Origin of the sequence: Catenulispora sp. GAS73 (genome assembly GCF_041262085.1) — a bacterium.
Lineage (GTDB): Bacteria > Actinomycetota > Actinomycetes > Streptomycetales > Catenulisporaceae > Catenulispora.
Genome location: NZ_JBGCCM010000009.1, coordinates 226,483 through 281,559, shown reverse-complemented (window position 1 = coordinate 281,559; position 55,077 = coordinate 226,483). Strand labels below are relative to the sequence as shown.

Genomic DNA, 55,077 nt, shown 5'->3' with positions numbered 1-55,077 from the left:
GCCGTGAGCGGGGTCGCCATAGAGACCACCGGTCTCGGGAAGCGATACCGCAGCCTGTGGGCCCTGAAGGACTTCAGCGTCTCCCTGCCCGCGAACAAGGTCATCGCCCTGGTCGGTGCGAACGGCGCCGGCAAGTCGACGCTGATGTCGATCGCCGCCGGGATCCTGCCGGCCAGCGAGGGCGAGATCCACGTCGACGGCCGCGTGGTCCTGCTGTCCCAGGAGAAGCCGCTCTACCGCTCGTTCAGCGTCTCCGACATGCTCGCCTTCGGCCGGCACCTGAACCGGGTGTGGGACCAGCAGCGGGCGCTGAACTGGCTGGCCCGCTTCGACATCCCGCTGGACCGGCCGTGCGGCAAGCTCTCCGGCGGCCAGCAGACTCAGGTCGCGATGTCCGTGGCGCTCGGCGCGCGGCCCTCGGTCCTGCTGCTCGACGAGCCGCTGGCGAACCTGGACCCGGTCGCGCGCCGCGACGTCACCGGCGAGCTGCTCGCCGAGGTGGCCGACAGCGACATGACCGTCGTGCTGTCCACCCACGTGGTAGCCGAGCTGGCCGGCGTCGGCGACCACCTGCTGCTGCTCAGCCAGGGCCACAGCAAGCTGGACGGCGACATCGAGGACCTGCTGGCCCAGCACGCCCGGCTGATCGGCCCGCGCGCCGCCGCCCCGCCGGTCGAGGGCGAGGTGGTGCAGGAGCAGCACACCGAGCGCCAGTCGACGTTCGTGGTCCGCACGCTGCTCGGGGCGGACACCCCCGTGGCAGAGCCCTGGAAGGCCCAGCCGTTGACGTTGGAGGACCTGGTTCTCGCCTATCTGAAGCCGAATCGCAGCCTCGGGGAGGAGCTGTGAAGGGCCTGATCTGGCTGACCTGGCGTCAGCACCGGTGGCCGATCGTGGCGAGCGCCGTGATCACCGTGATCTTCTTCGTGCTCATGGCGATCACCGCGTCCGATCTCGGGTCGATGGCCGCGAAGTGCCTGACCGAGACGGCGGACCAGTGCCAGCGGAGGAGCACCGAGCCCGTCCCCTCGCACGCCGCCTACCTGATGAACTCGCTCGTCTTCCTACCGGTGCTCGTCGCGGTGTTCTGGGGCGTCCCGCTGCTGGCCCGCGAGTTCGAACAGCGCACCCTGCCGCTGGCCTGGTCGCAGGACGTCAGCCGACTCAAGTGGCTGGCCGGCAAGACCGCGGTGATGGTCGTCCTGATCGCGGCGATGGGCACGGTCCTGGCCGCTGAGTCGGAGCACCTGGCGTACCAGTACCACGCCTACACCGCAGCGAGCCTTTTCGAAGGCACGCCATTCCAGGCCGGCGGCTGGCTACCGCTCACTTTGGGACTGGCCTGGCTCGCGGTGGGCATCGCGGCCGGCGCCGCGACCCGGCGCGTGCTCGTGGCGATCGCGGTGGTCGGCGGGTTGTGGATCGTCCGCATGGTGGCGATCGTCAAACTGCGGACGCAATTCATGACCCCTGTGTCCGTGATCAAGCCGTTCCAGATCGGCAAGGCGAACCGCTCGGGCCCGCCGGTGTTCACCTTCTCGAACGACATGGGCATCAACAACGGAAACCCGGTCTTCCTGGACGTCCACGGCGGCACACACTCACCCGCGCAGGTGATGGACGGCTGGTGCGGGTCCGCAGACGACGTGAACGCCTGCCTCCAGCAGCACGGCATCGTCGGCAGCCTGGTGAAGTTCCAGCCGGCCAGCCGGATGGGCACCTTCCATCTCATCGAGAACGGCATGAACCTCGGGCTGTTCGTGATCGCGCTGGCCGTCGCCTGGTGGTGCGTGAAGAAGACTCGCACGACTGTCGTCTAGAAGCTGGCTAGAAACCCACCGCGCGAAGAGTCCCGGCGAGCGCTTCAAGCGCCGCCGGGTATGCGCGCTCCGTTGCCGCCGCATAGCCGATCAGCAAGCCTTGCCGGGCCGCGTCTGTGTTCTGATACAGCTCGGCCAGGCCACGGAACGCCAAGCCGCGCGCCTCGCCCTCGGCGCGGATATCGCTCTCCCCCGGCCCGTCGGCGGGCAGCGCCACCATGACGTGGAGACCGGCGGGAACGCCTTTCACCGTCAGGCGCGGGAACTCGTCGAGCAGTTCCACCAGGCGCTCGCGGCGTCGGCTGTAACGGAGGCGCGCCGCACGCACGTGCCGGTCATAGGCGTGGGAAGCCAGGAAGTCGGCGAGCACAGCCTGTCCGACGCCTTCGCTGAAGGGCTCCGTCTCCAGCTTCGCCCGCACGAACGCCTCGACCAACCGCGACGGTAGCGCCAGCCAGCCCAGACACAGCCCGGGGCCGAGCGTCTTCGAGACGGAGCCGCAGTAGACGACCTCGCAGGTCGCGACCGGCTGCATCGCGCCGACCGGTCGCCGGTCGTAGCGGAACTCGCCGTCGTAGTCGTCCTCGACGACGAGTGCTCCGTTGGTCCGGGCCCACTCGACGACCGCCCGCCGACGCGGCGGATCGAGCGGTACGCCGGTCGGGTACTGGTGCGCGGGAGTGAGGAAGACCGCGGCTTCGTCGGTGAGGGCGTCGATCACCGCCCCGCCCTCGTCGACCGGCAGCGGCCGCACCTCAAGACCCGAGCCGGCGACGAACTTCCGAAAGGCCTCGTGCCCCGGCTCCTCCCACGCGACCGTCGTCGCCCCCTGCGATCGCAACACCCGCGCGATCAGGTGCACGCTCTGGTGGTAGCCGCGGGTGATGACGACGCGGTCGGCCGACGTCTGCACGCCGCGCGTCCGGCCGAGGTAATCGGCGAGCGCCGCCCGCAGCTCGTATCGGCCTTGCGGATCACCGGCGCCGAACAGCTCCGGACGCGCCGCCGAGAGCACGCGCCGGGTCGCGGCGGTCCAGCCGCGCAGCGGAAACGCCGCGAGGTCCGGGCTGCCCGGACGCAGATCGTGTTCCGGGCGCACGGCCGCGAACCGGTGCGGCGAGGCGGCCGGCGGCTTCGGGTCGCGGACGTCGGCGACCGCGGTGCCGGATCCGGGCCGCGAGGTGAGGAAGCCCTCGCCGACGAGCTGGCCGTAGGCCGAGGTGACGGTGCCGCGCGAGATGCCGAGCTGGTCGGCCAGGCCGCGGCTGGACGGCAGCGGCACGCCGGGACGCAGGCTGCCGTCGCGGATCGCCTCCCGCAATGCGGCCTCCAACGCGGCCCGGCGCTTCGCGGGCCCCGCGGCGATGACGTCGAGGTGGAGGTCTATTCGTGAACCGGTCCAAGCTTTCACCATGGAAGTGGAGCTTAACCGTGGACCGGTCGGCTGCTTACGCTCAAACCATGCCAGTCGTCATCGCGCATGTCAGCGACATCCACATCGATTCCGAGCCGCGCGCCGCCGAGCGCGCCCGCCGGGTCTTCGACCACCTCGACGCCCTGCCCGCCGACCTCGACCTGGTCGTGCTCACCGGGGACATCGCCGACCACGGCAAGACAGCCGAGTACGCGACGGTCCGCGAAGCCACGGCCACGCGGCACCCACTGTTGGTCTGCCCCGGGAACCACGACGACCGCGAGGCATTCCGCCGCACGCTGCTCGGCGTCCCGCCCTCGACCGAGCCGATCGACCAGGTGCACCGGACCGACCGGTTCGTCGTCGCCTTGTGTGACTCCTCGATCCCGAGGCAGGACGACGGTTTCCTCGCCGACGCGACGCTGGAGTGGCTGGCCGCCGAGCTGGACGCGACCCCGGACGACGTCCCGGTCCTGATCGGCTTCCACCATCCGCCGGTGGAGCTGCACGCGCCGTACGTGGACCGGATCCGGCAGTTCGGCGAGGAGCGGCTCGCCGCGGTGGTCGCGGGCCGGCCGAACGTCGTCGCCTTCCTGGCCGGACACGCGCACACCGCCGCCGCCACGCGCTTCGCCGGGCTGCCGCTGCTGGTCGCGCCGGGGGTGGTGTCCACGGTGCCGCTGCCGTGGGAGGGCGAGCGGTCGGTGCACCTGGACCAGCCGCCGTCGTTGGCGTTCCATGTCATCGACGACCGGTTCCGGATCACCACGCACTATCGCTGCGTCGTGTAATTCGGTTGCCACCGCCGCCCGACGGTGCTGCACTGGTCCGGTCCAAGTCTCCTGCCGGAAGGAACCGCACATGCGTCTGTTGGCTGCCATGCCCACTCCGATGGTCATGTCTGTCAACGCGAAGGACGCGGTTTCCGGTGCGGTATCTGAACTTGGGCATTCTGGCGCACGTCGACGCCGGTAAGACCTCCCTGACCGAGCGGCTGCTGCACGCCGCCGGGGTCATCGACGAGATCGGCAGCGTGGACCGCGGTACGACGCGGACCGACAGCCTGGAGCTGGAGCGGCGCCGGGGTATCACGATCAAGGCGGCCGTCACGGCGTTCCCGCTGGGCACGACGTCGGTGAACCTGGTCGACACGCCCGGGCACCCGGACTTCATCGCCGAGGTGGAGCGCACGTTGGGGGTGCTCGACGGCGTGGTGCTGGTGGTGTCCGCGGTCGAGGGTGTGCAGGCGCAGACCAGGGTGCTGATGCGCGCGATCCGGCGGCTCGGGCTGCCGACGGTGTTGTTCGTCAACAAGGCCGATCGCAGCGGTGCCGATCCGGCGCGCGTGCTGGCTGATGTCTCGGCGAAGCTGACGCCTGCTGCGTTTCCTCTGGGGAGGATCGCAGACGCTGGAGCGCGCGAGGCACGGTTCGTCTCCGATGTTCCCGAGCTGCGGCGGCTCGGGCTCTGGTCGCAGCTGGTCGCGGACAGCCGCCGCGGTGCGGTGCATCCGGTGTACTTCGGCTCCGCGATCACCGGCGCCGGGATCCCGGAGCTGATGGCGGGTATCGAGCAGCTGTTGCCCCGCTCCGCCGGGGACGGCGGCTCGGCGAAGGCCGCCACCGGCCGGGTTTTCAAGGTCGAGCGCGGACTCGCCGGTGAGCGGATCGCTTATGTGCGCATGTTCGCCGGGGAGTTGAAGACACGCGATCGGCTGCCGAGTGGCCGTGTCACCGGGATCTCGGTGCTGTCGGCGACGGATGGCGCGCCGGTGCCGGCTGATGCTGTGAGCGCCGGGCAGATCGGCGTCGTCAGGGGCCTGACGCGAGTGCGGATCGGCGATCGGCTCGGCGTGCGTGGCGCTGTGGCGGAGGAAGCTGCGACGTACTTCGCACCGCCGACGCTGGAAACCGTGGTGGAGCCTCGGGATCAGGCGGACCGCGGCCCGATGTTCGCCGCGCTGACGCAGCTGTCCGAACAGGATCCGCTGATCGGACTGCGCTACGACAAGGCTTGCGGGGAGACGTCGCTGTCGCTCTACGGCGAGGTGCAGAAGGAGGTCATCCAGACCACGCTCGCCGAGGAGTACGGCGTCGCGGTGGACTTCCGCGAGACGACGCCGATCTGCGTCGAGCGGGTGCTCGGCGTCGGCGAGGGTCTGGACGTCATCAAGGTCGGCGACAACCCGTTCCTGGCCACGGTCGGCCTGCGGATCGCCCCGGCACCGGTGGGCTCGGGGGTGTCGTTCGGGCTGGAGATCGAGCTCGGGTCGCTGATCCCGGCGTTCCTCACCGCGATCGAGGAGACGGTGCACGCCACGCTCGGCTCGGGGCTGCACGGCTGGCAGGTCCCGGACGCGGTGGTGACGCTGACGCGCAGCGGCTACTGGGCCCGGCAGAGCCACTCGCACGGCACCTTCGACAAGAGCATGTCCAGCACGGCCGGCGACTTCCGGGCGCTGACACCGCTGGTGCTCATGGAGGCACTGGCGAAGGCCGGGACCGAGGTCTGCGAACCGATGCACCGGTTTCGCCTGGAGGCGCCGAGCGCCTTGCTGCGAACGATCCTGCCGGCCCTCGCGACCTTCCGCGCCGTGCCCGGGTCCACCACCGTGGCCGGGGAGACAGCGGTGTTGGAGGGGACGGTCCCGGCCGCGCGCGTGCACGCGCTGGGCCAGCGGATTCCCGGACTGACGGGAGGCGAGGGAGTGCTGGAATCAGCGTTCGACCACTTCGCGCCGGTCAGCGGGAGCGAGGTGCCCGAGCGCGCCCGGTGGGACGCGAATCCGTTGGACCGCAAGGAGTATCTGATGCGGGTGCAACGCGGGATGTGACTACCGGTCGGCCGTCCACCGCGGGTCACGTCCGAGGTATCGCAGCAGCTCCGCTTCGGCGTCGTCGCCCGGCTGCGGCGCGAGCTCGGCCGCGTACACGCCGTACTGCCGCAGCGGTTCGACGATCTGGCGCGCCACCTCCAGCAGTTCCGCCGACAGCTGCGGGGTCAGCGGCGAGGGCTGGCCGGTCGCCAGCGCTATGTCCCACGCGTGGACTGCCGCGTCCAGGGCGCAGGCTCCGGCACCGACGCGGGCGCTCAGCTTGTTCGGCGGGACCGGGACGGCGACCTCCTCGGTGTCCGGGGCGACGGTGGCCCAGGCGGCGGCCGAGCGCGTCAGCGCCTGCTCCAGGTGCGCTTTCGGGTCCTGGGGCGGGGTCGGCGAGGGGGCGAAGGGGTCCTCCTCCGGTCCGGGGCCGGCGCCGAGGAAGGCCGCGTAGCCGATCTGGTCGCCGGCCGCGTGCCGCAGGACCTGGGTCACGGTCCACTCCGTGCAGGGGGTCGGGCGGTCGAGGTCGGTAGCGGCGAGGGCGCCGACCACGGCGCGGAGGGCGGCATGCGAGGCGTCGAGGGCGGCGTATCCGGTGCCGGTCATGGCGGATCCCTTCGTGGCGGACCTTCGGCTCGGTACCGAGGTCGTGCCTACAGCTTATCAGAACGGAATGATTCGTTCCACTATTTGCGACTCCCAGACCGGGGGCTCCGGGTAGCGTTCAGCCCGTGGACTTCGACCTCGACGCCTACCTCGCCCGCATCGGGTACACCGGCGAACGCACCCCGACCGCGGCGACACTCAAGGCCTTGCAGCGCGCGCACATCTACGCGATCCCCTTCGAGAACCTGGACCCGGCCCGCGGCGTCGTCCCCTCCCTGGAGCCGGCCGACCTGATGGCGAAGCTGGTCCACGGCACCACGCGCGGCGGCTACTGCTACGAGCACAACACCCTCTACGCCGCCGCCCTGCGTGCCCTCGGCTTCAAGGTGACGCTGCTGGCCGGCCGGGTCCTGGTCGACGCGAAGCCCGGCGACCTGCGACCGCGCACCCACATGCTGCTGCTCGCCGACGCCCCGGACGACCCGAACCGCTACCTGACCGACGTCGGCTTCGGCAGCGAGGGCGCACTGCTGGACCCCATGCCACTGGCCACGACGGAAGTCCGCGACGACCCGCGCCACCACCGGCTGGACGTCACTCCCGCCGACGGCCCGCTGGAGCAGTGGGTCCTGCGCGCCTTCCAGGACGGCGAGTGGCGGGATCAGTACTCGTTCACGGTCGAGCCGTTCTACGCGCCCGACTTCGGGGTCATCAACTACTACATCGCCAGCAGCCCGCGCTCCCCGTTCAGCACCCGCGTCTACGTCTGCCGGACGTTCCCGGACCGCCAGCTGAAGATCGATGCCCAGACCTTCACCGTGACCCAGAACGACGGCACTTCGGTGAAGCGCGAACTCGCCGACGACGCCGAGGTCCGACAGGTTCTGGCCGAAGAGTTCGGCATCGTCGCCCCGGAATCCGCGGCCTGAGAAGACACAGCTGAGGCAGCGCCGCTAGAGCCCGCCGAACGGCCACCATTCGGCGGCCAGCAACAGCAGCACGAACACCGTCAATCTCCTGCGCACGCCACGCATATCCCCTCCGAGGCGTCTAGGTTCGATCGTTCTCGTACCTCCCCAAGGTACGATGCAATTCGAACCCTGTCGAGGGCCTGAGAGCTAGCCGAAGAGATAAGGGGGCGGCGGATGACCGCGGTGGCGGGACTGGCGCATCCGGACATCGACGACGTCGACCTGAGCACCGTGCTGCTCGCGCTCGCCGATCCGCACCGCCGGCAGGTAGTGCTGGAGCTGGCACGCGATCCGAAGACCGAGCGCCAGTGCGCGACCTTCGTGCTGCCGATCGCCAAGTCCACGAAGACCCACCACTGGCGCGTACTGCGCGAATCCGGACTCGTGTACCAGCGCGCGGTCGGCAACGGCCTCTACATCCGCCTGCGCGAGGACGATCTCAAACGGCGCTTTCCCGGGCTGCTCGACACCATCGCCGCGTTGGAAGCGTAGAAAGCCTTACAGCCCCAGCGAATCCGCCAGGTCAATCGCCTCGTCGGCCCACCGCGCGCAGATCGCCAGCCCCGCAGCGCGCGCCTCGTAGCGGACGTCGGGATCGACCGCCTCGCCGCTGCCGTAAGCCCGGTGCCGGTCATCCAACGCGGCTTGCAGACACCAGGGCATCAGCCAGTCGTACTTGACCGCCGAGGCGCGGATGCCGAGCACCGCCAACCGCGGATCCCCCGGCCAACCCGCTGCACGCAGTCCGTCAAGATAGGCCTCGGTCACCAGCTCAGGCAAGTCCTTGGCGAACCCCGGCCGCAGCGGCCAGTCGAAGAAGCTGTCCGGCACCAGGTTCCCGGCGTCCTCGCCGACCGCGCCGTCGCCGGTGAAGGCCCAGTCGAGCAGGACCACGGTGCCGTCCGGGCGCCGGATCACGTTGTTCGGCCACACATCCAGGTGGCAGACCGTCCGCGGCAGGCGCGTCATCAGGTCCAGCAACCGTTCCCGGTTGCGGTGGAGACGGACCAGCGCTTCACGCAGGCCCGGCGGGAAATGCTTGGCGATCAACGGGAGCGACCAGGCGCTGTCGTCCTCCAGCACTGAGAAGTCGGCGGGCCGGGTGGTGCTGTAGTCGGCCAGAAAGCCGCGGCTGAGCCACGGTTCCGAAGGCTGCGGCCCGGCGCCCTGAGCCTCGCCCAACGCATAGGCGACAGCGGCGATGTCCTCCACCGTCAGATCGCCGCCATGCGCCCCGGCGACGTCCTCAAGCAGCAGCTCGACATCGCCGTCCGGCAGCTCGCGGGCCTCGACGAGCTTCGGCGCGCCGAAGCCGAGCCGCTCCGGCAGGCCGCTGGCGTAGACGTCCGCTTCGCGGCGCCAGTAGTTCCAGAAACGGGGGTCGGCCGATGAGGCCCACTGGGGCGGCGCGTCGGTGCGGCGATGGGTCAGGACCTTGTGGACCAGACCGTCCTCGCCGCGCCACACGCCGCGGGTGACTCCGTTGTTGCGGTTGTGGGGCAACTGCAACGCCTCGTCGACGGACATGACAGCAGCCTACTGAGACGCGGCGGCGCGAGCCTTCTGGTCGGCGGCCAGTTTGGCCGCCAGCCTGATCTCCAGGCTGTCCAGGATGAGATCGAGCCCGTAGACGAAGTTTCCCAGGCGCGTTTCCATCGGGTCCTTCTTGAGCTCTTCCAGATAAATCTCCGCCAACCCGGCGTCGCCGGCCGCCGACGCCATCTGCGGGCCCACGACCCGGTACCACTCCTGCTCGCTCATGCCCCGCCGGCGCAGCGCCGACAGCCATCCGGCCTCGGCGGACGTGATGCCGATGACGTAGGAGGACAGCGTGCTCATGGCCCGAGCAGCCTCGTGCATGTCGAAGCCCGCCGTGGTCAGGATGGCCAGGCTCCGCTGGGTCACCGAGACGACGTTCGGGCCCAGGTAGTTCAGCCCGACCTGGCCCAGCACGTTCATCAGCCACATGTGCCGCAGCCCGACCTGGCGCAGGCTATGCGCGTTGACGTGCAGCGCCAGCCGCCAGCTCGCGGGATCGGTGATCTCCGGGACGTCCAACTCGCCGTAGACCTCGTCGGTCACCAGCTCGATCAGCTCGTCCTTGCTCGCCACGTGCCGGTACAGCGAGGTCGCGCCGGCGCCGAGGCGCTGGCCCAGGGTGCGCATGCTCAGCGCGTCGATGCCCTCCTCGTCGAGCAGCGCGATCGCCTCGGCGACGATGCGCTCCCGGGTGAGCTGCTCCTTCTGGCGGCGTTGCGGCCGGGTCCAGACCGAGTTCAGTGCCGGGGCCGGGGCGGCGGAGTCGTCGGGGTCGGAGTCGGTGTTCACAGATGGTCCTCGTCTCAAGACGGCAGGTCTTCACTACACGGCGTCAACGATAGCCGAGAGTTGCGCACGCCGTCCGCTGTTGCGCACACTGTTCGCAGAGGCGTACGGTGTGCGCAGCGAGAGAACCAGTCGCGGCTCAGGAGGAGGGGACGGAAATGTCAGAGGTCACGGAGTCGAAACAGGCGGAGGCAGGCGCCGAGGGCGGACCGGTCGGGGGCCGGCGGCGCTGGCTCATCCTGATCGTGCTGTGCCTGGCGACGCTGGTGCTCGTCGTGGACAACATGGTCCTGACGGTCGCGGTGCCGGCGCTGACCGAGTCGCTGCACGCCAGCGCGCAGAACATCCAGTGGGTGCTCGACTCCTACATCCTGGTGTTCGCCGGCCTGCTGCTGACCACCGGCAGCCTGTCCGACCGGTTCGGCCGCCGCCGGGTCCTGATCATCGGGCTCGCGGTGTTCGGCATCGCCTCGGCGGTGGCGACGCTGGCGAACAACCCGGGCGAGCTGATCGCCGCCCGCGTGGCGATGGGCGTCGGCGGCGCGCTGCTGATGCCGAGCACGCTGTCGATCCTGATCACCGTGTTCACCGACGAGGCCGAGCGGCGCAAGGCGATGGCCGCGTGGACCGTGGTGGCGATGGTCGGCCTGGTCGGCGGCCCGGTGCTGGGCGGGGTGATGATCAGCCACTTCTGGTGGGGGTCGGTCTTCCTGCTGAACATCCCGATCGCGGCGCTGGCCATCATCTCCGCCGTGGTGCTGATGCCGGAGAGCAAGGGCCCGTGGCGCAAGCCCGACCCGCTGGGCACCGTGCTCTCGATCATCGGCCTGACCTCGGCGGTCTGGGTGATCATCGAGTTCCCGAAGGGCTTCACCGTGCCCAGCACCCTGATCGCGCTGGTGATCGCGGTGGCCGCGCTGGTCTCCTTCGGGATCTGGGAGACCCGCATCGCCGAGCCGATGGTGCCGCTGCAGCTGTTCAAGCAGCGCAACTTCTCCGGCGGCTCGTTCTCGCTGACCCTGGTGCAGATCGGCAACGGCGGCCTGTTGCTGGTGATGACGCAGTACCTGCAGTTCGTACTCGGCTTCTCGGCGCTGAAGGCCTCGCTGTGCTTCATCCCGCTGGCCGTCGCCGCCCTGATCTTCAACACCCTGGGCGCCGGTCTGGGCATGAAGTTCGGCAACCGGCCGCTGATGGTCGTCGGCCTGCTGATCTGCGCGGTCGCCTTCGGCATCCTGGCCGACCTGGGCGTCGACGACGGGCTGACCAAGCTGTTCGTGGGCTTGTTCCTGCTGGGCGCCGGCTCCGGCCTGGCGATGCCGGCGGCGATCACGGCGATCATGGGGGCGGTCCCGCCGGAGCACGCCGGTGTCAGCTCCGCGCTGAACGACACCGTGCAGCAGACCGGCGCGGCCCTGGGCGTGGCGATCATGGGCACCGTGGTGGCCAGCCGCTTCACGGCCGGGATGCCGGCGAAGTACGTCGGCACCGCGCGGCACTCGCTGGGTGAGGCCTACGGCATCGCCAAGACGACGGGCGACAGCGCCCTGCTGGACTCGGCACGCCACGCCTTCACCCACGCCGCGTCGGTCGCCTACATCGCCGGTGCGGTCGGGGTGGTCGCCGCGGCGATCGTGTCCTTCGTGGTGCTGCGGGACGTCAAGCCGCCGACGGCACCGGCCGACGGGGCGGACGAGGGTGCGGGTGAGGGGGCGGGTCCGGTGGTGGGCGACGACATCGCGACGGGTGCGACTGTGGCGCTGTGAGCCATATCACAACGCAGAGTAAGGGCCCATTGTTCCCTGCATGACGGAATCCCCCACCAGCACGAACCCCACCACCGAAAGCGCCGGCGACTCCGTCTGGAGAGTCGTCGGCGCTTCGATGGTCGGCACCACCCTGGAGTGGTACGACTTCTTCCTCTACGGCACCGCGGCGGCCGTGGTCTTCCCGAAAGTCTTCTTCGTCAAGAGCGATCCGCTCACCGCGACGCTGCTGTCGTTCCTCACCTACGCCCTGGGCTTCGCGGCCCGGCCGATCGGCGGCGTGGTCTTCGGACACGTCGGCGACCGCGTCGGACGCAAGAAGACGCTGATGGTCAGCCTGGTCATCATGGGGATCGCCACCACAGGGATGGCTTTCGTCCCGGGCTACAACTCCATAGGCGTCTGGGCGCCGGTCCTGCTCACCTCGCTGCGCATGATCCAGGGCTTCGCGCTCGGCGGCGAGTGGGGCGGCTCGGTGCTGATCGTGGCCGAGCGGGACAAGTCCCGGCGCGGGTTCTGGGCCTCGTGGCCGCAGGCCGGCGCGCCGCTGGGACTGGTGCTCGGGACCGGCGTGCTCATCCTGCTGTCCCAGAACATGAGCGAGAAGTCGTTCCTGGACTGGGGATGGCGGTTGTCGTTCGGGCTGTCGGCGATCCTGCTGCTGGTCGGCGTCTGGGTCCGCAAGTCGCTCAACGAGACCGAGGCGTTCCGGGCCGCGCAGGCGAAGAAAACGAGCGCCCCGCCGAAGCTGCCGGTCCTGGAGGTGTTCCGCACCAGCTGGCGCGAGATCCTGATCGCCTTCGGGACCCGCATGGCCGAGAACATCTCCTTCTACCTGGTCGCCACCTTCTCAGTCACCTGGATCACCGAGCACCTGAAGCTCTCGAAGTCCTTCGGGCTGGACGCGGTGATGATCGGCGCGGCCGTCGAGACCGTCCTGATCCCGCTGTTCGGCATGCTCTCCGACCGCATCGGGCGGCGGCCGGTCTACCTGGCCGGGGCGATCGGGATCGGGCTGTGGACGCCGATCTTCTTCGCGCTCGTCGATCAGAAGTCGTATCCGCTGGCAGTGCTCGCGGTCACCGTCGCCCTGGCCTTCCACGGCCTGATGTACGGCCCGCAGGCGGCCTTCTTCGCGGAGATGTTCCCGACCGGGGTCCGCTACTCCGGCGCTTCGATCGGCTACCAGGTGGCCTCGATCGCGGCCGGCGCGCCGGCGCCGCTGATCGCCGTGGCGATCCTGCAGCACAACGGCGGGAAGACCTCGGCGTGGCTCACCCTCTACCTGGGGCTGGCGGCCGTAGTGACCATCATCGCGCTCTACTTCGCGCGGGAGACGCGGTCGGTGTCGATGAACGGTGAGGAGGACGGCGAGGTGGGCGCAAGCGGAACAAAGCATTCCGTTCAGGTGCTATCCTGACCCCATGCCCGCCCCGAGCACCCCGACTGCCCCGACCACGCCGACAACGCCGACCACCCCCCGCACCGGACCGCTGTCCGGCCGCAAGGCCCAGGCGAACCGCAACGACGAGGCCATCCTGCGGGCCGCGCGCGAGGTCTTCGTCGCCGATCCGTCCGCGCCGATCTCCGCCGTCGCCAAGGCGGCCGGGGTGGGGATCAGCGCCCTGTACCGGCGCTACGAGAGCAAGGAAGTGCTGCTGCAGACGCTGTGCGCGGACGGCCTGGCGACGTACATCGAGTGCGCGGAGGCGGCGCTGGCCTCGGAGGCCGGGCCGTGGGAGACGTTCACGGACTTCGTGCGCGCGGTGATCGACGCCGACGTGCACGCGCTGACGGTGAACTTGGCGGGGACGTTCACGCCGACCGCGGAGATGTCCGGCCAGGCCACGCGCGCGGTGGGCCTGGCCGACAGGATCCTGAAGCAGGCGCACGAGGCCGGCGTGATCCGTGCCGACTTCGCCCTCAACGACATCGCGATGCTGCTGGAGCAACTGACCGCGGTCACGGGGCCGGGGCCGGAGCGGACCAGGGAGCTGCGCCACCGCTATCTGGCGATGCACTTCGACGCGCTGCGGCCGCAGACCGCGAAGGCCGGGGCCGAGCTGCCGGGGCCGCCGCCGAGCGATGAGGAGTTGGGCGCTCGCTGGGTCCCGAAGGGGGCCTAGGACAGGGTCTCGGCGGTGGCTTGAAAGTCGCGACCCGGCGACTCCCGGCGAATTTCTGCTACATCTTGTAACAGATTCCGGACAACCCGGGTCGGCGGGCCGCGCTTCTGGGATGATCGGCGGCTATGACGACCGAACTGACCCGGCGGAGCGCGGCCGGCTCGGCCCGCCGGCACCTGGCATCGACCACCACGCTGAGCAAGGTCCCCGAAGTCACGCTGATCTTCTGGATCACGAAGATCCTCACCACCGGGATGGGCGAGACCACCTCGGACTTCATGAACCAGAGGTGGGACCCGAAGATCATGGTCTCGCTGTCCGGCCTGGTGCTGGCCGGCGTGATCTGGGTGCAGTTCAAGGCCTCGCGGTACTCGGCGTGGCTGTACTGGGCCGCCGTCGTCATGGTGAGCGTGTTCGGCACGATGTGCGCCGACGTGCTGCACGTCGGCTTCGGCATCCCCTACGCGGTGTCCACGGCCTTCTTCGCGGTCGCGCTCGCTGCGATCTTCGTACTCTGGTACCGGGTCGAGGGCACGCTGTCGATTCACAGCATCACCACCCCGCGCCGCGAGCTCTTCTACTGGCTGACCGTGGTGACCACGTTCGCCCTCGGCACCGCGGTCGGCGACATGACCGCCACGACGCTGAAGCTCGGGTACTTCTCCTCCGGCGTGATGTTCGCCGTGCTGTTCGCGGTGCCCGCGGTGGCGTACAAGTTCGGGCTGAACGGGATCTTCGCGTTCTGGTTCGCGTACGTCGTGACCCGGCCGTTCGGCGCGTCCTTCGCGGACTGGATGGGCGTCTCGGCCAAGCGCGGCGGCCTGGCGTGGGGGACCGGGCCGGTGAGCCTGGTGCTGCTCGGGATCATCGTGGTGCTGGTGGCCGTCCTGGCCGTGACCAAGATGGACGTCGCGCAGGGCGACGTCGCACAGAGCGACTGACCCCCTACCCCGGTACTACACGGAGCCTGGCTCCCTGGTGTGACGTGCGGCGGCGGTGGTGGAGCTACCGTCGTCGGCATGACTTCTGTGCCGGGGGCACCACAGAAACCGCGCGGGGCCGTCGAAGGGCTCGCATTCAGCCGCACCGAGCTGCTGATCGTGGCGGCGGCGGTGGCCGGACTGGTCCTGTTCGGGTACGCCGACCTGCACGAGCGCTTCGACGAGGCGCACGCGGTGTGGCGGGCCGGCGCCGAGGACGCCTATGTCTGGCTGTTCGCCATCGTGCGCGCGGTGCCGATCCTGTGGTGCCGCCGGTATCCGATCTTCGGCTTCGCCGCGACGCTCGCCGGGTCGGCGTTCGCCGGAGCGGCGCTGGCCGCGGTGGTCGGGGCGCCGCTGCCGTGGTCGGTGTGGCCGTGGTCGCCTTCGAGCCAGCTGTGCGTGCTGGCGGCGCTGGTGATCGCCGGGTGGGAGGTCGGTCGGCGGCGCAGCATCGAGATGGCCGCCGCGTACTTCCTGCTAACGCTCTTCCTGGAGACCGTCCGTCCCGGCTACGGCTTCAGCCTCAGCCTCGGATCGGTCATCGGCGGATCGGCCCTGGCGGTCGGATGCGTGGAGTTGCTGCGCGATCGGCGCGTCACGCGGCAGGCGCTGGCGGTGCAGGAGGAGCGGACCGAGGCCGAGCGGACGCGCCGGACGCTGCTGGAGGAGCGTGCCCGCATAGGGCGTGAGCTGCACGATGTGGTGGCGCACCACATGTCGCTGATCGCGGTGCAGGCGGAGACCGCGCCGTTCCGCATCACCGGGCAGAGCCCTGAGGCGGAAGCGGAGTTCCAGTCGATCAGCGCGGTGTCGCGGGAGGCGCTGAACGACATGCGCAAGCTCCTGGGACTGCTGCGCGCGGACTCCGGGCAGGCCGAGACCGCGCCGCAGCCGCGGTTGACGGACGTGCCGGGGCTGGTCGAGGAGGCCGGGGCAGGGTTGGAGGTGGTCGGCGACCTGGACGACACGCCGCCGCTGATCGGGCTGACCGGGTACCGGGTGGTGCAGGAGTCGTTGTCGAACGCTCGGCGGCACGCGCGGGGTGCCGAGGACTCGGTGCGGATCGCGCGCACCGAGGACGAGGTGCGCATCGAGATCCGCAACGGACCGGCGGTCGGGGAGGATCAGCAGCAGCTGGATCTGCAACAGCCCGCCAAGCAGGACGGCGACCAAGAAAGCGGCCAAGACGGCGACCAGGACGGCGAACCGGCCGAGGGTCAGGGCATCGCGGGGATGCGCGAGCGCGTGGTCCTGGTGCACGGCGAGATCGAGACCGGCCCGACGGCGAACGGCGGGTTCGCCGTCACCGCCACTCTCCCGTTGGAGACCAGAGCGTGAGCATACGAGTCCTGATCGCCGACGACCAGGCGATGGTGCGGGCCGGATTCGGCGCGCTACTGGCCGCCCAGCCGGACATCAAGGTCGTCGGGGACGCCGCCGACGGGGCCCAGGCGGTCGCGCAGGTGGCCGAGCACGAGCCGGACGTGGTGCTGATGGACGTGCGGATGCCGGTGATGGACGGCTTGGAGGCGGTGCGGTACCTCCTCGCCGACGCCCCGGAGCGTCCCCGGGTCCTGATGCTGACCACGTTCGACCTCGACGACTACGTCTACGCGGCGCTGCGCGCCGGGGCCAGCGGCTTCCTGCTCAAGGACGCCCCGGCCGCGGAGCTGGTCCACGCGGTGCGGGTGGTCGCCGCCGGGGACGCCCTGCTGGCGCCGTCGGTCACGCGGCGGCTGATCGCGGACTTCGCGGCCCGCCGGCCGGTGGACCCGGCGGGGCCGACGACGATCACCGCGCTGACGCCGCGGGAGCTCGACGTGCTGCGGCTGATCGCGCGCGGGCTGTCGAGCCAAGAGATCGCCGGCGAGCTGGTGCTGGCCGAGCAGACGGTGAAGACGCACGTCTCGCGGATCCTCACCAAGACCGGGCTGCGGGACCGGGCCCAGGCGGCGGTGCTGGCCTACGAGTCGGGGCTGGTGACGGCGAACAGCCGATGAGTCCGCACCCGGGATGACCCCTTCGCATCGGGTGCGTGCTCATCGGCTCGGCCAGCTCGACCTGCCCGGCCTGCCCGGAATCGGTCCGGCGGCGTCCCCCGCCGTCCCGACTCCCCCCCGTTCGGACGGCTCAGTCCTGCACGCCGCCGGACAGGTCCCACGGCCGGGCCGTCGCGCCGAGCCGGTTCCACAGGTTGATGATCCCGATGTGCCAGACCAGCTCGGCCAGCTCCTTCTCGGAGAAGTGCGCCGCGGCCTCGTCCCACACCGCGTCGGACACTTCGCGGTCGGCCAGCCGGGTCACGGCCTCGGTCAGCGCCAGGGCGGCGCGCTCGCGGGCGGTGAAGTACGGGGCCTCGCGCCAGACCGCGACCAGGTTCAGGCGGCGCCAGGTGTCGCCCCCGGCCACGGCGTCGCGGGAGTGCATGTCGACGCAGTAGACGCAGCCGTTGATCTGGGAGGCGCGCAGCTTGATCATTTCGCGCAGCGGCTTCTCCAGGCTCGACTCGCCAGCGGCGCGCTCCAGGCCGTTCATGGCCTTGGCGATCCCCGGCGCGAGGTCGTCGACGGCGAGGCGGACGGTGGGCTTCACGTATGCGGTCTCTGTCGTGTTCGTTGTCATGACTATGACGGTACGCGGGGTGTGGACTGTTGTTAGGATCCAATCCGATGGCTGAATATTGGTCCACTTTGGATGTCGATCTGCATCTGGCGGTCGATCCCGCGTCCGGGCGCCGGGTCGGGCTGGAGCACGCGCTGCGCGAGGCGATCCGGGACGGCCGGCTGGGCGCGGGGACGCGGCTGCCGTCGACGCGGACGCTGGCGGTGGAGCTCGGGCTGGCCCGGGGGACGGTGTCGGCGGCCTATGACCAACTGGTCGCCGAGGGGCATCTGGTCGCGGTGCGGGGGTCGGGCACGCATGTCGCCGAGTTGGCGGGGCAGGGGGTCCCGAGCGGGCTTCGGGCTGCGCCGCGCTCGTCGGACTCGCTGGAGTCGCTGGACGCGCTTGGTGCGCCGAGCGCGCTTGGCCTGCCGAGCACGTCGGGTCTGCCGAGCGCGTGGGTCGGCGAGCAGGCGCGCAGCCGGCCCAAGCCGCTCGGCAACAATCTCCTGCCGGGTTCGCCGGACCTGTCGCACTTCCCTCGCGCCGCGTGGCTGCGCGCGTCGCGCCGGGCGGTGAACCAGGCTCCCAACGACGCGTTCGGTTACGGGGATCCGCGTGGCCGGGTCGAGCTGCGCCGGGCGTTGGCCGAGTACTTGGGGCGGGCCCGGGGTGTGCTCGCCGATCCGGAGCGGATCGTCGTCGTCTCCGGCGCGGTGCAGGGGCTGGCGCTGCTCGGGCAGGTGCTCGGCGGGGTGGTAGCGATGGAGGATCCGTACATTCCGCTGTTCCACGAGGTGGTGCGCTCGCACGGTGCGGAGGTGGTGCCGCTTCCGGTGGATGACGACGGCGCGCGCGTCGATCTGCTCGCCGGACCGGACTTCGACCAGGTGGGCACTGTCGTGGTCACCCCGAGCCACCAGTATCCGATCGGCTCGACGCTGCATCCGGCGCGGCGGCAGGCGCTGGTCGAGTGGGCGTGCGAGGGCCGGCGGCTGGTCGTCGAGGACGACTACGACGGCGAGTTCCGCTACGACCGGCAGCCGGTCGGCGCGGTGCAGGGCATGGCGCCCGAGCGCGTCGTGTACCTGGGGACGGCGTCCAAGACGCTGGGCCCGGGGATCCGGCTGGCGTGGATGGTGCTGCCCGAGCCCCTGGTCGGGCCGGTCACCGAGGTCAAGCGGCACGCCGACCACCAGTCCGAGTCGCTGGGGCAGCTGACGCTCGCGGAGTTCATCGCCTCGCACGACTACGACCGGCACGTCCGCGCCGCCCGCCTGCGCTACCGCAGGCGCCGCGACCTGCTGGCCGAGCGCCTGCACACCCGGGCCGGACGGCCGGCGGCCGGCTTCGCGCTCGGCGGCATCGCGGCGGGGCTGCACGCACTGGTCCGTCTGGAGCCGGCGGGAATGACCGAGGTGGAAGTCCTCAAGCGCGCATCTGAGTTCGATCTGGAGTTGGAAGGCCTCGGCGGTCTCTGGCACACCGCGCCGGCGAACGCCCTGGCGAGCTCCGCCGCACGTCCGCAAGGCATCGTGGTCGGTTTCGGCAGCCCCACCGAGGCGGCGTACCCGCGCGCGCTGGACGCGTTGGTGCGGACACTTTCGTGGAGATGACTACTCATACGGTCTAATGGACATCGCACGATAGCCCGACCCGGCGTGCTGCGCAGGCGCTCCCTGCGTCACACTGGTCTCGGAACAGCACTGCCTTTTAAGAGGAGAAACCCGTGGACGACGTACTGCGCCGTACGCCCCTCTTCGCCACGCTCGACCAGGACGCGGCCGCGTCGCTGCGCGCCTCCATGAACGAGATCGAGCTGGCCCGAGGTGACCTCCTGTTCCACGAGGGCGACCCCGGCGACTCGCTGTACGTGGTCCTGCGCGGCAAGATCAAGCTCGGCCGCACCAGCGGCGACGGCCGGGAGAACCTGGTCGCGGTCCTCGGCCCCGGCGAGATGTTCGGCGAGCTGTCCCTGTTCGACCCGGGCCCCCGCTCCGCCGGCGCCACCGCCCTGGTGGACTCCACCCTGCTGGGCCTGAGCTCCGACGAGCTGACCCCGTGGCTGGCCGGCCGCCCCGACGTGGCCCGCGCCCTGCTCCGCGCGATCGCCCGCCGCCTGCGCCGCACCAACGACTCGATGTCCGACCTGGTCTTCTCCGACGTCCCCGGCCGCGTGGCCAAGGCCCTCCTGGACCTCTCGGCCCGCTTCGGCACCCCCGCCGAGGACGGCATCCACGTCGCCCACGACATGACGCAGGAGGAGCTGGCGCAGCTGGTCGGCGCCTCCCGCGAGACGGTGAACAAGGCGCTCGCGGACTTCGCGGGACGCGGCTGGCTGCGGCTGGAGGCGCGCGCTGTGGTGCTGACGAACGTGGAGAGGCTGAGTCAGCGGTCGCGGTAGAGGTTTTGGTTTGGGGTGTGGCCCGGGCGCCGGTCGGCGTGCCGGGCCTGCTGCTTCTTCAGCCCGACGAATGTCAGTTGCTGCCCGCCAGCAGTTCCCCGGCCAACCGCAGGCCGTCCAAGTCGTGGATGTCGCCGGACTGCGCCGGGATCTCGGCCACGGCGACATTCGGCTGCGAGGCCGTGAACCGGTCTGCCAGGCGGCGTTCGCGTGCGCTGAGGCGGACGCGCTCGGCGTGCAGGCGGAGTAGTCCCGCGGCGAGGCGGAGATCGGGGGAGTCAGCGTCGAGTTCCTCGGCGGCGGCCAGGGCTTTCTCGGCGGACAGCTCCGGGACCGTGACGGGGTGGACGCGGTTCAGGATCAGGCCGGCCAGGGGCATGCTCTCGGCGGCCAGACGCTCCGTGAAATAGGCGGCTTCGCGCAGCGCGTCCGGTTCCGGTGCTGCTACCACCAGGAAGGCGGTGCCCTCGGCCTGGAGCAGTCGGTACGTCTCCTCGGCGCGTTGGCGGAATCCGCCGAACATGGATTCCAGGGAGCCGACGAAGGTCTGGACGTCGTGCAGCAGGCCGGAGCCCAGCAGCTTGTTCAGGGCCATGGTGGCGATCGAGAAGCCGGAGGCCAGGACCTTCAGCGCGAAGCCGCCGCCGGCCTTGGCCGGGGCCATCATGACCTTGATCAAGCGGCCGTCGAGGAAGCTTCCCAGGCGGTTCGGGGCGTCCAGGAAGTCCAGGGCCGAGCGGCTGGGCGGGGTGTCGACGATGATCAGGTCCCAGCTGCCGGTCTCGTCGCCGGTACGGCGCAGCTGCCCCAGCTTCTCCATCGCCATGTATTCCTGCGTGCCGGAGAAGCCCGCGGAGAGCGACTGGTAGAACGGATTTTCGAGGATCTGCTCGACGCGGTCCGGATCGGCGTGGTTCTCCACGATCTCGTCGAAGGTCCGCTGCATGTCGAGCATCATCGCGAACAGGCGGCCCGGGCCCTGGACGCCCTCGACCTCGCGCGGGTTGTTGTCCAGCTCGGTCAGGCCCAGGGACTGCGCCAGCCGGCGCGCCGGGTCGATCGTCAGGACCACGACCTTGCGGCCCTGTTCGGCGGCGCGCAGGGCCAGCGCCGCGGCAGCGGTGGTCTTGCCGACGCCGCCGGAGCCGCAGCACACGACGATCGAGGTCGCCGGGTCGGTCAGCAGGCCGTCGATGTCGAGGCGCTTCGGGGTCACAGTCATGCGGCCTCCCCGGTCGCCGCCGCGGACAGCGCCGCGGCCAGCTCGTAGAGTCCGCCGAGGTCAATGCCCCCGGCGATCAGCGGCAGCTCGACCACCGGCCGGCCGGCGCCGTCCAGCGCGCGCCGTTCGACCTCCTCCAGGCTGAGGCGTTCGGCGTGCTCGCGGCCCAGTACCGCCAGGGCGTGGGTCTCGGCGGTGTCGATGCCGTAGGGCCGCAGCAAGGCCGCGACCCGCTTCTCCGCCGCCGTGCTGACGGCGGCGCGCTTACCGATGGACAGGTGCGCGGTGCGGACCATGTTCACCAGGATCGCGCCGACCGGGAGGCCTGCGGCGTGCAGTTCCTCGACGCCGTCGAGGGTCTCCTGGACCGGCATGTCCTCCAGCACGGTCGTCAGGTGCACCGCGGTCTGCGGCGAGGTCAGGACCCGCATGACCGCCTCGGCCTGGTTCTTCACCGGGCCGACCCGGGCCAGGCCGGCGACCTCGGTGTTCACGTTCAGGAAGCGGGTGATGCGGCCGGTCGGCGGGGCGTCCATCACCACGGCGTCGTAGGCGAAGGCCGCGCCGGGGCGGTCGGCGGCGGTGCGGCGGACCGCCTCGCAGGCCTTGCCGGTGAGCAGCACGTCGCGCATGCCCGGGGCCACGGTGGTCGCGAAGTCGATCGCGCCGAACTTCTTCAGCGCTTTGCCGGCCCGGCCCAGCTTGTAGAACATGTCCAGGTACTCAAGCAGCGCCTGCTCGGGATCGATGGCCAGGGCGAACACCTCGCCGCCACCGGGAGCGATCGCGATGCTGCGCTCCTCGTACGGCAGCGGAGCCGTGTCGAAGAGCTGCGCGATACCCTGCCGCCCCTCGACCTCCACCAGCAGCACTCGGCCGCCGCCCTCGGCCAGGGCCAGCGCCAGCGCCGCGGCGGCGGTGGTCTTCCCGGTACCGCCTTTTCCCGTGACGATGTGCAGGCGGCACTCCGGCGGCCAGGGTCGGCTCATGGCCCCAGCCTAACCATGCGCCGGACACTCCTGGGACGGACTACCCCTGGCGCTACTCTGGAGGGCCACTGCAAGGGTGGTGCTTATCAGGGAACTTGGCCGAGGGGGGCCCATAGATGAGCGACGACGTCGACACCGAACGTTTGGCACCACCGGAGCGCGTGATCGCGGAGCGTTATGTTCTGCGCGCGGAGCTCGGCCGGGGCGGCATGGGTGTCGTGTGGCGCGCCGAGGACCGGGTGATCGGGCGGCCGGTCGCCGTGAAGGAGATGCGGCTCGGCGAGGGCGTCACCGTCGCCGACCGTGCGGTGTTCGAGCAGCGCATCCTGCGCGAGGCCCGCACCGCCGGCCGGCTGAACGACCCGGCCGTGGTGACCGTCTTCGACGTGGTCCACGACACCGGCTCCGTGTTCATCGTCATGGAGCTGGTCGAGGCGCCGAACCTGGCGCAGCTGGTCCGCGGCTCCGGTCCGCTCGCCCCGCGCGCCGTCGCCGACATCGGCCGCCAGGTGCTCTCCGCGCTGGAGGCCGCGCACGGGGCCGGGATCGTGCACCGCGACGTGAAGCCCTCGAACATCATGGTCGGCCGCAACGGCCGGGCCAAGCTCACCGACTTCGGCATCGCGCAAGCCGCCGACGACCCCACGCTGACCAAGACCGGAGCCGTCATCGGCTCCCCCGCCTACCTGGCCCCGGAGCGGCTGTCCGGCCACGAGGCGAGCCCGGCCTCCGACCTGTGGGCGCTCGGCGCGGTGCTGTACTTCGCGATCGAGGGCAAGGCCGCGTTCGAGCGCGACACCACGGCGGCCACGTTCGGCGCGGTGCTGAACGAGGTCCCGTACCTGACCAACGTGCAGGGTCCGCTGGCCGCCGCGGTGTCCGGGATGCTGGCCTCCTCGCCGGCCGGCCGACTGACCGCGCCGCAGGTCCGGACGCTGCTGGACGCGGTGACCGCCGAGGCGTCCGCGCCGATCGCGCCGCAGGGCACGATAATGATCGCGCCCGTCGGGACCCCGACCACGCCGCTGAACGCATCGCTGAATCCGGCCGCCACCCCGCCGAAGCGGTCCTGGGCCAAGGTCGCCGGGACGTTCGCCGCGGCAGTACTGGTCACCGCGGCGGTGGCCGGCTTCGCCGCCTACGACGCGGGATCGAGTTCGGGGAAGAAGCAAGAGCAGAAAGCCGACGTCCCTGCCTCGGACGTGGTGAAGGTGTACTCGATGGGGCCCGGTCCGAAGACCGACTTCCCGGCAGGCCTGCCCATGAGCGGCTCCCAGACCTGCCTGAGCGGCCCGCCGTTCGTCCCCGGGACTCCGACGTACCAGAGCACCTCGTGCTCCAACCCCCACGACCTGGAGATCTACTACCAGACCTCCTTCGTCAGCAGCTCGTTCAGCACCTACGCCGCCAACACCCCGGTTCCGTATCCCGACGTCGACCAGCTGACGGCGCTGGCCAAGCAGACATGCTGGACAGACCGGTTGCTCACGCCTTACGCGAACGCCAAGGGCAGCCACTACAACTACTACGCCGTCATCCCGACCCCGGACCTGTGGTCGGGAAAGAACCTGCCCAGCAGCGCGAGCGCGGACCAGAGCATCTACTGCCTGATGACGAACACCGCCGGACAGCTGCCTGGCGACGGCACGTAGAACCGGCCCCGTAGTCTTACCTCATGACCAAGTGGGAATACGCGACAGTGCCGCTGCTGGTACACGCCACCAAGCAGATCCTCGACACCTGGGGCGAGGACGGCTGGGAACTCGTCCAGGTCGTCCCGGGCCCGAACCCGGACCAACTGGTCGCCTACCTGAAGCGTCCGAAGACGACGGAGTCCTAAGACATGACCCACCCCGAAGAGAAGCTGACCGAGCTCGGCCTGAAGCTGCCCGAGGTCGCGGCCCCGGTCGCGGCCTACATCCCGGTGCTGCGCAGCGGCAACCTCGTCTACACCTCCGGCCAGCTGCCGATGGTCGAGGGCGCGCTGCCGATGGTCGGCAAGGTCGGCGCCGAGGTCAGCCCGGAGGACGCCAAGGCCCTGGCGCAGCGCTGCGCGCTGAACGCGCTGGCCGCGGTGAAGTCCGAGATCGGCGACCTGGCCAAGGTCAAGCGGGTCGTGAAGGTGGTCGGGTTCGTGGCCAGCGCCCCGGACTTCACCGGGCAGCCCGGCGTCGTCAACGGCGCCTCGGAGCTGCTCGGCGCGGTCTTCGGCGAGGCCGGCCGGCACGCGCGCTCGGCGGTCGGGGTGGCGGTGCTGCCGCTGGACGCGCCGGTCGAGGTCGAGCTGACCGTCGAGGTCTGAGCCGGTCTGAGCCGGTCGCGATACACGGCGGCATCTGGTTCCCGCCGCGGCGGGAACCAGAAAAGGAAGGGGAACGCATGTCGCAGCAAGGCGGGGAGTACATAGCCCCGGCCGGCAGCCGGCTCAGCGCGCAGGTGCCGGAGGGCTGGGAGGAGCAGATCGCCGCCTACGAGCGCGGCGAGTTCACCCCGGTGCCCCCGAAGCACGCGGCGACAGTAGTGCTGCTGCGCGACCGTGTGGACGCGCCCCCGGACGTCTACCTCCTCAAGCGCGCCGCCTCGATGTCCTTCGCCGGCGGCTTCTACGCCTTCCCCGGCGGCCGGGTCGACCCGCGTGACGCCGACGCCGAGCTCGCCTGGGTCGGGCCGTCGGCCGCGGACTGGGCCCGGCGCTTCGGCAGCGACGAGGCGGAGGCCCGCGCGCTGCTGTGCGCGGCGGTCCGGGAGACCTTCGAGGAGTCCGGCGTCCTGTTCGCCGGTCCGGACGAGCACTCCGTGGTCGCCGACACCACCGACGAGGACTGGGAAGCCGACCGGCGGGCGTTGGTTTCACGGGAAACATCACTGGCCGGGTTCCTCACAAAAAGGTCGCTCGTGCTGCGCACCGACCTGCTCGGCGGCTGGTCCCGCTGGATCACCCCGGAGTTCGAGCCGCGGCGCTACGACACCGCGTTCTTCGTCTCAGCGCTTCCGGCCGGCCAGCGGACCCGGGACGTGTCGGGGGAGACCGAGTCGACCATCTGGATGCAGCCCCGGCAGGCTGTCGACGACCACATCGCGGGCCGGGCCCTGATGCTCCCGCCGACCGTCACCACGCTGCGCGAGGTGCACGGCTTCGGCACCGCCGAGGAGGCGGTGCGGGCCGCGGCCGACCGGCCGCTGAAGCCGATCATGGCCACGGTGAGACGCCACGACGACGGGTCCTGGCACCTCGAATGGGAACTCTGATCGAATGAGCACTCTCACATCGGCGGGGCGGCGATGAACGATCTGATGAAGCCCGGCGTCCGGCCCGAGGCCGGGACCGAGCGCGCGACCCTGATCCTGGCCCCGAACGCCGATCCGATGACCCTGGACGGCACCAACACCTGGCTGCTCGCCGAGCCCGGGGCGCGCCGCGCGGTGGTCGTCGACCCGGGACCGCTGCACGAGGACCACCTCCAGCTGGTCCTGGCCACGGCGCAGGAGCGCGAGCTGCGGATCGGGCTGATCCTGCTCACCCACGGCCACTTCGACCACTCCGAGGGCGCGCCGCGGCTGGCCGAGCTGACCGGAGCGCCGGTGCGCGCGCTGGACCCGCGGTTCCGGCTCGGGGACGAGGGGCTGGTCGGCGGCGACGTCGTGGACCTGGACGGGCTGCGCCTGAACGTGGTCGCCACGCCCGGGCACAGCGCGGACAGCATGTGCTTCGTGCTGCCCGACGATCGCGCGGTCCTGACCGGCGACACCATTCTGGGCCGGGGCACGACCGTGGTCGCGCATCCCGACGGGCGGTTGGGGGACTACCTCGACACGCTGCGCCACCTGCGGGATCTGGCGTCCGCGCACGAGGTGGAGACCGTGCTGCCCGGGCACGGACCGGTGCCGGCCGACGCGCTGGGCGTGGTCGAGTTCTACCTCGAACACCGCCGGCAGCGGCTGGAACAGGTGCGGGCCGCGCTGGCCGCGGGCGACGAGTCCGCCGCCGACGTGGTGGCCAGGGTGTACGCGGACGTGGACCCGGCGGTGCGGTTCGCGGCCGAGATGTCGGTGCGGGCGCAGCTGGAATACCTCGGCGCCGAGGGGCAGGACGGGAAAGTCGGGTAAGACGGCTGCCCGTGCGGCTCGCACCGCACGGCAGCAGGCGTCAGCGAGCCCTGAGGACCCGCTTGATCACTGATTGATCGAGCTCGGGGTCGCGCTGGGGGTCGTGCTCGGATCGCGCGGGCGGTCAAGCCCGTCCGAAGGAACCGGCCTCACTGCGCTGCCGGGGGATGGCGGCCTGGGTCGCGGCGGCGAACCGCGCCTCGACCTCCGCCGCGGTGTTGAGATCGCCGCCGGTGCGCTCGGCTCCGTTGCGCTCGTAGTTCTCCTTGGCGGCCTCCAGGAACTGCCGCCAGGAGCGCACCTCGGGGCGCCGGCGCAGCAGCGCACGCCGCTCACGCTCGGTCATCCCGCCCCACACGCCGTACTCGACCCGGTTGTCGAGCGCGTCGGCCAGGCACTCGGTGCGCACCGGGCACCCCGAGCACACGGTCTTCGCCCGGTTCTGAGCTGCCCCCTGCACGAACAGCTCATCCGGATCCATGCCGCGGCACGCCGCCACAACGGTCCAGTCCTCTACCCAGCTCATCGCCGGTGCCGTCCTCTCGCAAAGATCGAGCTCCCCCAACGGCGGAGCCGACAGCGGCCCTTCCCCTCACCGACAGCCGTCCACGGACCCGGACGCGCTGGTGATGGCCGGCCCGTCGGTCGGACCGAAACGCATCCGACCTGGTGGAAGGGTCGATCTCGGCAGCCAAACAGCACAATACGGAAGATCGGGAGGGTGCAACAGTCCCCGATGTACTCAATTCCTATGGTCCTTTGTGACTAGATCGCCGCAGATGCCGCACCCTCCGCGTCTCATACCGCTGCGGCGGCCCGCGCCGCGCTGAACAGCGGCGACCCACGGGAGCGGGGCGCGTGGGCCCCGACCGCGCCACCCGGCCGCCCAGGCCGAGGTTGACGTCGTAGTCTGTCCCCCATGGCTTCGCACCCGCCCCGGCCCTTCCGCGGCAGCGGTCCGCTGCGCGCCCTGTTCGGCCTGTTGATGATCAGTGCGCTGGCCGGCGTGCTGGTGGCCGGTATGGCGCTGCCCTTCGTCGGCACCGCGGGGCTGGCCGCCAAGAGCGCCTCGGACCACTTCGAGGACATCCCGGACGACCTGAAGACCCCCGACCTGCCGCAGCGTTCGCAGATCCTGGCCGCCGACGGCTCGGTCATGGCGACCGTCTGGGGCGACTTCGGCAACCGGGTCATCGTGCCCTTCAGCGCCATCAGTCCGAACGTCTGGCAGGCGCTGGTGGCCACCGAGGACTCCCGCTTCTTCTCGCACGGCGGCATCGACATCAAGGGCACGCTGCGCGCGTTCGTCTCCGACCTCGGCGGGTCGAACCAGGGCGGCTCCTCGATCTCGCAGCAGTACGTGAAGAACGTCCTGGTGCTGGAGGCCGGCAACGACAAGGCCAAGTACGCCGACGCCACCGGCGACTCCATGGCCCGCAAGGTCCGCGAGCTGAAATACGCGATCGCGGTCGAGCAGAAGTTCTCCAAGACCGAGATCCTTGAGCGCTACCTGAACCTGGTGCCGTTCGCCGAGAACGTCTCGGGCATCGAGACCGCGGCCGACCGCTGGTTCGGCGTGCACGCCAGCCAGCTCACCGTGCCGCAGGCCGCGACCCTGATCGGGATGCTGAAGAACCCGGTCGCCTACGACCCGGCCAAGCACCCGCAGGCCGCCACCGACCGGCGCAACACCGTGCTGGACCGGATGGCCGACCCGACCGTGCACTACATCACGCCGGAGCAGGCCGCGGCCTTCAAGGCGCAGCCGCTGCGCCTGAACGTGCAGCCGCAGCACTCCGGTTGCATCTACGCGCCGGGCAGCACGGCGTTCTTCTGCGAGTACATCGAGCAGGAGATCCTCAACGACCCGATATACGGAAAGACCACGGCCGACCGCGCGGCCTTCTTCAACCGCGGCGGCCTGACCATCAAGACCACGATGGACCCGAAGATGGAGGCCTCCGCCGCGAAGGCGATCAACGACAACGTCCTGCCCACCGACATCCCGGGCGCGGCGATCGCGATGATCCAGCCCGGCACCGGCCAGATCAAGGCCATGGCGCAGAGCCGGAACATGGGCACCGGCGAGGGCCAGACCTATCTGAACCTGGCCGCCGACCCCTCGCACGGCGGCGGCAACGGGTACCAGGCGGGCTCGACCTTCAAGTCCTTCGTCGCGATGGCCGCGCTGGAGAAGGGCCTGACCCCGGAGTACGTCCAGGACCTGCCGTATCAGATCGACGAGACCCAGAGCAAGTTCACGACCTGCGACACCCCGGCGGGCTTCACGCAGGACCCGAAGTGGAAGCCGACCGACGAGACCCCGGCCGAGCAGGGTCCGCAGACCATGACCAGCGCGTTGTGGAACTCGGTCAACAACTACTTCATCAAGCTGGAGGAGCAGACCGGCGTCTGTGAGCCGGCCCGGCTGGCCGCGGCCGCCGGCCTGACGATCGACAGCGACAGCGGCGCCGGCAAGCGGCTGCAGCAGGTCGGATCGTTCACCCTGGGCACCAACCAGGTGACGCCGATCGCGATGGCGAACGCCTACGCGACCTTCGCCGCACGCGGCATGTACTGCAAGCCGACGGCGATCTCCTCGATCACCGACACCTCCGGCAAGCAGTACCCGGTCGCCACCCCCGACTGCCACCAGACCATCGACCCGTCGCTGACCGACCAGCTGACCGGGATGCTCCAGGGCGTGGTGGACAAGGGCACGGCCGCCAGCATCCGCACCTTCTACTCGGGCCCGGCGGCCGGCAAGACCGGCACCAACGACAGCCGACTGATGACCTGGTTCGACGGCTACACCCCGAACCTGGCCGCCGCGGTCTGGGTCGGCGTGGTCTCGCCGAAGCCCGGTGACAAGGGCCTGGTCAACGTGAAGATCCACGACCAGTACTACGACAAGGTCTGCGGCGGCTGTCTGGCCGCGCCGATCTGGGGCCAGGCCATGAACGGCGCCCTGGCCGGCACCACGCCGCCCGGCTTCTCGGTGCCCGAGCTGCCCGGCGACATCCCGCCGCCCACGCAGCCGACGCCGCCGCCGGGTCAGCCCACCCCGCCGCCCGGCCAGGCCAACGGCGGCCAGAACGGTGGTGCCACCGGTGGCACCGGCGGCTTCATCGGAGGGTTCATCGGCGGGCAATAGCTCGACGGGCGATAGCTCGACAGGCAATAGCCGCGAAAGGATCACGACGGGGCACGGAACCGAACGGTTCCGTGCCCCGTCGAACGTTTATGAAGTCTCCTCGATCGAAACTACGGAACACTCCGGGCTGGATCGGCGCGACTCTGGCAGCGGTGGCTGTCGTGTCCGGCGCGGCGGTGGGAGCACAGGCGTCGCCCTCCGGTCCGGCATCGTCGGCGAGCGGATCGATCGTGCCCGCAGGATCGTCCACAGCGAACGATCCGCACGAGGCGGCGGCCCAGCGCGAGGCCGTGCGGATGCTCGCAGCCTTCCAGGCTCCGCCGGGAGCGACCCTGGCCGCGAACCAGCCGGATCCGCTGCCGTCCGGCCTGGACCGCCCGCCGATGAAGTCGGCCGCGGAGTCCCAGGTCGCGTCGGTCGGCTGGTATGAGACCTCGCAGAGTCCGGACGACGTGCTGGCCTGGGTCAAGGCGCATCCGCCGACCGGGTCGGCCTTGTCGGGAGGGGGCAGCGGGTCCGGGCCCGGCTTCGTGACCTTCTCCTTCCCCGGGCCGGGTCGCGCCAACTGGCTGATCGTGACGCCGCAGAGCGCGGCCGACGGCCGGACGATCATCCGGCTCGACGCCTCCGCAGTCTGGACGCCGTCACGGCCTTCGGGCTCGACGCTCGGCTACACCGCGACGTCCGTGTCCGTGGTCACCGTGAACCCGATGAACCCGCAGTTCGCCCTGCCCGCCGACGAGACCGCCACCCACACGAGCACTGATCCGGCCGTCGTCCACCAGGTCGTCGACCTGCTCAACGCTCTGCAGCCGCCGGTCCCGGGGACCAAGAACTGCGCGGCGGACATGGGCATCACGGTCCGGATCACGCTGCCGGGCCTGGCGACGGCCGCCGCACAGGCGGGCGGGTGCGGCGAGGTCGTGATCACCCCGCAGGGCGGCGCGCCCGAGTACTACGACGGCGCCGCCGATCTCATCCCCAAGGTCTACACATTGTTCGGCGTCACTTGGAGCCGATCAACAGGTCTCCCACCAGGTATTGCCAGGACCGGGGCAGCCGGGACCCGGTGACCGTCGCGAACGCCAGCACCCGGCTCGGGATGCAGACCGGCTTGCCCGCCGCCACCGCCGCCAGCCCGCGCGCCACGATCGCCTCCGGCGACTGCCAGAACATCTTCGGCAGCCGGTTGTCGAACCCGTGGTCGGTGAGCGGCGTCGGTGACGGGCCGGCCACCAGGGCGGTGACGTGCACGCCCTTCCGGCGGGTCTCGCGGTGCAGGTTCTCGCTGAAGGTCAGGACGAACGCCTTGCTCGCGGCGTAGGTCGTCGCCCGCGGCGTCGGCGAGGTGGCGGCCAGCGAGGAGAGGTTGAGGATGCCGCCGTGGCCGGCCGCGGTCATCCGCGGCAGCGCGGCGTGGCTCAGCCGCATCAGCGCCATGACGTTCAGCGCCACCTTGTTGATCTCGCCTTCGGCCGGCAGCTTCACGAACTCGCCGGTCGTGCCCACCCCGGCGTTGTTCACCAGGAGGTCGACCGGCTTCGCGGTGTCCCGCAGGCGCTCCTCGACCACCGCCAGCCCGGCCGGATCGGTCAGGTCCGCGGGCAGGATCTCGGTCTCGGTGCCCAGCTCGGCGGCGAGCTTCTCCAGCACCTCGCCGCGCCGGGCGACCAGCACCAGCGCGGTGCCGCGCGCGGACAGCTGCCGGGCGAACTGCTCGCCGAACCCGGACGACGCCCCGGTCACCAGGGCTCTGGCATAGGTCTGCTTCATCATCACACCGGCTGGTCGACGTTGTCGGTACGGAAGGCGATCGCGGCCCGGCCGGCCGGGTCGAACAGGTCCAGCAGGCCGGTCAGCGGCTCGTCGGGGACGTCGGGCGTCCACAGCTCCACGGCCATCTCGCCGTGGTAGAGCATCGGCCAGCGCACGTAGGAGCGGGAGTCGCCGGCGTCGTTGATGGCCTGCGAGCGCCGCACGGTCGCGGCGGCGACGTCCACCATCAGGTCGGTTCCGCAGCCGAAGCCGTAGGGGTAGGCGGTGCGGTCCGGCGGGATGCTCTCGATCAGCGTCTCGTCGGCCTCGTCGACGCCGACGTGCGCGTGCAGCCCGCCGCGGACCGAGGGCACCTCGACGGTGCCGTTCGGGTCGGGGCGCCATATCCCGCTGGCGTCCTTGCTGACCCGGATCTTGGGAGCGGCGGCCATCAGCGCGCAGACTTCCCACGCCTCGACCGACGGGCCCTTCTGCCCGGCTCCGCCGACCTCCAGCAGCCGCAGCCGGCCGCCGTCCAGTTGGTGGTCCACCACCACGACGTCCTCAGGCCGCAGGTCCCGCTTGTCGACCTCGAAGCTGCCGGACGCGGTGACCACCAACGCCTGCAGGTCCGGGTCGAAGACGAACATCATGCCCTCGCTGAACCCCTTGATGCCGAGGTAGCGCTGGTAGGCGGAGGCCATGGTGACCGAGACGTAGTCGGAGACGCGGTGCGGCGGGGGCAGCAGGCCGAGGCTGCCCATCCGGCGCCCGGCGGTGACCAGCACCTGCGGGGAGCGCGCGGCGTCGAAGTCCGAGGTCGGCACGGAGTCCGGTATCCGGTCCAGGCGGTCGTTGACCTCGGTGGCGCAGGCCGTGGCGACCAGCCGGTCGCGGATGTCCCGGACTATGTCCACGGTGACCGACGGGTGGCCGCCCTCCATGGTGCACAGGGTGGCCTCGCGGATCTCGCCGGTCTCCGGGTCCGGATAGACGAAGAGCGTCTTCGGCGACCCGACCCGGGCCATCAGGACCCGCGCCAGCTGCACCACTTCCAGGTGCTTGGCCCCGGCCAGCGGCTCGTCGACCTCGAACACCCCGACCAGGTTCCGGACCCCGCCGCGCACGTCGCCGGTGCGCCGCAGGCTCACCATCAGCGGCGGGTACTGCTCGGCGACGCGGTCCAGCAGGGTGCCGGGACCGGCCGGGACGGGTATGTGGACCAGCAGCACGTCCAGCTCGACGCGCTTGCCGGCGCCGGCGACCGAGCTGGGCCGGCCGACCTCGTGGCCCTGGTCGGCGAACGCTTTGCACAGGTCGTCGAGGAACGACTGCACCGCACCCTGCCCGGGGGCGACGGCGTCGACGCGACAGACCCGCCACCACGGCAGCGCGGTCAGGTCGAAGCGGTCCGCCCCGTGGGTGCCATGCCAGGTATCGAGCATGGACCGTACGCTACCCGAGGGACGGGGATTACTACCCCATTCGGCCTAGCCAATGGCCGCACCGATTGCCAGGAAGCCACAGATCACGACCAACATCACCGCCAGATACGGCAGGATGAATCGGATGTACTTGTCGTAACCGACCTTGGCCAGCGTCAGGCCTCCCATGATCACGGCACTGGTCGGGACGAAGAGGTTCATGAAGCCGTTGGAGTTGCACCACGCGGTGACCACGAGCGACTTGGGCACGTTGGCGAAGGCCGCGAGCGGCGCCATGATCGGCATCACCAGCGTGGCGTGCCCGGACGTGGACGGGATCAGGAACGCCAGCGGCAGGTTCACGACGAACACCAGGATGGAGAACACCGCCGACGTGGTGCCGTGGACGGCGCCCTCCAGCGCGTGCAGCACCGTGTCGGTGATCTTCGCGTTGTTCATGATCACCGTGATGCCCCGGGCCAGCGCCACCACCAGCGCCGGCGAGATGAAGTCGGCGGCCCCGGAGATGATGGTGCCGGTCAGCTTCGCCTCGTTCATCCGCGCGATCACCCCGATCACGACACCGGCCAGCAGGAACATCGCAGCCAACTGCGGGAACGACCAGTCCAGCTGCCAGGAGTAGGCGGCGGCGTCGGACTTGCCGGTGATCACCGAGGCCCAGGGGATGACCGAGAAGATCATCAGCGCGAAGGTCAGCCCGGTGGCGATCAGCGCCGACTTCTGCGTGCCGGTCAACGGCGGCGGCTCCTCCGCCGAACCGGCCGCGACCTCGTGGTCGCCGGGCAGGAAGCCGACGACCGAGTGGGCCGGATCGGTGCGCACGCGTGCGGCGTAGCGCAGGACGAAGGCGATGGTCACGACGGTGAGCACGACGAGCATGAGCCCGCGCAGCACGATGCCGTCTCCGATGGAGATCCCGGCGGCCGAGGAGGCGACGCCGATGGCGAACGGGTTCACCGTCGAGCACAGCACGCCGATGCCGGAGCTGAGCAGGATCGCGGCCACCGCGACCATCCGGTCGTAGCCCAGGGCCAGCGACAGCGGCACGATCAGGCCGTAGAAGCCGAGCGTCTCCTCCGACCAGCCCTCGACCGAGCCCAGCAGCGCGAACACCGCCATGATCGCGATGATCAGCAGCGCCCCGCGCTCGCGCAGGCGGTGCGCCAGCCGGCCGATGCCGGTGTCCAGGGCGCCGGTGGCGAACAGGACCGTGATGAAGGCGCCGATGGCCAGGACGAAGAAGAACACGCCGACGCTGCCGTAGAGCGAGCCGTCGTTCTCGGTGGAGACCTGGCCGGACTTGGCGTCCTGGATGCCGTAGAGGCCGTTGACCGGGGACATCGCCAGGTTGCTGACCCGGCCGCCGAAGGACAGGGGCGAGGAGATGCGGTGGTAGGTGCCCTGGACCGGGTTGCCGGCGTCGTTGCGCTCGTACTCGCCGCTGGGGATGAAGAAGGCCGCGATCCAGACCAGGATGGTGACGATCGCCAGGACGGTCATGGCGCTGGGGAAGGAGCGCGTGCGCGCACCGCCGGTGTCCTGCCCGTCTTGCCGCTGATCGTCCTGTTGCTGATCATCCTGCTGCCGGTCGTCCGCCATGCACCGAATGTCACAGAAAGACCGCCCCGAATGGGTGAGGCTCGCAAGCCGGTGCGCTTTCCGGGTGGAACTTTGGAACACATGAGCCACCCGGTCCGCGTCCTGCGTCATGTGTGGATCCCGATGCGCGACGGCGTGCGGCTGTCGGCCCGGATCTGGCTGCCGGCGGACACCGACGAGCCACAGCCGGCGGTAATGGAATACATCCCTTATCGGAAGAACGACGGCACAGCACCGCGCGACCTGACGCTGCACGCCGCCTTCGCCGCGGCCGGCTACGCCGCGCTCCGCGTCGACAACCGTGGCAGCGGCGACTCCGAGGGCATCATGCTCGACGAGTACCACCCCACGGAGCAGGACGACGCGCTGCAGATCCTGCAGTGGCTGGCCGCGCAGCCCTGGTGCGACGGCAATGTGGCGATGATCGGAAAATCGTGGGGCGGCTTCAATGGCTTGCAAGTAGCGGCCCTGACCCCACCCCAACTGAAATGCATTGTCACCGTCTGCTCCACCGACGACCGCTACGCGGACGACGTCCACTACCTCGGCGGATCACTGGTCGCCTCCGAGGCACTGCCCTGGGCCTCGACCATGCTCTGCTACAACGCCAGGCCCCCGGACCCCGACGCGGTCGGCCCCGGCTGGCGCGAGGAGTGGTTCCGGCGCATGGCGGAGACGCCGCCGTACATCGGCACGTGGCTGGCACACCAGAGGCGAGACGCGTACTGGAGGCACGGCTCGGTGATCGAGGACCCGTCGGGCATCAAGGCGGCGGTCCTGGCGGTCGGCGGCTGGGCCGACCCCTACCGCGGCGCAGTGTTCCGCCTCCTCGACGAACTCACCCCACTGGGCACTCCCGTCAAAGGTCTGATCGGCCCCTGGGCTCATACATATCCACATCAGGCGGTCCCCGGACCCGCGATGGATTTCATCGGCGAATGTTTGAAATGGTTTGACCGATTCCTCCGCGAAAACGCGCACCAGGATGAAGAACTGCCCGCACTGAGAGCCTGGATGCCGAACCCGGCACCCCTCGGCTCGGACGCCGACGAGCGCCCGGGACGCTGGGTGGTGGAGCCGACCTGGCCGCCGGAAAACGCGGAGCGGCATGGTTTTCACACCTGTCGGCTGATCGGCCGCCACCTCCACCTGCACGAACCGACCACCGGCTCCCTGACCGCCACCGGCGACGAAGCGGTGCTCCGCTCCTCGCTGGCGATCGGCTCGGCGGCCGGCAACGTCCTCCAGTTCGGCGACACCGCCGGGCGGCCCGGCGACCAGGCAGCGGACGACGGCCGGTCGCACACGTTCACCTCGTGCCCACTCCCCGAGCAGCTGGAGATCCTCGGCCGCGCGAGCGTCGAGCTACTGATCGACGCCGACCAGCCCACCGCCCAACTCGCCATCCGCCTCTGCGAGCTCACCCCCGACGGCACCTCCCGCCTGGTCACCACCGGAGCCCTGAACCTGACCCACCGCGACAGCCACGAACACCCGGCGGCGCTGGAACCGGGCAAGCCGTACCGCGTCACGATCCCCCTGTTCGCCACCGGGCACGCCTTCGGCATGGGCAACCGCATCCGACTGACGGTGTCAGCATCCTTCTGGCCCTGGCTGTGGCCCTCCCCCACACAAACAGCGGTCACCATCCACCCCGAAGGCGGCACCCTGCACCTCCCCATCCGCACCCCGGACCCCGCCCTGGACGGCCCGGCGACGGCGCCGCCCCGACCAGACCCGCCGAGCCCGTTCGACGTAGTCGACGTCCCCGCCACCCGCACCATCACCTGGGACCCAGTCACCCACACCCAGACCATCGAGATGACCTTCTCCGACGGCACCACCACCGACCACACCGACGGCCTGACCCGCACCGAGACCGAACTGAACCGCTTCCACCTGACCGAAGGCGACCCGCACTCCGCAGCCGTGGAGTGCGAACGCACCGACACCATCAGCCGCGGCGAGTGGGAGACGGAGGTACGGACGTTCTCTCGGATGACGTGTACGGAGGCTGAGTTCTTGGTGGTGGACCGGCTGGTCGCCTACGAGGGCGGGGTGGAGGTTTTCACGAAGAGTTGGACGACTTCGGTGCCTCGGGATTTGGTGTGAACAAGCAAAAGGCTCGTCTTCCGAAGAAGACGAGCCTTTTCACGAGCGTCGGGGTGTCGCCCCTTCTCGGTTTAGTCCATAGGCCTTCGTTGTTGTAAGAGGCCTTTCGTTTCCCGCCGAGATAGCTGGACTAGCGTTCCATCCTGCGTTCGGCGCCATACACGCCCGGAAGCATCGCGGAACGTCATGTCGATCGTGATCTGATCGTGAAGCTCTTCACGCTTTAGCATGACTCGCGCGGATTCACGAGGATCTCCATACAAATCCTCACCGTCGACCTCTTCGGTGCCGTACAGCTCACGAAGCGTCTGGGTTACATGAGCCGCGACGATAGTCCCGAAGCCCCATTCCTCCACCGGCGTAGAGGTGGGGCCGTGCGTACCACGATGGAACGTGAAAGCGACCTCGCCTGCGACGTAGCCCTTCCCCTGGATGTTGTAGACCGGTCCTGAGCCGCTGTTCATATAGAACACCCGCACACGATCGTCGTCCTTCGAGTACTCGGCCCACATGGCGAACTTCGTCGCTTGTTCGCTCCTGCGGTCCTAGGCCATTATGCGCAGCTGCCGCCACACGGGGAAGGCTGCCACAAAAGCACCGAGCGCCGCTGCCCCCGTCGCGACGGCCGTGACCCAGTCGGTGATACTGGGTCCGCCTTGGTCAGCAGCCTTGATGATGATGATTAAGGGCCCGTGCATAGCCGTCTGCCGATGCTCCTGTATTTGGCCCTGTCGGACGGACATAGTCACTCAGTTAGTCACTCGGGTACGAAAGAGGGGCTTACCCGATCTTCGGATAAGCCCCTCATCAGGTCGGGGTGACAGGATTTGAACCTGCGGCCTCTACGTCCCGAACGTAGCGCGCTACCAAGCTGCGCCACACCCCGATCGTGCGTGGACAGTCTACCCAAACGTGGCCGGATAGCGAAAACGACTTAACTGTGCAGGTCAGGGCTTCGTGGGTGGGTTCATGATCGGGGGGTCAGGGTCAGGAGGGTGGCTTCTGGGGGGCAGCAGAAGCGGACTTGGGCGAAGCGGCTGGTGCCGCAGCCGGCTGAGACGTGGAGGTGGGACTCGGCGTAGGTGGACAGGCCGGCGGCTCGGCGGCGGTCGAGGTCGCAGTTGGTCACCAGGGCGCCGTAGAGGGGGAGGCGGAGTTGGCCGCCGTGGGTGTGGCCGGCCAGGATCAGGGGGAGGCCGTCGGCTGACATCGCGTCCAGGACTCGGCGGTAGGGGGCGTGGACTACGCCGATGGTCACGTCGGTGCCGGGGAGGGTGCGGGCGGCGCTGTGGGTGCCAGAGGTGCCGGAGGCGCTCTGGGCCCCGGGGGCGGGTTCCTCTTCGGTGGCGGTGGTGAGGGCGCTGGATGCTGTGGCGTAGTCGTCGCGGCGGATGTGCGGGTCGTCGACGCCCACCAGGCCTACCACCGGGCCCGCGGCGCCCGGGAGCGTCAGGCGGTCGGTGCGGTTGGTCAGGTCCAGCCAGCCTGCTTTGGTGAAGCCGTCGCGGATCTTCTGCCAGTCGTTCGCCGGGCCCTGGCCGCGGGTGCGCTTGCTCGGGTCGCCGCCGCGCAGGTACTTCGTCGGGTTCAGGGGCTTGGCCGCCAGGTAGTCGTTGGAGCCCATGACGAAGGCGCCGGGCAGCTCCATCAGGGGCTCCAGGGCGTCCAGGACCGAGCCGACGCCGTCCGGGTGCGACAGGTTGTCGCCGGTGTTCACCACGAAGTCCGGCTCCAGGGCGGCCAGGGAGCGCAGCCAGCGGACCTTGCGGTACTGCTCGGGGATCATGTGGATGTCCGAGACCTGCAGGATCCGGAACGGCCTGACCCCGCGCGGGAGCACCGGGACCTCGTAGCGGCGGAGCCGGAAGAGGTTGGGCTCGACCTTGTGGGCGTAGGCCAGCCCGGCTGCTGCCGCGCCGAGGAGGGACACCGGGACTGTCACGAGCTTCCGCATGGATTCCATTATCGGCCTCGGGGGAAATCTCGCGGCCGGACCGGGGGAGTTGATGACACACTGGTGTGGCAGCCAGAAGGGATGATCATGACCGCGCTGAAGGAAACGCTCCGCACCGATCTCACCGCCGCTATGAAGAGCCGCGACGAGTTGGTGACCGCCACCCTACGGATGGCGCTGACCGCCGTCGGCAACGAGGAAGTGGCCGGCAAGGTGGCGCGCGAGCTGTCCGACGCCGAGGTCGTCCAGGTACTCACCCGGGAGGCCAAGAAGCGCCGCGAGGCCGCCGAGGCCTTCGAGAACGGCGGCCGCCCCGAGCAGGCCGCCCGGGAGAAGGCCGAGGGCGAGGTCCTGGCCCGCTACCTGCCAACGCAGCTCAGCGACGAGGAGCTGACCGCGCTGGTCGCCGAGGCCATTGCCGAGACCGGCGCCGAGGGCCCCAAGGGCATGGGCCTGGTGATGAAGGCGCTGAACCCGAAGATCGCCGGACGGGCCGAGGGCGGCCGGGTCGCCGCCGCGGTGAAGTCCGCGCTGGCCTAAGGCGCGTAAGGCGCCTAGGGCGCGTAAGGCACATCGGAGCTGAGGCTCCCTACGGCAGAGCCGTCACGTTGGACGCGGCGTCGATCGCAAAGCACGTCGATCGACGCCGCTGCCATGTCCGCCCCCGGGCGTTCGGCCGTAATGTTGATCCATGGCGAATCCCGAGACCTTCACGGTCCGCTACCTCGGCGGCCCCTCGGCCCTGCTCGACTACGGCGGCGTCACGATCCTCGTGGACCCGACCTTCGACCCGCCCGGCGATCACCCGATCGGCACGCGGGTCCTGACCAAGACCGCCGGCCCCGCCCTGACCGCCGACGAGGTCGGCGCCGTGGACGTCGTCCTGCTGTCCCACGACCAGCACCCTGACAACCTCGACGACGCCGGGCGCGACTACGTCGACACCGCCCGCCTGGTCCTGAGCACCCGCTCGGCCGAGGAGCGCCTGGGCGGCGCGGTGCTGGGCCTGCCGAACTGGGTCAGCCAGGAGTTCGACCGCCCCGGCGGCGGCACCGCCCTGGTCACCGGGGTCCCGGCGCTGCACGGCCCGGAGGGCAGCGAGCCGCTGGTCGGCGAGGTCACCGGCTTCGTCCTGACCGGCGAGGACCTGCCGACCGTCTACATCAGCGGCGACAACGCCTCCCTGGACCGGGTCCGCGAGATCGCCGCCCGCTACGCCCCGGTCGACGTGGCCCTGCTGTTCGCCGGCGGGGCCCGCACCCCGCTGCTCGACTTCGCCTACCTGACGCTGACCAGCGCCGAGGCCGCCGAGGCGGCGGGGATCCTGCAGGCCGGAGCGGTGGTCCCGCTGCACTTCGAGCAGTGGGCGCACTTCAGTGAGGGCGGCGAACAACTCCAGCAGGCGTTCGCCGCGGCCGGCCTGAGCGACCGGCTGCGGCTGCTCAAGCCCGGCGAGTCCGCCGGGTTCTGAGCGGCCGACGACGTTCTAACCGGCGACGTTCTAACCGGCGACTGAAGCGGTCTCGGGGACGGCCACCGGCCCCGGGACCGGCCCGAACCTGTCCAGCAGCGGCACCCGGTACAGGTTGGGCGCGATCCACCCGTGCCACAGACCGGTGAGGAAGATGATCGCCGCGGAACTGACCAGGACCGACCCCAGCACGTCGAAGGGGTAGTGCGCACCGATGTACAGCCGGTCGAAGCCGATCAGCAGCGTCCACACCGTCGCCAGCACGACCGCCACCCCGAACCACCGCGTCCGCACGGCCAGCAGGCACAGCGCGACGGCGAGCGAGAAGGCGAACGCGGTGTGCCCGGACGGGAACGAGTTCGACCCGGTCTCCGGCGCCAGCGAGTACACCGCCGGCGGCCGGTGCCGGGCCACGATGAGCTTCGCGATCTCCGAGCTGTTCCAGCCGACCGCGATCACCAGGAACGTGGCGGCGGCCTGCACCGGGTTGCGCCGCCACAGGAAGAACAGCGTGATCAGCGCCAGGATCACCAGTCCCCCGACCGGCGAGGCGACGTCCGCCAGGTCCAGCATCACCCGGTTCAGCCAGCCGGTCCGCAGCTGCTGGAGGTGTGAGTTCCACGACAACTCGGTACTCCGCGTCAGCGAGGTGTGCGCGGCGACCAAGCCCAGCGCCAGGGCGGCGGCGAACAGGGCCAGCGGGATCGCCAACCAGTGGCGTACCTTCGGCATCGCGGATACTCCTACGATCGGGGGATGCGGTTCATGGGCCGTGCAGGCAAAACTAGTGAACGCCCGGTGAACGAGACGTTCCCGTCCAGCAATCTACTACAAGCTGTAGCATCTATGCGGACGACACCGCACCCGCGGAGCCGGACGTGTGAGGAGACCGCCTGATGGCCACCGGACGCAGACCCTCCGGAGCACTCGAACAAGAAGTGCTGGCCGCGCTGTGGGCGGCGGGCGGCCCCCTGACCCCGGCCGCGGTCCAGGAGCAGGTGGGCGGCGGCCTGGCCTACACCACCGTGAAGACGATCCTGGACCGGCTCCACGACAAGAAGATGCTCACGCGCGTCCGCGAAGGTAAGGCCTTCGCCTACACGCCGGTCGTGGAGCAGGCCGACCTCGCGGCGGAGGCCATGCGCGCCGCGCTGGAAGGCAGCACCGATCGCCCCGCCGTGCTCTCGAAGTTCCTCGGAGAGATCTCCCCCGACGACGCCGCGATGATCCGCGAGTTGCTGGGGGATTCCCCGTGAGCGTCAACGTCTACCTCCCCCTGCTGGCCGCCCTGACGCTCGGCGCCGCGGGCCCCACCGTCGGCCGCCGCCTGCCGCCGGCCGTAGCCACCGTCCTGCTCACGGCCGCGGCCCTGGTCACCGCCATCACTTCGCTGGCGTCGCTGGCCCTGCTGACCGGCATCGTGGTCTTGCGCGTCCCGGAGATCGCCGCCGAGGGCCGGCTGTCGGACGCGGTCCTCAAGGACGGCCCGGTGAGCACGCTGGCCGGTGCCGTCGCGGGCCTCGCGCTCCTGGCCCTGGTCCCCTTCGCGATCCGCGCCGGCATCCGCCTGTGGCGCGAGTCCGCCCGCACCTACCGCCTCGCCAAAGCCTTCTCGGCCCATCCGGCCAGCATCGCCGTGATCCAGGACCCCCGCGCCCAGGCCTTCGCCGTGCCGGGGATCCCGTCCCTGCCGGGCCACGCCGCGATCCCGACCCGCATCGTGGCGACCGACTCGCTGCTACGCACCCTCACCGAGGACCAGCGGCGGGCCATGTTCGCCCACGAGCAGGCGCACCTGCGCCGGCGGCACCACCTCTACCTGCTGCTGACCAACCTCGCCGCCGTCGCGAACCCGCTGTTGTGGCGGCTGCCCGACGCGGTCACCGAGGCCACCGAGCGCTGGGCCGACGAAGACGCCGCGGTCGCGGTCGGCGATCGGGAAGTCCTGGCCCGCGCGCTCGGGCGTGCCGCGCTGTCGAACCTCCCGCGCACCGTCCCGGCGATGGCGCAGGCGCATGTGGGCAAGCGCGTTCGCGCGCTCATGGCGCCGCCCCCTCCGCGCCGCCGCACACTGGCCGCACTGCTGGGAATCGCTATAGCGGTGACCGTCTGGGCTTCCATCGACTCCGCGCGCGAGACCGAGGCCTTCTTCGACACCGCGCGCGACGCCTGGCACCACGCGCACCAGCACAGCGCGGAACACACCCACGTCATGGTCGCCGACCTCGGGATGCCGGTCCGAACCACCCCGATCGTCGGCGCCCAGGATTAGCCTGAAGTCATGTGCCGATCGATTAAGACTCTCCGTGAGCCGTATGTGGACGAGGCCACCGCAGAGGACGTCCGGGCCGCAGCGCTCCAGTACGTCCGCAAGATCAGCGGCTTCCGCGCGCCGAGCAAGGCCAACACCGAGGCCTTCGAGCTTGCCGTCGCAGCGGTGGCCGCCGCGACGCAGGACCTTCTGGACCACCTCGAAGTCCGTAAGCAGGCGCCGAGTGCCGCGTAAAGACCGCCGCGGCGGAAACGCTAAGGCGATTCCCACTGCGTGCCCCTGCGGAACCGGAAAGCTGTACGCCGACTGCTGTGGCCCGCTGCACTCCGAGCTAGCGACAGCCTCTACAGCGGAGCAACTTATGCGCTCCCGCTATAGCGCCTTCGTCGTAGAGGACGCGGCGTACCTGTTGAAGTCCCACCACTCCTCAACACGGCCCGCATTCATCTACTTCGAGCCGAAGCTCCGCTGGACCAGTCTGGAGATCGTCGGCACCACCGGCGGTACAACGTTCCATACCGACGGCTCCGTCGAATTCATCGCGCGCTACACGGACGCGGGCCGTCCCGGCTCCATGCGCGAGAACAGCTCCTTCGTCCGCGAGGACGGGAACTGGGTCTACCTCAACGCCCTGTAGTGGGCTGGCTCGTGCGCTTCTGCCCTGGTGCTTGGAAGTACGCCGTGACGTAAACGGACGCCCCACAGTCGGCCCGGAAACTCACGCTCTGCGCAGTCTGCGATCCGTACACCGAATACGCCACCGAGTAGGCGGACGACACCGGCGCTGAGGACGACGCCGAGCCGGACGGCGTCGGCTGGCTCGACGCCGACGTGGTCGGCCCCGACGGCGTCGGACCCGACGAGCTCGCGGTCGTCGTCGGACTCCCGCTGCTGGGCGGCACCGAAGACGGCGGAGTGGTCGGCGGGGGAATCGTCGGACAGGCCGTGGGAACCCACGCGAGCTGGAACTCGAACCGGTCGCCGGCCTGAAGCACCAGCTGCTGGCCGGTCGGGACCGTCGGCAGCAGCGGCGCGGCGGTCTGATCCGCCTTGTACACCGGGATCTTCGCCGGCTGGCCACCGGCGCCGAGCACCGTCAGACCCGGCATCCCCTGCAGCGTGCAGGCCGCTTTCGCCGTCCCCACAAAGGTTTCGTAAACGGTGCCCCCGGTCGCCCCGCTCTGGGTCGCGACCACCGACGACAGCGAAGAGTTCTGACACAGCGCGGTCAACGGGCTCCCGGTCGCCGTGCTCGCGGGCGACGGCGTGGTCGACGACGGCTTGGAGTTCCCGGACGCGGAAGCGAGCGAGGACGGCGCCTCGGCGCCGACCCCACCGCCGGAGCTCATGTCCTGGCCGCCGGGCGTGGCCGGACCGTGGCCCGAACCGCCGCCGGGCGCGTCGTTCGTCGCGGTCGTCATCAGGTTGCCGATGGTGGTCCCGTTGGTCTGCGAGGACCCGGAGTCGAAGGAACCGCGCGCGGCCAGCGTCGCCCCGGCGCTCACCGCGAAGACCGAGACGGCCGTGGCCGCCAGCGCCGTGTTGCGCCGACGCCGCCGCGCCGGAACCGCGCGCCGCAGATAGTCCAGCGTCCCCGGCAGTGGCTCCAGCGTCGAGACCGCCTGCTGGAACCGCTCCCGCAGGACCGCACCGATCTCGTCGAGGTCGTCGTCCGACGACTCCGAATCCCAGTGTCGGCCAACGTAATGCGCGCTCCGCCCCGCGTCCCCGTCCGGCGGCTGCGGCGCCATGTCGTCCTCATGTGGCGCGCTCACCGGAACGCCTCCATCCGTACCCGAAGGGCCTCGATCCCCCGAGACCCGTAAGCCTTGACCGACCCGATCGAGATCCCGAGCAGGTCGGCGACCTGCGCCTCGGTCAGATCCGAGAAATAGCGGAGCACCAGCACCTCGCGCTGGCGCCGCTGGATGCCCCGCAGGGCCTGGATCAGCGCGTCCTTCTCCAGCAGGTCGTACGCGCCCTCCTCGGCGCTGGCCATGTCCGGCATCGGCTTGGGCGCCAGCCGCATGCCGATCAGCCGTCGGCGCAGGGTCGAGCGCGAGAGGTTCACCACGGTCTGGCGCAGGTAGGCCAGCACCTTGTCCGCGTCCCGCACCCGCGAGCGCGCACTGTGCACCCGGATGAAGGCCTCCTGCACGACGTCCTCGCACGAGGCGAGATCGTCCAACAGGAGTGCGGCCAGTTTCAGCAGCGAGCCGTAGTGATCGCGATACGTCTCCGTGAGCAGGTCGACAGTGACGTCGCCGGCTTCTCGGTCAGACGACACCACTGCCCCACCCGTACGCAACGGCGACGTCAACACTCCAGCGCTCACATACGTTAGACACAGAACACCCCCGTAGAGTTGTACCGTCTACGAGGGTGTTCTGACAGGCACATACCTCTATTCCTACCCGAAGTGACCGGGTGATCAGAACCCTTAGACCCGTCCGGTCAGCTCCGCCGCGACCACTTCGGCGATCTGCGCGGTGTTCAGCGCGGCGCCCTTGCGCAAGTTGTCGCCGCAGACGAACAGCTCCAGCGACTTCGGGTCGTCCAGCGTGCGCCGGATCCGGCCCACCCACGTCGGATCGGTGCCGACCACGTCCGCCGGGGTCGGGAACTCCCCGGCCGCCGGGTCGTCGAGCACCACGACGCCGGGCGCGGCCCGCAGTATCTCGTGCGCGCCGGCCACGGTGACCTCGTCCTCGAAGCTGGCGTGCACGGAGACCGAGTGCGTGGTGACCACCGGGACCCGCACGCAGGTCGCCGAGACCCGCAGGTCCGGCAGGCCCAGGATCTTGCGCGACTCGTTGCGGATCTTCAGCTCCTCGGAGGACCAGCCGTCCTCCTTCAGCGAGCCGGCCCACGGCACCACGTTCAGCGCCAGCGGCGCCGGGAACGGGCCGAGGTCGCCGACCACGCCGCGCAGGTCGCCCGGGTGCGTGCCGAGGTTGGTGCCGGACACCTTCTCCATCTGCGCGCGGAGCGTGTCGATGCCGGGCTGCCCGGCGCCGGAGGCGGCCTGGTAGGACGCGGCCACGACCGAGGCCAGGCCGTAGCGCTGGTGCAGCGCGCCGAGCACGACGATCATCGACAGCGTCGTACAGTTCGGGTTGGCGATGATGCCCTTGGGCCGGTTGCGCGCCGCGGAGGCGTTCACCTCCGGCACCACCAGCGGCACCTGCGGGTCCATCCGGAAGGCGCCGGAGTTGTCCACGGCCACCGCGCCCTTGGCGGCGGCGATCGGGGCCCACTGCGCCGACACCTCGTCGGGCACGTCGAACATCACCACGTCGATGCCCTCGAAGGCCTCCTCCGACAGGGCTACGACCTCCAGCTGCTCGCCGCGGCAGGCCAGCTTGCGGCCGGCGCTGCGCGGCGAGGCGATCAAACGGATCTCGCCCCAGACGTCCTCGCGGGTGGACAGCAGGTCGAGCATCACGGTGCCGACCGCTCCGGTCGCCCCCACGACCGCCAGGGTGGGCTTCTTCACAGTCATCGGCCGGTGCCTCCGTAAACCACGGCTTCCTCGCTGTCGGCATCCAGGCCGAAAGCGGTGTGCAGCGCGGCGACGGCGTCCTTGACGACGTCGGCGCGGCAGACCACGGAGATGCGGATCTCCGAGGTCGAGATCATCTCGGCGTTCACGCCGACGTTGGACAGGGCCTCGAAGAACACCGCGGTCACCCCGGGGTGCGACTTCATGCCCGCGCCGACCAGCGACACCTTGGCGATCTGGTCGTCGAACAGCAGCGCCTCGAAGGCGATCGCGGGCTGCACCTTCTGCAGCGCGGTGATCGCCTTGCGGCCGTCGGCCACGGGCAGCGTGAAGGAGATGTCGGTCCGGCCGGTCGCCGCGGCCGAGATGTTCTGCACCACCATGTCGATGTTGAGCTCGGCGTCGGCGATGGTGCGGAAGATCTGGGCGGCCACGCCCGGCTTGTCGGGCACGCCGACGACCGTGACTTTCGCCTCGCTGGTGTCGTGGGCGACTCCGGCGATGATGGCTTGCTCCACGGTTGTTCCTCCTGCGTTCAAATCGGACACAGCTCTAGCACGGACCCAGGTGCCCTCGTGCTGTGAGAACGAGCTGCGGACATGGATCGGGACGTTGAACCGGCGCGCGTACTCCACGCTGCGCAGGTGCAGGATCTTCGCGCCGGACGCGGCGAGCTCCAGCATCTCCTCGTAGGCGACCCGGTTCAGCTTGCGGGCCTTGGGCACCAGCCGCGGGTCGGCCGAGAACACCCCGTCCACGTCGGTGTAGATCTCGCAGACGTCGGCGCCCAGGGCGGCCGCCAGCGCCACCGCCGTGGTGTCCGAGCCGCCGCGGCCCAGCGTGGTGATGTCCTTGGTGGTCTCCGAGACGCCCTGGAAGCCGGCCACGATGGTGATCGCGCCCTCGTCCAGCGCCGCGCGCAGCCGGCCCGGGGTCACCGAGGTGATGCGGGCCTTGTTGAACGACTGGTCCGTGATCACGCCGGCCTGCGAGCCGGTGAAGCTGCGCGCGTCTCCGCCCATGGAGTTGATGGCCATCGCCACCAGCGACATCGAGATGCGCTCGCCGGCGGTGAGCAGCATGTCGTACTCGCGGCCCTCCAGGATCGGCGCGACCTGCTTGGCCAGGTCGATCAGCTCATCGGTGGTGTCGCCCATGGCGGAGACCACGACGCACACCTCGTGCCCGGCCCGCCGCGTCTCCATGATGCGTTTGGCGACACGCTTGATGCTCTCGGCGTCGGCAACGGAGCTGCCTCCGTACTTCTGGACGATGAGGCCCACGCGGTGTCTCCCTCGGGTGAGGCGGTGTGCGGTGCAAAGGGCCGCCCGTAGACGGCCCGCCGCCTTCGAGTCTAGTCGGGGTCGCTGAGACGACCCTGAGCTCTCACCATGTGGGACCGCCGCCTGGCGCAGGTCAGGCGGCCAATCCCGACGATCTGGCGGATCCGGTCGACCACCGGTGGTCAGCCGGTGGACTCCCGGTGCTCAGCCCGTGGTCGCGCCGAGGCGGGAGCGGGCCACCACCGACAGCAGCGCCCGCTGCACCGCCGAGGCCGCCGGGCCCCAGCTGGACAGGTAGGAGAACTGCCACCACCACAGCGCCTCGGTGACCCGCTCGGCCTTGTAGTGCGCCAGGCCGTGCGCCAGGTCGGCGCAGACCAGGGCCAGGTCGTCGGAGATGCGGCGGGTCTCGATCTCGGACTTCGGGGCCAGCGGGTCGAACACCTCCTTGTAGGTGTTCACCGGCTTCAGCAGCGCGTTCAGCTTCTCGCGCAGCTCGTCCAGGTCCGGGTCGGGACCGGCGTCGGTCTCGAAGCGCTCGTCGGGTACCACGTCCCGGATGGCGCCCAGGCGCCCGCCGGCCAGCAGCAGCTGCGAGGTCTCCAGGAGCAGGATCGGCACGCTGCTCTCCGGAGCGTCGCCCCTGGCCACCGCGCGCACCGAGAGTAGGAAGGAGGTGACCTGGTCGTGGATCTCGATCGCGAAGTCCGACAAATCGTCGGAGGTCATCGGTTCAGACATCGAGCTGCCTTCTCCCCTCGAACGCCCGGCCGAGGGTGACCTCGTCGGCGTATTCCAGATCCCCGCCCACCGGCAGGCCTGATGCCAGCCGGGTCACCCGCAGACCCAAGGGCTTGATCAGCCGCGCCAGGTACGTGGCGGTGGCCTCCCCCTCCAGGTTCGGGTCGGTGGCCAGGATCACCTCGGTGACAATGCCGTCGGCCAACCGCTTGAGCAGTTCCTTGACCCGCAGGTCGTCCGGACCCACGCCGTCGATCGGCGAGATGGCCCCGCCCAGCACGTGGTACCGGCCCCGGAACTCGCGGGTCTTCTCGACCGCGACGACGTCCTTGGACTCCTCCACCACGCACAGGCTGCCGGGGTCGCGCCGCGGATCGCGGCAGATCTTGCACTCCTGCTGCTCGGCGACGTTGAAGCAGATCACGCAGAAGCGCACCTGCTCCTTGGCCCGGACCAGCACGTCGGCCAGCCGCCGCACGTCGGCCGGGTCGGCCTGCAGCAGGTGGAACGCGATGCGCTGCGCCGACTTGGGCCCGATGTTGGGCAGTTGGCCGAGCTCGTCGATCAGGTCCTGGACCACACCCTCGTACATGGCAGAATCCCCGACTCGCCTCAGCCGAACAGGTTGCCGAGGTTGCCCAGGTCGGGCATCCCGCCACCGGCCAGCGGGCCCATCGTGTCCGCGGCCAGCTTGTCGGCGGCCGCGCGCGCGTCGCGCACCGCGGCGATCACCAGGTCGGCCAGCGTCTCGGTGTCTTCGGGATCGGCGGCCTCGGGCTTGATGTCCAGGCCGACCAGCTCGCCGGTGCCGGTCACCTTCGCGGTCACCAGGCCGCCGCCGGCACTGCCGGAGACGATCGTGTTCTCCAGCTCCTGCTGCGCCTCAACCATGCGCTGCTGCATCTGCATGGCCTGGCCGAGCATGCCCTGCAGGTCCATGCCGCCGAAGTCCGGCAGCCCGCCACCGGGCCCGGTCGCATCCGGGAAAGCCACTGTGCGTGCTCCTGTTCCTACCTGTTTGCCGCCGCTATGTGAAGTCGTACTCGACCATACGCGCTCCGGGACCAAGGCGGCCAATACCGCGTGTCCCGGTCGAGAACGGCCCGGGTCGGCCCGGGTGACGTGGGACGCCCCGGCCGGCTACCGCTGGAGAACGGTCGGCGGGCGACGGGGGTTCCGGACCTCCGGTTCGCGGTTCGGTGACTCTGGGTGAGCATCGTCGGGCGATGATCCACCGCGCCGATCAGTCCTCGCCGTCCAGCCGCTGCGCGCCGAGTTCGCGGATGACGAGTTCGTGGGCTGAGGCGTTGTCCTCGGCCAGGACCTCGTCGTCGTCCGAGACGACGTCGTCCTCGGGGCGCACCGCCGGGGTCACGGGCATGGGGGGTGGGGGCGCAGGTGCCGGCGTCGGCGGCTGCTGTGGCTGTTGCTGGGTCTGCTGCTGAGGCGGCGCGGCCGGACTCGGGGCCGGGGCGGCACGCGGCGGCTCGGGCTCACGCTGCGGGGGCGGCGGCGGCTCAACCGGGGCTTGAGCCTGCGGGGGCTGATACGCCGTCGGCGGCGGGGGCATCTGGGCCGGGGGCGGCGGCGTCATGGAGACACCGGGCGAGACCTGCGTGCCAGGGGTCTGCGACGGGTCGACGATCGCGTCGACCTGCCACTGGAAGCTGAACAGGTCACGGACGGCCTGACGCAGCGTGTCGGAGGTGCCGCGGCTCACGAAGCGGTCGCGCGCGCCTGCGCTCACGAAGGCGACCTGAAGGCGGTCGCCGTCCAGGCCGAGGACCTGCGCGTTCTGGCTGAGGAGCATCCAGCTCACGCGGCCGTCGCGGCGCTTGACCTCTTCGAGGAGGTCCGGCCACATGCGGCGGATGTCGACGCCAGTGGGGGTGGCGGACTGCGCGGGTTGGGACTGCTGGTGCTGCGGCTGCGGCTGCGGCTGCGGCGCCGGGGCTTGGGGAGCCGGGGCGGGCTGCGGCACGGCTGCATCGTTCGAAGACTGCGAAGGTGCGCTTTCAGCAGCCCAGGCCGGGGCTTCGGAGGCGGCGGGAGCCGGGGCGGCCTCGGCAGCCGACGATCCGGATCCTGCGTTCGCTGTAGGTCCGCCTTGTTCCCACGGAGGCGTGCCAAGAGCGCCCTGGCCCGCAGAGCCCATTTGCCCGCTCGGCGCGTCGGCACTCGCGCCCGACGGCCCCTGGCTTGGAGCCTCCGGACCAGAACCCTGCTCCCACGGCGGTGTTCCGAGCGCACCGCTGGCTGCCGCCGGGGCCGACCCGACGCTCTGCTGGCTCGGCTGGCTTTGCTGACTCTGCTGCGGCGCACCGCCGCCTGCCGGCTGCTGCTGGCTATCCGCACCGCTCGGCCGCCGCACCGGGGGCTCGTCGAACTCGTCCTCGACCACCCGCGGCCCGGCGGCCATCGGCGCCATCGGGGCCATCGGTGCGGGGGCGGCGGCGCCCAGCACCACACCGCGGCGCTCCAGCCGGTCCACGCGAGCGGCCAGGCCCTGCTCGGCGTCGTCGGCGCCGGGCAGCAGGACGCGGGCGCACACCAGCTCCAGCTGCAGGCGCGGGGCCGTGGCGCCGCGCATCTCGGTCAGGCCGGTGTTCACCAGGTCGGCGGCCCGGGACAGCTCCGCGGCGCCGAAGGCCCGGGCCTGCGCGGACATCCGCTCGAACTGGTCGTCGGGCACGTCGATCAGGGCCCGGGCGGCGCCGGCGTCGGTGACCGCGTTCAGGACCACCAGGTCGCGAAGGCGCTCCAGCAGGTCGGTGAGGAAGCGCCGGGGGTCGTGGCCGCTCTCGACCACCTGGTCGACCAGGCCGAAGACGGCGGCGCCGTCGTGTCCGGCGAAGGCCTCGACCAGCCGGTCCAGCAGCGCGGCGTCGGTGTAGCCGAGCAGTCCCGTGGCCATCGCGTAGCTGACGCCGTTCTCGTCGGCGCCGGCCAGCAACTGGTCCAGCACCGACATCGCGTCCCGCGCGGAACCCGCACCGGCCCGCACGACCAGAGGCAGCACCTCGGGCTCGACCTTGATGCCCTCGCGCGCCGTGATGTCGGTCAGGTGATCGCGCAGCACGCCGGGCGGAATGAGCCGGAAGGGATAGTGGTGCGTCCGCGACCGGATGGTCCCGATCACCTTCTCCGGCTCGGTCGTGGCGAAGATGAACTTCAGATGCGGCGGCGGCTCCTCGACCACCTTCAGCAGCGCGTTGAAGCCCGCCGAGGTCACCATGTGCGCCTCGTCGATGATGTAGATCTTGAACCGCGACGCCGCCGGCGCGAAGAAGGCCCGCTCCCGCAGATCGCGCGCGTCGTCCACACCACCGTGCGACGCCGCGTCGATCTCGATCACGTCGATCGACCCGGGCCCCCCGTTGGCCAACTCGACACAGGACCGGCAGACCCCGCAGGGCGTCGGCGTGGGGCCCTGCTCGCAGTTCAGACACCGCGCGAGAATCCGCGCACTGGTGGTCTTGCCGCACCCGCGCGGCCCGCTGAACAGGTAGGCATGGTTCACCCGACCGTTACGGAGGGCCTGCTGCAAGGGCAGCGTCACGTGCTCCTGGCCGACGACCTCCTCAAAGGCGTCGGGCCGATAGCGGCGATAGAGCGCGAGGGACACGTAGCAAAGGTATCGGCTGAGACCGACAACAGGACAAAAAAGAACTCCCATGCACCCGCCAGAGCACACCGACCCTTGCTGCCGTCAAGCCCTGGGGGAGTTGAGTGTGATGACGCCGCATGGGAGTCCGGGGACAAGCATATAGGAGTGCGGACCCACCCCGAGAGTCGGGTATGCTTCTCGGCGGAGGATTCGCCTAGTGGCCTAGGGCGCACGCTTGGAAAGCGTGTTGGGGGCAACCCCTCACGAGTTCAAATCTCGTATCCTCCGCTTGTAGGACCACCCCGAGCTGCGGTAACCCGGCTCGGGGTTGTTCCTTTTCCGGGCCTTGGAATGGTGCTGAGCGGCACGATTTGGGGGCTCCATCGCGGTTCTGACGCCGCTGCGGCGGTCGCTGTGGTGTGACCAGCGTCACGAGGGCGCCACCCACGCGACCCCGATTAGACACTTTCGAGTGACCCGGCCGGATCGACAGCCGGGTCGGCAGCCGCGTCACACCCCGAGCCGCGCCAGGAATTCCTCAAGCTTCCCGGACATGCGTCCGACCTGCTGGTCCACGCTCAGTGTCTCTTCCATCCGGCCGCCGGCTCCGGGCGACTTCATGCCGCGGATGTAGAGCGAGCATGCGAGGTCCGCGCACAGGTACAGGCCGGCGGAGTTGCCCTGGCGTCCGGCGTCGCCGGCTTTGCGGCCGGTCATCAGGGAGACGCCGCCGCCCGGGTGTGTCGTGAGGCACAGGGAGCACAGGTTGCGGCGCAAGAATCCCTTGCGGCTGGCGGCGCTGCGCAGCATGACGCCGGTCAGGCCGTCGCCGCGCGGGGTCACCAGGTAGGCGCGGTCCTGGGCGCCGAGGTCGCGCCAGCCGAGGAAGTCGAGTTCGGGCCACGGCACGTCGGCGAGGTCGCGGGGCATCGGGATGCGTTTGGCCTCGCCCTGCGAGCAGTTGGCGAAGCTGGCACGGATGTCGTCTTCGGTGACAGGGTGCATGGAATCGAGCTGACCATGACAGGCCCGCGACGGCAAAACGGAATTTGCCGGTGCGCCACAGACGCCTTAGTCGGCACGCCGCACAGCAGTGCCCAGGCACCGAAATGCCCGGGCACTGTCCTGTCTCGAAGAGCTACCGCAGCGTCGCCAGCAACGGGGTCGTCTTGCTGATGGCCGTCGCCAGCTGACCGCTCTGCGCCGCGGCCAGGAACTGGTCCGCACTCACCTGTGGCGGCGCGTACGGCCCGTCGTTCACCGAGTACGTCTGTCCGGGATCGGGCTCGGACTTGCTCGGCAGACGGGTCTGGTCGGCGGACGTCTCCAGCGTCATCGCCAGCACCGGCTTGCTCATGTCGTCGGGAACGAACCAGTAGTTGTAGACCGACGCGGAACTCGACAGGACCGTCAGCTTGCTGTCGGTCGGCTTCTGCATCCAGACCTCCAGCGTCCCGCCGGGCACCTCCCGCTGCGTACACGTGACGTTCGGCGGGCACCCGCCGAACGCCTGCTGCTTGTACTGCGCGGTCTGCTTGTCGACCGACCACTGCAGTTGGTTCTTGCCGCTTGGTCCGGTGAGCATGATCTCCGGCTGCACCAAGGACACGTCGACGCTGACCTTCACTTCTGTCGGAAGCGCGGCCTGCACGGCGGTGACGATCTGCGCCTTGGTGTCCGCGACCCGCCTCTGCGTGTCCTGAGAGACCGCGGTCCGGGGATCGAGCAGGTACTCCAGATTCGCCAGGCCCGGCTTGGCCAGCATCCCGACCAGGTCGTCGGCGGACATCGCCGGCCCCGACGGGTCGTAGGCCGACGTGCCGTCGATGGCCGGCGGAGGCGGCCAGACGCCGCCGGTCATGTAGTCCGAGGGCTCGTGGTCCACGTACTGGATCTTCGCGGTCGCCGTCGACTGCGTGAGGCTGAACGCGTATTTGCTCCGATCGGTCGGGACGAACATCAAAGACACCGTCCTGCTCACGATGGTGTTGCTGGTGCCCGGCCGCACGACGTCCGCCGGCAGCGACTGCGCGCGCACCGTGTCCGTCGCGGTGGCCGCGTACTCGTCGAGGTAGACGGTCCCGCCGTCGACGCTCCTGGTCGTGCAGGTACCCTGCTTGCTCCCCGGCGGCACCTGCGGACAAGCCACCTCGTGGATCACGGTGTCCGTCTCCTTGCCGGACGCCATCCCGACCCACATGGTCGCGGCGGTCGTTCCGGTCGGCGCGTGCAGAATGGCGTTCGCCTCGTTGACGAACCCCACGGTGTTCCCCGAGGGCTGCTGCGCCACGGTGACCCCGGCCGGCAGCAACGGCGCCAGCAAGCCGGGCAGCCGCATCCGGATGTCCTGGGTCTTGTCGAGGCTGCCGATCTCCGGTCCGAAGCCCAGATAGCCCTTCGGGCTCGGCGCCGTCGGCGAACTCGCCGCGGACGTCACCTGGTTCGCCGGGTTCTGATGCGCGCGCCCGGCCGGCGCCGCCCCGGTCACCACGGCGAACGTCCCGATCACCGCCACCACGCTCAGCGCGGCCCCGCCGGCGGCGACCATCCGGTTCCGGCGCCGCACCGCGTCCCCGCGGGCGATGGACCCGCTCGCGAGGTCGCGCAACGGCGGCTCTGGGTCGGCGAAAGCCGTCCCGAGCAGACCGCGCACAGCGCTGTCGTCGTTCTCTTCGATAGTCATGTCAGGTCTGCTTCCTCACTCCTGCTCCTGCTCGGCCTGACGCCTCGGCGAACCCGGCCAGAGGCTCCCGCAACAACCCCAGCCCGCGGCTGGCCATGCTCTTCACCGAGCCCTGGGAGATGTTGAGGATCCCCGCGGTCTGCTCCACACTCATGTCCTCCCAGTACCGCAGCACCACCACGGCACGGGTACGGGGAGGGAGCTCCTTGAGCGCTTCCATCACCGCGAGGCGGGTTTCGGTCGGGTCCGTCGGCGACGCCCTCTCGGGGAGGTGTTCCAGGGGCACCGTGTCGAGGTGCTTCTTCCTGGAGTCCAGAAAGCATCGGTAGACCACCTGCCGTGCGTAGGCACCGGGGTTGTCCGCGGCCCGGACCCGGTTCCAGTGCCGGTAGATGCGGTCGAACGCCATCTGGACGAGGTCCTCTGCGAAGTGCCAGTCACCGCAGAGCAGGTAGGCCGACCGTCGCAGATGGCCCTGGCTCGCCACCGCGAACTCACGGAACTCCTCCCGGGAATCGGAGTGCTCCGCGGGACGGCTTCCCATTTGGAATCTCACGTGAGTATCGACTTACGTCTTTCGCGAGCGGGTTCGTAAGGAGCGGAGATATTTTCGCGCCGCCATCCTGCGCGCACAAAGCCGCAAAAGCCATCTGTGGCCCTGTGAACATCACAGTCCGGTCCCGTTCCGTCACGATTTTGTGTCCTCTTTGCCGATCGGTAGCCGCCTCCCCGAGCCGCTCCGGCTACCCTGGTGCCGTGATCTTCAAGCGCATCGGCGAAGGGCGGCCCTACCCCGACCACGGACGCTCCTTCAGGGAGTGGGCCGAGGTGGCCCCGCGCCAGATCCGCCTGGACCAGCTCATCACCACCAAGCGCCACCTGGACCTGGACGCCCTGCTGTCCCAGGACTCCACGTTCTACGGCGACCTGTTCGCGCACGTCGTGCACTGGCAGGGCGGCTACTACCTGGAGGACGGCCTGCACCGGGCCGTGCGCGCCGCGCTCCAGCAGCGCACGGTGCTGCACGCACGGGTGCTGGACCTCTCGGAATGAGACAGCGGTCGGCCGCGCTCGGCGGCGCCGTCGTGGTGGTCGCGATCCTGGCTGGCGTGCTCTGGTACGCCAACCACCCCGCGCCTTCCCCGGCCAAAGCGGGCGACTGCATCACGGCGCCGTCCTCTGGGAGTTTCAGGACCGTCGGATGCACCGACAGCGGAGCGGCCTTCAAGGTGGCCGCGGTGCTCGGCAACGGCGACAGCAACGGCTGCGACGCCTACCCCGCGGTGATCATGGCCGTCGTGGACAAGAACCGCACCAAGACCTTGTGCCTCGGCAGCGTCAAAT

56 protein-coding genes, 2 tRNA genes, 1 other RNA gene and 1 pseudogene (2 of these 60 cut by a window edge) are annotated in these 55,077 nt (G+C 70.3%); 33 read left to right on the top strand and 27 right to left on the bottom strand.

Going from position 1 to position 55,077, the window contains the following annotated elements:
- The 3 genes in view from ABH935_RS16555 to ABH935_RS16545 are tightly spaced (each overlapping or abutting the next) and all read left to right on the top strand, a layout consistent with a single transcriptional unit that may run on beyond the window.
- Positions 1–7, top strand: the 3' portion of a protein-coding gene (locus ABH935_RS16555) for a GntR family transcriptional regulator (protein WP_370378760.1). Its footprint begins 485 nt before the window's first position; 7 of the gene's 492 nt are visible here — the last part of the coding sequence; its start codon lies off the left edge, out of view; its stop codon occupies positions 5–7.
- Positions 4–849, top strand: a complete 846-nt coding sequence (locus ABH935_RS16550) for an ABC transporter ATP-binding protein (RefSeq protein WP_370378759.1) — start codon at positions 4–6, stop codon at positions 847–849. Before ABH935_RS16555 ends, ABH935_RS16550 begins: the two co-directional genes overlap by 4 nt.
- Positions 846–1,820, top strand: a complete 975-nt coding sequence (locus ABH935_RS16545) for an ABC transporter permease (protein ID WP_370378758.1) — start codon at positions 846–848, stop codon at positions 1,818–1,820. The genes ABH935_RS16550 and ABH935_RS16545 overlap by 4 nt, the downstream gene beginning before the upstream one ends.
- Before the next feature lie 7 nt (positions 1,821–1,827).
- Here the strand turns inward: ABH935_RS16545 and ABH935_RS16540 are convergent, their stop codons facing one another.
- Positions 1,828–3,234, bottom strand: a complete 1,407-nt coding sequence (locus ABH935_RS16540) for a PLP-dependent aminotransferase family protein (protein WP_370378757.1) — start codon at positions 3,232–3,234, stop codon at positions 1,828–1,830.
- Between the two features lie 47 nt (positions 3,235–3,281).
- Here ABH935_RS16540 and ABH935_RS16535 point away from each other — a divergent pair, with 47 nt between their 5' ends.
- Both ABH935_RS16535 and ABH935_RS16530 read left to right on the top strand, forming a co-directional pair.
- Positions 3,282–4,025, top strand: a complete 744-nt coding sequence (locus ABH935_RS16535) for a metallophosphoesterase (protein WP_370378756.1) — start codon at positions 3,282–3,284, stop codon at positions 4,023–4,025.
- A gap of 137 nt (positions 4,026–4,162) precedes the next feature.
- Positions 4,163–6,067 carry a GTP-binding protein gene (locus ABH935_RS16530; protein WP_370378755.1) on the top strand — a complete coding sequence of 635 codons (1,905 nt, stop codon included), beginning with the start codon at positions 4,163–4,165 and terminating at the stop codon, positions 6,065–6,067.
- Here the strand turns inward: ABH935_RS16530 and ABH935_RS16525 are convergent, their stop codons facing one another.
- Positions 6,068–6,661, bottom strand: a complete 594-nt coding sequence (locus ABH935_RS16525) for a TIGR03086 family metal-binding protein (protein ID WP_370378754.1) — start codon at positions 6,659–6,661, stop codon at positions 6,068–6,070. It lies immediately after the preceding gene.
- A 125-nt stretch (positions 6,662–6,786) separates the two neighbouring features.
- On the opposite strand from ABH935_RS16525, the gene ABH935_RS16520 reads away from it, so the two are divergent.
- Both ABH935_RS16520 and ABH935_RS16515 read left to right on the top strand, forming a co-directional pair.
- On the top strand, positions 6,787–7,590 hold the full coding sequence (locus tag ABH935_RS16520) for an arylamine N-acetyltransferase (RefSeq protein WP_370378753.1): 804 nt from the start codon (positions 6,787–6,789) through the stop codon (positions 7,588–7,590).
- Between the two features lie 216 nt (positions 7,591–7,806).
- Entirely contained in the window at positions 7,807–8,124 is a 318-nt protein-coding gene (locus tag ABH935_RS16515) for an ArsR/SmtB family transcription factor (RefSeq protein WP_370378752.1), read from the top strand.
- A gap of 6 nt (positions 8,125–8,130) precedes the next feature.
- Here ABH935_RS16515 and ABH935_RS16510 read toward each other — a convergent pair whose 3' ends face one another.
- Both ABH935_RS16510 and ABH935_RS16505 read right to left on the bottom strand, forming a co-directional pair.
- Positions 8,131–9,159 carry an aminoglycoside phosphotransferase gene (locus ABH935_RS16510; protein ID WP_370378751.1) on the bottom strand — a complete coding sequence of 343 codons (1,029 nt, stop codon included), beginning with the start codon at positions 9,157–9,159 and terminating at the stop codon, positions 8,131–8,133.
- Between the two features lie 9 nt (positions 9,160–9,168).
- Positions 9,169–9,960 (bottom strand): TetR/AcrR family transcriptional regulator, encoded by a 792-nt coding sequence (locus ABH935_RS16505; RefSeq protein ID WP_370378750.1) that lies wholly within the window; start codon positions 9,958–9,960, stop codon positions 9,169–9,171.
- A gap of 155 nt (positions 9,961–10,115) precedes the next feature.
- On the opposite strand from ABH935_RS16505, the gene ABH935_RS16500 reads away from it, so the two are divergent.
- From ABH935_RS16500 to ABH935_RS16475, 6 genes are all read left to right on the top strand, one after another.
- Positions 10,116–11,723 carry an MFS transporter gene (locus ABH935_RS16500; protein WP_370378749.1) on the top strand — a complete coding sequence of 536 codons (1,608 nt, stop codon included), beginning with the start codon at positions 10,116–10,118 and terminating at the stop codon, positions 11,721–11,723.
- A 40-nt stretch (positions 11,724–11,763) separates the two neighbouring features.
- Positions 11,764–13,143 (top strand): MFS transporter, encoded by a 1,380-nt coding sequence (locus ABH935_RS16495; RefSeq protein WP_370378748.1) that lies wholly within the window; start codon positions 11,764–11,766, stop codon positions 13,141–13,143.
- Between the two features lie 4 nt (positions 13,144–13,147).
- On the top strand, positions 13,148–13,849 hold the full coding sequence (locus tag ABH935_RS16490; protein ID WP_370378747.1) for a TetR/AcrR family transcriptional regulator: 702 nt from the start codon (positions 13,148–13,150) through the stop codon (positions 13,847–13,849).
- Positions 13,850–13,974: 125 nt separating this feature from the next.
- Complete coding sequence (locus tag ABH935_RS16485) at positions 13,975–14,790, top strand: hypothetical protein (RefSeq protein WP_370378746.1); 816 nt, start codon at positions 13,975–13,977, stop codon at positions 14,788–14,790.
- A 78-nt stretch (positions 14,791–14,868) separates the two neighbouring features.
- Complete coding sequence (locus ABH935_RS16480; RefSeq protein WP_370378745.1) at positions 14,869–16,170, top strand: sensor histidine kinase; 1,302 nt, start codon at positions 14,869–14,871, stop codon at positions 16,168–16,170.
- The gene (locus ABH935_RS16475; RefSeq protein WP_370378744.1) at positions 16,167–16,832 is read left to right on the top strand and encodes a response regulator; all 666 of its coding nucleotides are present in this window, start codon (positions 16,167–16,169) and stop codon (positions 16,830–16,832) included. Before ABH935_RS16480 ends, ABH935_RS16475 begins: the two co-directional genes overlap by 4 nt.
- 130 nt (positions 16,833–16,962) lie before the next feature.
- Here ABH935_RS16475 and ABH935_RS16470 read toward each other — a convergent pair whose 3' ends face one another.
- On the bottom strand, positions 16,963–17,454 hold the full coding sequence (locus ABH935_RS16470) for a carboxymuconolactone decarboxylase family protein (RefSeq protein WP_370378743.1): 492 nt from the start codon (positions 17,452–17,454) through the stop codon (positions 16,963–16,965).
- Positions 17,455–17,501: 47 nt separating this feature from the next.
- On the opposite strand from ABH935_RS16470, the gene ABH935_RS16465 reads away from it, so the two are divergent.
- The gene (locus ABH935_RS16465; protein WP_370378742.1) at positions 17,502–19,049 is read left to right on the top strand and encodes a PLP-dependent aminotransferase family protein; all 1,548 of its coding nucleotides are present in this window, start codon (positions 17,502–17,504) and stop codon (positions 19,047–19,049) included.
- A 113-nt stretch (positions 19,050–19,162) separates the two neighbouring features.
- A complete protein-coding gene (locus ABH935_RS16460) occupies positions 19,163–19,837 on the top strand; it encodes a Crp/Fnr family transcriptional regulator (RefSeq protein WP_370341015.1) in 675 nt (224 codons plus the stop codon).
- Positions 19,838–19,910: 73 nt separating this feature from the next.
- Here ABH935_RS16460 and ABH935_RS16455 read toward each other — a convergent pair whose 3' ends face one another.
- Together ABH935_RS16455 and ABH935_RS16450 are read right to left on the bottom strand one after the other, a co-directional pair.
- Entirely contained in the window at positions 19,911–21,059 is a 1,149-nt protein-coding gene (locus tag ABH935_RS16455) for an ArsA family ATPase (protein ID WP_370378741.1), read from the bottom strand.
- On the bottom strand, positions 21,056–22,048 hold the full coding sequence (locus ABH935_RS16450; protein WP_370378740.1) for an ArsA-related P-loop ATPase: 993 nt from the start codon (positions 22,046–22,048) through the stop codon (positions 21,056–21,058). Before ABH935_RS16450 ends, ABH935_RS16455 begins: the two co-directional genes overlap by 4 nt.
- A 116-nt stretch (positions 22,049–22,164) precedes the next feature.
- Here ABH935_RS16450 and ABH935_RS16445 point away from each other — a divergent pair, with 116 nt between their 5' ends.
- The 5 genes from ABH935_RS16445 to ABH935_RS16425 all read left to right on the top strand — a co-directional run bounded on the left by ABH935_RS16445 (position 22,165) and on the right by ABH935_RS16425 (position 26,155).
- Positions 22,165–23,700: a serine/threonine-protein kinase gene (locus tag ABH935_RS16445; protein WP_370378739.1), complete on the top strand. Its 1,536-nt coding sequence runs from the start codon at positions 22,165–22,167 to the stop codon at positions 23,698–23,700.
- A 23-nt stretch (positions 23,701–23,723) separates the two neighbouring features.
- Entirely contained in the window at positions 23,724–23,888 is a 165-nt protein-coding gene (locus ABH935_RS16440) for a DUF4177 domain-containing protein (protein ID WP_194894760.1), read from the top strand.
- Between the two features lie 3 nt (positions 23,889–23,891).
- Positions 23,892–24,350, top strand: a complete 459-nt coding sequence (locus ABH935_RS16435) for a RidA family protein (protein WP_194894759.1) — start codon at positions 23,892–23,894, stop codon at positions 24,348–24,350.
- A 77-nt stretch (positions 24,351–24,427) separates the two neighbouring features.
- Positions 24,428–25,297, top strand: a complete 870-nt coding sequence (locus ABH935_RS16430) for an NUDIX hydrolase (protein WP_370378738.1) — start codon at positions 24,428–24,430, stop codon at positions 25,295–25,297.
- Positions 25,298–25,330: 33 nt separating this feature from the next.
- Positions 25,331–26,155 carry an MBL fold metallo-hydrolase gene (locus ABH935_RS16425; RefSeq protein ID WP_370378737.1) on the top strand — a complete coding sequence of 275 codons (825 nt, stop codon included), beginning with the start codon at positions 25,331–25,333 and terminating at the stop codon, positions 26,153–26,155.
- A gap of 124 nt (positions 26,156–26,279) precedes the next feature.
- On the opposite strand, the gene ABH935_RS16420 is transcribed toward ABH935_RS16425, so the two are convergent.
- Positions 26,280–26,681 (bottom strand): WhiB family transcriptional regulator, encoded by a 402-nt coding sequence (locus ABH935_RS16420; RefSeq protein ID WP_370378736.1) that lies wholly within the window; start codon positions 26,679–26,681, stop codon positions 26,280–26,282.
- A gap of 393 nt (positions 26,682–27,074) precedes the next feature.
- Between ABH935_RS16420 and ABH935_RS16415 the strand changes: the two genes are divergently transcribed.
- Together ABH935_RS16415 and ABH935_RS16410 are read left to right on the top strand one after the other, a co-directional pair.
- A complete protein-coding gene (locus ABH935_RS16415) occupies positions 27,075–29,309 on the top strand; it encodes a transglycosylase domain-containing protein (RefSeq protein ID WP_370378735.1) in 2,235 nt (744 codons plus the stop codon).
- 152 nt (positions 29,310–29,461) lie between these two features.
- On the top strand, positions 29,462–30,382 hold the full coding sequence (locus tag ABH935_RS16410) for a hypothetical protein (protein ID WP_370378734.1): 921 nt from the start codon (positions 29,462–29,464) through the stop codon (positions 30,380–30,382).
- Here ABH935_RS16410 and ABH935_RS16405 read toward each other — a convergent pair.
- From ABH935_RS16405 to ABH935_RS16395, 3 genes are read right to left on the bottom strand one after another with little or no spacing between them, the layout of a single operon-like run.
- Positions 30,315–31,085 (bottom strand): SDR family NAD(P)-dependent oxidoreductase, encoded by a 771-nt coding sequence (locus ABH935_RS16405; protein ID WP_370378733.1) that lies wholly within the window; start codon positions 31,083–31,085, stop codon positions 30,315–30,317. The genes ABH935_RS16410 and ABH935_RS16405 overlap by 68 nt on opposite strands.
- On the bottom strand, positions 31,085–32,509 hold the full coding sequence (locus ABH935_RS16400) for a hypothetical protein (RefSeq protein ID WP_370378732.1): 1,425 nt from the start codon (positions 32,507–32,509) through the stop codon (positions 31,085–31,087). The genes ABH935_RS16405 and ABH935_RS16400 overlap by 1 nt, the downstream gene beginning before the upstream one ends.
- Before the next feature lie 45 nt (positions 32,510–32,554).
- Complete coding sequence (locus tag ABH935_RS16395) at positions 32,555–34,108, bottom strand: YfcC family protein (protein ID WP_370378731.1); 1,554 nt, start codon at positions 34,106–34,108, stop codon at positions 32,555–32,557.
- An 81-nt stretch (positions 34,109–34,189) separates the two neighbouring features.
- Between ABH935_RS16395 and ABH935_RS16390 the strand changes: the two genes are divergently transcribed.
- Entirely contained in the window at positions 34,190–36,220 is a 2,031-nt protein-coding gene (locus tag ABH935_RS16390) for a CocE/NonD family hydrolase (protein ID WP_370378730.1), read from the top strand.
- 71 nt (positions 36,221–36,291) lie between these two features.
- Here the strand turns inward: ABH935_RS16390 and ABH935_RS16385 are convergent, their stop codons facing one another.
- The 3 genes from ABH935_RS16385 to ABH935_RS16375 form a co-directional block, all read right to left on the bottom strand.
- Entirely contained in the window at positions 36,292–36,732 is a 441-nt protein-coding gene (locus ABH935_RS16385; protein WP_370378729.1) for a hypothetical protein, read from the bottom strand.
- A gap of 300 nt (positions 36,733–37,032) precedes the next feature.
- Positions 37,033–37,106 (bottom strand) — tRNA-Pro (locus ABH935_RS16380).
- Positions 37,107–37,187: 81 nt separating this feature from the next.
- Positions 37,188–38,174: a metallophosphoesterase gene (locus ABH935_RS16375; protein WP_370378728.1), complete on the bottom strand. Its 987-nt coding sequence runs from the start codon at positions 38,172–38,174 to the stop codon at positions 37,188–37,190.
- A gap of 87 nt (positions 38,175–38,261) precedes the next feature.
- Here ABH935_RS16375 and ABH935_RS16370 point away from each other — a divergent pair, with 87 nt between their 5' ends.
- Both ABH935_RS16370 and ABH935_RS16365 read left to right on the top strand, forming a co-directional pair.
- Positions 38,262–38,714 (top strand): GatB/YqeY domain-containing protein, encoded by a 453-nt coding sequence (locus ABH935_RS16370; protein ID WP_370378727.1) that lies wholly within the window; start codon positions 38,262–38,264, stop codon positions 38,712–38,714.
- A 151-nt stretch (positions 38,715–38,865) separates the two neighbouring features.
- Positions 38,866–39,645: an MBL fold metallo-hydrolase gene (locus tag ABH935_RS16365; RefSeq protein ID WP_370378726.1), complete on the top strand. Its 780-nt coding sequence runs from the start codon at positions 38,866–38,868 to the stop codon at positions 39,643–39,645.
- Between the two features lie 30 nt (positions 39,646–39,675).
- Here the strand turns inward: ABH935_RS16365 and ABH935_RS16360 are convergent, their stop codons facing one another.
- Positions 39,676–40,377, bottom strand: coding sequence for a phosphatase PAP2 family protein (locus ABH935_RS16360; RefSeq protein WP_370378725.1), 702 nt, complete (start codon positions 40,375–40,377; stop codon positions 39,676–39,678).
- A 164-nt stretch (positions 40,378–40,541) separates the two neighbouring features.
- On the opposite strand from ABH935_RS16360, the gene ABH935_RS16355 reads away from it, so the two are divergent.
- The 5 genes and pseudogenes from ABH935_RS16355 (at position 40,542) to ABH935_RS16335 (ending at position 42,554) form a co-directional block, all read left to right on the top strand.
- Positions 40,542–40,901, top strand: coding sequence for a BlaI/MecI/CopY family transcriptional regulator (locus ABH935_RS16355; protein ID WP_370378724.1), 360 nt, complete (start codon positions 40,542–40,544; stop codon positions 40,899–40,901).
- On the top strand, positions 40,898–41,917 hold the full coding sequence (locus ABH935_RS16350; protein ID WP_370378723.1) for a M56 family metallopeptidase: 1,020 nt from the start codon (positions 40,898–40,900) through the stop codon (positions 41,915–41,917). Before ABH935_RS16355 ends, ABH935_RS16350 begins: the two co-directional genes overlap by 4 nt.
- 9 nt (positions 41,918–41,926) lie before the next feature.
- Positions 41,927–42,151 carry a DUF2277 domain-containing protein gene (locus ABH935_RS16345; protein ID WP_370378722.1) on the top strand — a complete coding sequence of 75 codons (225 nt, stop codon included), beginning with the start codon at positions 41,927–41,929 and terminating at the stop codon, positions 42,149–42,151.
- Positions 42,141–42,236: pseudogene (locus tag ABH935_RS16340) on the top strand (SEC-C metal-binding domain-containing protein); the annotation flags it as partial. The gene ABH935_RS16345 and the pseudogene ABH935_RS16340, both read left to right, overlap by 11 nt.
- 42 nt (positions 42,237–42,278) lie before the next feature.
- Positions 42,279–42,554, top strand: a complete 276-nt coding sequence (locus tag ABH935_RS16335; RefSeq protein ID WP_370378797.1) for a YchJ family protein — start codon at positions 42,279–42,281, stop codon at positions 42,552–42,554.
- Here ABH935_RS16335 and ABH935_RS16330 read toward each other — a convergent pair.
- The 9 genes from ABH935_RS16330 to ffs all read right to left on the bottom strand — a co-directional run bounded on the left by ABH935_RS16330 (position 42,541) and on the right by ffs (position 51,200).
- Positions 42,541–43,692, bottom strand: coding sequence for a hypothetical protein (locus ABH935_RS16330; protein ID WP_370378721.1), 1,152 nt, complete (start codon positions 43,690–43,692; stop codon positions 42,541–42,543). The two genes, ABH935_RS16335 and ABH935_RS16330, sit on opposite strands and share 14 nt — an antisense overlap.
- Positions 43,689–44,207 carry a SigE family RNA polymerase sigma factor gene (locus ABH935_RS16325; RefSeq protein WP_370378720.1) on the bottom strand — a complete coding sequence of 173 codons (519 nt, stop codon included), beginning with the start codon at positions 44,205–44,207 and terminating at the stop codon, positions 43,689–43,691. Before ABH935_RS16325 ends, ABH935_RS16330 begins: the two co-directional genes overlap by 4 nt.
- 150 nt (positions 44,208–44,357) lie before the next feature.
- Positions 44,358–45,419 carry an aspartate-semialdehyde dehydrogenase gene (locus ABH935_RS16320; protein WP_370378719.1) on the bottom strand — a complete coding sequence of 354 codons (1,062 nt, stop codon included), beginning with the start codon at positions 45,417–45,419 and terminating at the stop codon, positions 44,358–44,360.
- Positions 45,416–46,702: an aspartate kinase gene (locus ABH935_RS16315; protein ID WP_370378718.1), complete on the bottom strand. Its 1,287-nt coding sequence runs from the start codon at positions 46,700–46,702 to the stop codon at positions 45,416–45,418. Before ABH935_RS16315 ends, ABH935_RS16320 begins: the two co-directional genes overlap by 4 nt.
- A 204-nt stretch (positions 46,703–46,906) precedes the next feature.
- Positions 46,907–47,443: a DUF5063 domain-containing protein gene (locus ABH935_RS16310; RefSeq protein WP_194898099.1), complete on the bottom strand. Its 537-nt coding sequence runs from the start codon at positions 47,441–47,443 to the stop codon at positions 46,907–46,909.
- The gene (gene recR / locus ABH935_RS16305; protein ID WP_370378717.1) at positions 47,436–48,035 is read right to left on the bottom strand and encodes a recombination mediator RecR; all 600 of its coding nucleotides are present in this window, start codon (positions 48,033–48,035) and stop codon (positions 47,436–47,438) included. The genes ABH935_RS16310 and recR overlap by 8 nt, the downstream gene beginning before the upstream one ends.
- Before the next feature lie 20 nt (positions 48,036–48,055).
- Complete coding sequence (locus ABH935_RS16300) at positions 48,056–48,382, bottom strand: YbaB/EbfC family nucleoid-associated protein (protein WP_194919900.1); 327 nt, start codon at positions 48,380–48,382, stop codon at positions 48,056–48,058.
- A gap of 304 nt (positions 48,383–48,686) precedes the next feature.
- Positions 48,687–51,068 (bottom strand): DNA polymerase III subunit gamma and tau, encoded by a 2,382-nt coding sequence (locus ABH935_RS16295; protein WP_370378716.1) that lies wholly within the window; start codon positions 51,066–51,068, stop codon positions 48,687–48,689.
- Positions 51,069–51,103: 35 nt separating this feature from the next.
- Positions 51,104–51,200: signal recognition particle sRNA small type (gene ffs / locus ABH935_RS16290), an RNA gene on the bottom strand.
- 53 nt (positions 51,201–51,253) lie between these two features.
- Between ffs and ABH935_RS16285 the strand changes: the two genes are divergently transcribed.
- A tRNA-Ser gene (locus ABH935_RS16285) sits at positions 51,254–51,338 on the top strand.
- A gap of 222 nt (positions 51,339–51,560) precedes the next feature.
- Here ABH935_RS16285 and ABH935_RS16280 read toward each other — a convergent pair.
- The 3 genes from ABH935_RS16280 to ABH935_RS16270 form a co-directional block, all read right to left on the bottom strand.
- Entirely contained in the window at positions 51,561–52,055 is a 495-nt protein-coding gene (locus tag ABH935_RS16280) for an FBP domain-containing protein (protein WP_370378715.1), read from the bottom strand.
- Positions 52,056–52,188: 133 nt separating this feature from the next.
- Positions 52,189–53,733, bottom strand: a complete 1,545-nt coding sequence (locus tag ABH935_RS16275; protein WP_370378714.1) for a hypothetical protein — start codon at positions 53,731–53,733, stop codon at positions 52,189–52,191.
- Between the two features lies 1 nt (position 53,734).
- Positions 53,735–54,277, bottom strand: a complete 543-nt coding sequence (locus tag ABH935_RS16270) for a SigE family RNA polymerase sigma factor (protein ID WP_370378713.1) — start codon at positions 54,275–54,277, stop codon at positions 53,735–53,737.
- A gap of 212 nt (positions 54,278–54,489) precedes the next feature.
- Here ABH935_RS16270 and ABH935_RS16265 point away from each other — a divergent pair, with 212 nt between their 5' ends.
- Entirely contained in the window at positions 54,490–54,786 is a 297-nt protein-coding gene (locus ABH935_RS16265) for a type II toxin-antitoxin system VapB family antitoxin (protein ID WP_370378712.1), read from the top strand.
- On the top strand, positions 54,783–55,077 hold the 5' portion of the coding sequence (locus tag ABH935_RS16260; RefSeq protein ID WP_370378711.1) for a hypothetical protein. It continues 2 nt past the right edge of the window; 295 of the gene's 297 nt are visible here — the first part of the coding sequence; it begins with the start codon at positions 54,783–54,785; only part of the stop codon is in view: it crosses the right edge, with 1 base visible at position 55,077. The genes ABH935_RS16265 and ABH935_RS16260 overlap by 4 nt, the downstream gene beginning before the upstream one ends.

Bases quoted from the DNA above. Each gene is read 5' to 3' on its own strand.
- ABH935_RS16540 (WP_370378757.1), bottom strand. From the start codon at position 3,234: ATGGTGAAAGCTTGGACCGGTTCACGAATAGACCTCCACCTCGACGTC.
- ABH935_RS16535 (WP_370378756.1), top strand. From the start codon at position 3,282: ATGCCAGTCGTCATCGCGCATGTCAGCGACATCCACATCGATTCCGAG.
- ABH935_RS16525 (WP_370378754.1), bottom strand. From the start codon at position 6,661: ATGACCGGCACCGGATACGCCGCCCTCGACGCCTCGCATGCCGCCCTC.
- ABH935_RS16515 (WP_370378752.1), top strand. From the start codon at position 7,807: ATGACCGCGGTGGCGGGACTGGCGCATCCGGACATCGACGACGTCGAC.
- ABH935_RS16510 (WP_370378751.1), bottom strand. From the start codon at position 9,159: ATGTCCGTCGACGAGGCGTTGCAGTTGCCCCACAACCGCAACAACGGA.
- ABH935_RS16500 (WP_370378749.1), top strand. From the start codon at position 10,116: ATGTCAGAGGTCACGGAGTCGAAACAGGCGGAGGCAGGCGCCGAGGGC.
- ABH935_RS16495 (WP_370378748.1), top strand. From the start codon at position 11,764: ATGACGGAATCCCCCACCAGCACGAACCCCACCACCGAAAGCGCCGGC.
- ABH935_RS16490 (WP_370378747.1), top strand. From the start codon at position 13,148: ATGCCCGCCCCGAGCACCCCGACTGCCCCGACCACGCCGACAACGCCG.
- ABH935_RS16485 (WP_370378746.1), top strand. From the start codon at position 13,975: ATGACGACCGAACTGACCCGGCGGAGCGCGGCCGGCTCGGCCCGCCGG.
- ABH935_RS16480 (WP_370378745.1), top strand. From the start codon at position 14,869: ATGACTTCTGTGCCGGGGGCACCACAGAAACCGCGCGGGGCCGTCGAA.
- ABH935_RS16470 (WP_370378743.1), bottom strand. From the start codon at position 17,454: ATGACAACGAACACGACAGAGACCGCATACGTGAAGCCCACCGTCCGC.
- ABH935_RS16465 (WP_370378742.1), top strand. From the start codon at position 17,502: ATGGCTGAATATTGGTCCACTTTGGATGTCGATCTGCATCTGGCGGTC.
- ABH935_RS16455 (WP_370378741.1), bottom strand. From the start codon at position 21,059: ATGACTGTGACCCCGAAGCGCCTCGACATCGACGGCCTGCTGACCGAC.
- ABH935_RS16450 (WP_370378740.1), bottom strand. From the start codon at position 22,048: ATGAGCCGACCCTGGCCGCCGGAGTGCCGCCTGCACATCGTCACGGGA.
- ABH935_RS16445 (WP_370378739.1), top strand. From the start codon at position 22,165: ATGAGCGACGACGTCGACACCGAACGTTTGGCACCACCGGAGCGCGTG.
- ABH935_RS16440 (WP_194894760.1), top strand. From the start codon at position 23,724: ATGACCAAGTGGGAATACGCGACAGTGCCGCTGCTGGTACACGCCACC.
- ABH935_RS16435 (WP_194894759.1), top strand. From the start codon at position 23,892: ATGACCCACCCCGAAGAGAAGCTGACCGAGCTCGGCCTGAAGCTGCCC.
- ABH935_RS16430 (WP_370378738.1), top strand. From the start codon at position 24,428: ATGTCGCAGCAAGGCGGGGAGTACATAGCCCCGGCCGGCAGCCGGCTC.
- ABH935_RS16425 (WP_370378737.1), top strand. From the start codon at position 25,331: ATGAACGATCTGATGAAGCCCGGCGTCCGGCCCGAGGCCGGGACCGAG.
- ABH935_RS16420 (WP_370378736.1), bottom strand. From the start codon at position 26,681: ATGAGCTGGGTAGAGGACTGGACCGTTGTGGCGGCGTGCCGCGGCATG.
- ABH935_RS16415 (WP_370378735.1), top strand. From the start codon at position 27,075: ATGGCTTCGCACCCGCCCCGGCCCTTCCGCGGCAGCGGTCCGCTGCGC.
- ABH935_RS16405 (WP_370378733.1), bottom strand. From the start codon at position 31,085: ATGATGAAGCAGACCTATGCCAGAGCCCTGGTGACCGGGGCGTCGTCC.
- ABH935_RS16400 (WP_370378732.1), bottom strand. From the start codon at position 32,509: ATGCTCGATACCTGGCATGGCACCCACGGGGCGGACCGCTTCGACCTG.
- ABH935_RS16395 (WP_370378731.1), bottom strand. From the start codon at position 34,108: ATGGCGGACGACCGGCAGCAGGATGATCAGCAACAGGACGATCAGCGG.
- ABH935_RS16390 (WP_370378730.1), top strand. From the start codon at position 34,190: ATGAGCCACCCGGTCCGCGTCCTGCGTCATGTGTGGATCCCGATGCGC.
- ABH935_RS16385 (WP_370378729.1), bottom strand. From the start codon at position 36,732: ATGTGGGCCGAGTACTCGAAGGACGACGATCGTGTGCGGGTGTTCTAT.
- ABH935_RS16375 (WP_370378728.1), bottom strand. From the start codon at position 38,174: ATGCGGAAGCTCGTGACAGTCCCGGTGTCCCTCCTCGGCGCGGCAGCA.
- ABH935_RS16370 (WP_370378727.1), top strand. From the start codon at position 38,262: ATGACCGCGCTGAAGGAAACGCTCCGCACCGATCTCACCGCCGCTATG.
- ABH935_RS16365 (WP_370378726.1), top strand. From the start codon at position 38,866: ATGGCGAATCCCGAGACCTTCACGGTCCGCTACCTCGGCGGCCCCTCG.
- ABH935_RS16360 (WP_370378725.1), bottom strand. From the start codon at position 40,377: ATGCCGAAGGTACGCCACTGGTTGGCGATCCCGCTGGCCCTGTTCGCC.
- ABH935_RS16355 (WP_370378724.1), top strand. From the start codon at position 40,542: ATGGCCACCGGACGCAGACCCTCCGGAGCACTCGAACAAGAAGTGCTG.
- ABH935_RS16345 (WP_370378722.1), top strand. From the start codon at position 41,927: ATGTGCCGATCGATTAAGACTCTCCGTGAGCCGTATGTGGACGAGGCC.
- ABH935_RS16335 (WP_370378797.1), top strand. From the start codon at position 42,279: ATGCGCTCCCGCTATAGCGCCTTCGTCGTAGAGGACGCGGCGTACCTG.
- ABH935_RS16320 (WP_370378719.1), bottom strand. From the start codon at position 45,419: ATGACTGTGAAGAAGCCCACCCTGGCGGTCGTGGGGGCGACCGGAGCG.
- ABH935_RS16310 (WP_194898099.1), bottom strand. From the start codon at position 47,443: ATGTCTGAACCGATGACCTCCGACGATTTGTCGGACTTCGCGATCGAG.
- recR (WP_370378717.1), bottom strand. From the start codon at position 48,035: ATGTACGAGGGTGTGGTCCAGGACCTGATCGACGAGCTCGGCCAACTG.
- ABH935_RS16300 (WP_194919900.1), bottom strand. From the start codon at position 48,382: ATGGACCTGCAGGGCATGCTCGGCCAGGCCATGCAGATGCAGCAGCGC.
- ABH935_RS16280 (WP_370378715.1), bottom strand. From the start codon at position 52,055: ATGCACCCTGTCACCGAAGACGACATCCGTGCCAGCTTCGCCAACTGC.
- ABH935_RS16275 (WP_370378714.1), bottom strand. From the start codon at position 53,733: ATGACTATCGAAGAGAACGACGACAGCGCTGTGCGCGGTCTGCTCGGG.
- ABH935_RS16270 (WP_370378713.1), bottom strand. From the start codon at position 54,277: ATGGGAAGCCGTCCCGCGGAGCACTCCGATTCCCGGGAGGAGTTCCGT.